The sequence below is a fragment of the Pedobacter deserti genome (genome assembly GCF_024436415.1).
GTDB classification, from domain to species: Bacteria; Bacteroidota; Bacteroidia; order Sphingobacteriales; family Sphingobacteriaceae; genus Pedobacter; species Pedobacter faecalis.
This window is the reverse complement of record NZ_JAFMZQ010000001.1, coordinates 2,015,080-2,072,750: the sequence shown is the minus strand read 5'-3', so window position 1 is coordinate 2,072,750 and position 57,671 is coordinate 2,015,080. Positions and strand designations below refer to the sequence as shown.

At 47.0% G+C, this 57,671-nt stretch carries 47 protein-coding genes and 2 tRNA genes (2 of these 49 only partly in view); 19 read left to right on the top strand and 30 right to left on the bottom strand.

The window, feature by feature from the left end; all coding sequences use genetic code 11:
* From trpD to recR, 3 genes are all read right to left on the bottom strand, one after another.
* Window positions 1-31, bottom strand: the 5' end (the start) of a protein-coding gene (trpD, locus tag J3P40_RS09375; protein WP_256004882.1) for an anthranilate phosphoribosyltransferase. The gene continues 959 nt to the left of window position 1, outside the view; the window shows 31 of its 990 coding nt (coding positions 1-31); its start codon is at window positions 29-31; the stop codon falls past the left edge of the window.
* Window positions 32-209: 178 nt separating this feature from the next.
* The gene (locus J3P40_RS09370; protein WP_256004881.1) at window positions 210-1,025 is read right to left on the bottom strand and encodes an SDR family oxidoreductase; all 816 of its coding nucleotides are present in this window, start codon (window positions 1,023-1,025) and stop codon (window positions 210-212) included.
* A 3-nt stretch (window positions 1,026-1,028) separates the two neighbouring features.
* A complete protein-coding gene (gene recR / locus J3P40_RS09365; RefSeq protein ID WP_256004880.1) occupies window positions 1,029-1,646 on the bottom strand; it encodes a recombination mediator RecR in 618 nt (205 codons plus the stop codon).
* Between the two features lie 72 nt (window positions 1,647-1,718).
* On the opposite strand from recR, the gene J3P40_RS09360 reads away from it, so the two are divergent.
* Together J3P40_RS09360 and J3P40_RS09355 are read left to right on the top strand one after the other, a co-directional pair.
* Window positions 1,719-3,227 carry a sodium:solute symporter gene (locus J3P40_RS09360; protein ID WP_256004879.1) on the top strand — a complete coding sequence of 503 codons (1,509 nt, stop codon included), beginning with the start codon at window positions 1,719-1,721 and terminating at the stop codon, window positions 3,225-3,227.
* Window positions 3,228-3,261: 34 nt separating this feature from the next.
* On the top strand, window positions 3,262-3,969 hold the full coding sequence (locus J3P40_RS09355) for an LOG family protein (protein WP_256004878.1): 708 nt from the start codon (window positions 3,262-3,264) through the stop codon (window positions 3,967-3,969).
* Between the two features lie 6 nt (window positions 3,970-3,975).
* On the opposite strand, the gene J3P40_RS09350 is transcribed toward J3P40_RS09355, so the two are convergent.
* The 3 genes from J3P40_RS09350 to J3P40_RS09340 are packed head-to-tail and all read right to left on the bottom strand — an operon-like array spanning window position 3,976 to window position 7,751.
* The gene (locus J3P40_RS09350) at window positions 3,976-4,566 is read right to left on the bottom strand and encodes a DUF502 domain-containing protein (RefSeq protein WP_256004877.1); all 591 of its coding nucleotides are present in this window, start codon (window positions 4,564-4,566) and stop codon (window positions 3,976-3,978) included.
* 20 nt (window positions 4,567-4,586) lie between these two features.
* Window positions 4,587-7,046 (bottom strand): bifunctional UDP-N-acetylmuramoyl-tripeptide:D-alanyl-D-alanine ligase/alanine racemase, encoded by a 2,460-nt coding sequence (locus J3P40_RS09345; RefSeq protein ID WP_256004876.1) that lies wholly within the window; start codon window positions 7,044-7,046, stop codon window positions 4,587-4,589.
* A gap of 18 nt (window positions 7,047-7,064) precedes the next feature.
* Window positions 7,065-7,751, bottom strand: coding sequence for a substrate-binding periplasmic protein (locus tag J3P40_RS09340; protein WP_256004874.1), 687 nt, complete (start codon window positions 7,749-7,751; stop codon window positions 7,065-7,067).
* Between the two features lie 156 nt (window positions 7,752-7,907).
* Here J3P40_RS09340 and J3P40_RS09335 point away from each other — a divergent pair, with 156 nt between their 5' ends.
* The 3 genes from J3P40_RS09335 to J3P40_RS09325 all read left to right on the top strand — a co-directional run bounded on the left by J3P40_RS09335 (window position 7,908) and on the right by J3P40_RS09325 (window position 8,730).
* Window positions 7,908-8,393, top strand: coding sequence for a regulatory protein RecX (locus tag J3P40_RS09335; protein WP_256004873.1), 486 nt, complete (start codon window positions 7,908-7,910; stop codon window positions 8,391-8,393).
* Window positions 8,394-8,521: 128 nt separating this feature from the next.
* Window positions 8,522-8,594 (top strand) — tRNA-Gly (locus tag J3P40_RS09330).
* Between the two features lie 51 nt (window positions 8,595-8,645).
* Window positions 8,646-8,730, top strand: a tRNA-Leu gene (locus J3P40_RS09325).
* Between the two features lie 128 nt (window positions 8,731-8,858).
* Here J3P40_RS09325 and J3P40_RS09320 read toward each other — a convergent pair.
* The 6 genes from J3P40_RS09320 to J3P40_RS09295 all read right to left on the bottom strand — a co-directional run bounded on the left by J3P40_RS09320 (window position 8,859) and on the right by J3P40_RS09295 (window position 13,031).
* Window positions 8,859-9,383: a GNAT family N-acetyltransferase gene (locus J3P40_RS09320; RefSeq protein WP_256004872.1), complete on the bottom strand. Its 525-nt coding sequence runs from the start codon at window positions 9,381-9,383 to the stop codon at window positions 8,859-8,861.
* 32 nt (window positions 9,384-9,415) lie between these two features.
* Window positions 9,416-9,574 (bottom strand): hypothetical protein, encoded by a 159-nt coding sequence (locus J3P40_RS09315; RefSeq protein WP_256004871.1) that lies wholly within the window; start codon window positions 9,572-9,574, stop codon window positions 9,416-9,418.
* A 130-nt stretch (window positions 9,575-9,704) separates the two neighbouring features.
* Entirely contained in the window at window positions 9,705-10,208 is a 504-nt protein-coding gene (locus J3P40_RS09310) for a hypothetical protein (protein WP_256004870.1), read from the bottom strand.
* Window positions 10,205-10,474, bottom strand: a complete 270-nt coding sequence (locus tag J3P40_RS09305) for a type II toxin-antitoxin system ParD family antitoxin (protein WP_256004869.1) — start codon at window positions 10,472-10,474, stop codon at window positions 10,205-10,207. Before J3P40_RS09305 ends, J3P40_RS09310 begins: the two co-directional genes overlap by 4 nt.
* A 145-nt stretch (window positions 10,475-10,619) precedes the next feature.
* Window positions 10,620-11,051 (bottom strand): hypothetical protein, encoded by a 432-nt coding sequence (locus tag J3P40_RS09300; RefSeq protein ID WP_256004868.1) that lies wholly within the window; start codon window positions 11,049-11,051, stop codon window positions 10,620-10,622.
* Window positions 11,052-11,486: 435 nt separating this feature from the next.
* Window positions 11,487-13,031, bottom strand: coding sequence for an ADP-ribosylglycohydrolase family protein (locus tag J3P40_RS09295; protein ID WP_256004867.1), 1,545 nt, complete (start codon window positions 13,029-13,031; stop codon window positions 11,487-11,489).
* Between the two features lie 122 nt (window positions 13,032-13,153).
* Between J3P40_RS09295 and J3P40_RS09290 the strand changes: the two genes are divergently transcribed.
* Window positions 13,154-13,915 (top strand): Ig-like domain-containing protein, encoded by a 762-nt coding sequence (locus tag J3P40_RS09290; protein ID WP_256004866.1) that lies wholly within the window; start codon window positions 13,154-13,156, stop codon window positions 13,913-13,915.
* On the opposite strand, the gene J3P40_RS09285 is transcribed toward J3P40_RS09290, so the two are convergent.
* The 3 genes from J3P40_RS09285 to J3P40_RS09275 form a co-directional block, all read right to left on the bottom strand.
* Complete coding sequence (locus J3P40_RS09285; RefSeq protein ID WP_256004865.1) at window positions 13,907-15,760, bottom strand: heavy metal translocating P-type ATPase; 1,854 nt, start codon at window positions 15,758-15,760, stop codon at window positions 13,907-13,909. The two genes, J3P40_RS09290 and J3P40_RS09285, sit on opposite strands and share 9 nt — an antisense overlap.
* Window positions 15,761-15,850: 90 nt before the next feature.
* On the bottom strand, window positions 15,851-16,294 hold the full coding sequence (locus tag J3P40_RS09280; RefSeq protein WP_256004864.1) for a DinB family protein: 444 nt from the start codon (window positions 16,292-16,294) through the stop codon (window positions 15,851-15,853).
* A 124-nt stretch (window positions 16,295-16,418) separates the two neighbouring features.
* Window positions 16,419-17,441 carry a WD40/YVTN/BNR-like repeat-containing protein gene (locus J3P40_RS09275; protein ID WP_256004862.1) on the bottom strand — a complete coding sequence of 341 codons (1,023 nt, stop codon included), beginning with the start codon at window positions 17,439-17,441 and terminating at the stop codon, window positions 16,419-16,421.
* Between the two features lie 136 nt (window positions 17,442-17,577).
* On the opposite strand from J3P40_RS09275, the gene J3P40_RS09270 reads away from it, so the two are divergent.
* Complete coding sequence (locus J3P40_RS09270; RefSeq protein ID WP_305120558.1) at window positions 17,578-18,456, top strand: SDR family oxidoreductase; 879 nt, start codon at window positions 17,578-17,580, stop codon at window positions 18,454-18,456.
* Between the two features lie 19 nt (window positions 18,457-18,475).
* On the opposite strand, the gene J3P40_RS09265 is transcribed toward J3P40_RS09270, so the two are convergent.
* From J3P40_RS09265 to J3P40_RS09250, 4 genes are read right to left on the bottom strand one after another with little or no spacing between them, the layout of a single operon-like run.
* A complete protein-coding gene (locus tag J3P40_RS09265; protein WP_256004860.1) occupies window positions 18,476-19,390 on the bottom strand; it encodes an alpha/beta hydrolase in 915 nt (304 codons plus the stop codon).
* A gap of 45 nt (window positions 19,391-19,435) precedes the next feature.
* On the bottom strand, window positions 19,436-19,993 hold the full coding sequence (locus tag J3P40_RS09260) for an arylesterase (protein ID WP_256004859.1): 558 nt from the start codon (window positions 19,991-19,993) through the stop codon (window positions 19,436-19,438).
* 13 nt (window positions 19,994-20,006) lie between these two features.
* Window positions 20,007-20,948 (bottom strand): YihY/virulence factor BrkB family protein, encoded by a 942-nt coding sequence (locus J3P40_RS09255; protein WP_256004858.1) that lies wholly within the window; start codon window positions 20,946-20,948, stop codon window positions 20,007-20,009.
* A 6-nt stretch (window positions 20,949-20,954) separates the two neighbouring features.
* Window positions 20,955-21,110: a hypothetical protein gene (locus J3P40_RS09250; RefSeq protein ID WP_256004857.1), complete on the bottom strand. Its 156-nt coding sequence runs from the start codon at window positions 21,108-21,110 to the stop codon at window positions 20,955-20,957.
* Between the two features lie 215 nt (window positions 21,111-21,325).
* Here J3P40_RS09250 and J3P40_RS09245 point away from each other — a divergent pair, with 215 nt between their 5' ends.
* On the top strand, window positions 21,326-22,132 hold the full coding sequence (locus J3P40_RS09245) for an inorganic diphosphatase (protein WP_256004856.1): 807 nt from the start codon (window positions 21,326-21,328) through the stop codon (window positions 22,130-22,132).
* A 12-nt stretch (window positions 22,133-22,144) separates the two neighbouring features.
* Here J3P40_RS09245 and J3P40_RS09240 read toward each other — a convergent pair whose 3' ends face one another.
* Entirely contained in the window at window positions 22,145-22,330 is a 186-nt protein-coding gene (locus tag J3P40_RS09240; protein ID WP_256004855.1) for a hypothetical protein, read from the bottom strand.
* Between the two features lie 107 nt (window positions 22,331-22,437).
* On the opposite strand from J3P40_RS09240, the gene J3P40_RS09235 reads away from it, so the two are divergent.
* Complete coding sequence (locus J3P40_RS09235) at window positions 22,438-23,865, top strand: S41 family peptidase (RefSeq protein ID WP_256004853.1); 1,428 nt, start codon at window positions 22,438-22,440, stop codon at window positions 23,863-23,865.
* Between the two features lie 13 nt (window positions 23,866-23,878).
* Here J3P40_RS09235 and J3P40_RS09230 read toward each other — a convergent pair whose 3' ends face one another.
* Entirely contained in the window at window positions 23,879-24,289 is a 411-nt protein-coding gene (locus J3P40_RS09230; RefSeq protein ID WP_256004852.1) for a VOC family protein, read from the bottom strand.
* Window positions 24,290-24,457: 168 nt separating this feature from the next.
* On the opposite strand from J3P40_RS09230, the gene J3P40_RS09225 reads away from it, so the two are divergent.
* The 10 genes from J3P40_RS09225 (at window position 24,458) to J3P40_RS09180 (ending at window position 42,777) form a co-directional block, all read left to right on the top strand.
* Window positions 24,458-27,151, top strand: coding sequence for a family 78 glycoside hydrolase catalytic domain (locus J3P40_RS09225; RefSeq protein WP_256004851.1), 2,694 nt, complete (start codon window positions 24,458-24,460; stop codon window positions 27,149-27,151).
* Window positions 27,152-27,238: 87 nt separating this feature from the next.
* Window positions 27,239-29,494, top strand: coding sequence for a TIM barrel protein (locus J3P40_RS09220; protein ID WP_256004850.1), 2,256 nt, complete (start codon window positions 27,239-27,241; stop codon window positions 29,492-29,494).
* Between the two features lie 82 nt (window positions 29,495-29,576).
* Entirely contained in the window at window positions 29,577-30,176 is a 600-nt protein-coding gene (locus tag J3P40_RS09215) for an RNA polymerase sigma factor (protein WP_256004849.1), read from the top strand.
* A 90-nt stretch (window positions 30,177-30,266) separates the two neighbouring features.
* Window positions 30,267-31,418, top strand: coding sequence for a FecR family protein (locus J3P40_RS09210; protein ID WP_256004848.1), 1,152 nt, complete (start codon window positions 30,267-30,269; stop codon window positions 31,416-31,418).
* Between the two features lie 259 nt (window positions 31,419-31,677).
* The gene (locus J3P40_RS09205) at window positions 31,678-35,247 is read left to right on the top strand and encodes a SusC/RagA family TonB-linked outer membrane protein (protein ID WP_256004847.1); all 3,570 of its coding nucleotides are present in this window, start codon (window positions 31,678-31,680) and stop codon (window positions 35,245-35,247) included.
* Between the two features lie 12 nt (window positions 35,248-35,259).
* Complete coding sequence (locus J3P40_RS09200; protein ID WP_256004846.1) at window positions 35,260-36,666, top strand: RagB/SusD family nutrient uptake outer membrane protein; 1,407 nt, start codon at window positions 35,260-35,262, stop codon at window positions 36,664-36,666.
* A 165-nt stretch (window positions 36,667-36,831) separates the two neighbouring features.
* Window positions 36,832-37,779, top strand: a complete 948-nt coding sequence (locus tag J3P40_RS09195; protein ID WP_256004845.1) for an ABC transporter ATP-binding protein — start codon at window positions 36,832-36,834, stop codon at window positions 37,777-37,779.
* An 11-nt stretch (window positions 37,780-37,790) separates the two neighbouring features.
* Entirely contained in the window at window positions 37,791-40,103 is a 2,313-nt protein-coding gene (locus J3P40_RS09190) for a DUF4350 domain-containing protein (RefSeq protein WP_256004844.1), read from the top strand.
* Between the two features lies 1 nt (window position 40,104).
* Window positions 40,105-41,448, top strand: a complete 1,344-nt coding sequence (locus J3P40_RS09185) for a MutS-related protein (protein ID WP_256004843.1) — start codon at window positions 40,105-40,107, stop codon at window positions 41,446-41,448.
* Window positions 41,449-42,777, top strand: coding sequence for a MutS-related protein (locus J3P40_RS09180; protein ID WP_256004842.1), 1,329 nt, complete (start codon window positions 41,449-41,451; stop codon window positions 42,775-42,777).
* A gap of 31 nt (window positions 42,778-42,808) precedes the next feature.
* On the opposite strand, the gene J3P40_RS09175 is transcribed toward J3P40_RS09180, so the two are convergent.
* The 9 genes from J3P40_RS09175 to J3P40_RS09135 form a co-directional block, all read right to left on the bottom strand.
* Window positions 42,809-44,464, bottom strand: a complete 1,656-nt coding sequence (locus J3P40_RS09175) for a M56 family metallopeptidase (RefSeq protein ID WP_256004841.1) — start codon at window positions 44,462-44,464, stop codon at window positions 42,809-42,811.
* A gap of 8 nt (window positions 44,465-44,472) precedes the next feature.
* Window positions 44,473-44,871 carry a BlaI/MecI/CopY family transcriptional regulator gene (locus J3P40_RS09170; RefSeq protein WP_256004840.1) on the bottom strand — a complete coding sequence of 133 codons (399 nt, stop codon included), beginning with the start codon at window positions 44,869-44,871 and terminating at the stop codon, window positions 44,473-44,475.
* A gap of 53 nt (window positions 44,872-44,924) precedes the next feature.
* Window positions 44,925-46,052, bottom strand: coding sequence for a TlpA disulfide reductase family protein (locus J3P40_RS09165; protein ID WP_256004839.1), 1,128 nt, complete (start codon window positions 46,050-46,052; stop codon window positions 44,925-44,927).
* 16 nt (window positions 46,053-46,068) lie between these two features.
* Window positions 46,069-47,523: a RagB/SusD family nutrient uptake outer membrane protein gene (locus J3P40_RS09160; protein WP_256004838.1), complete on the bottom strand. Its 1,455-nt coding sequence runs from the start codon at window positions 47,521-47,523 to the stop codon at window positions 46,069-46,071.
* A gap of 10 nt (window positions 47,524-47,533) precedes the next feature.
* Window positions 47,534-51,064 carry a SusC/RagA family TonB-linked outer membrane protein gene (locus J3P40_RS09155; protein ID WP_256004837.1) on the bottom strand — a complete coding sequence of 1,177 codons (3,531 nt, stop codon included), beginning with the start codon at window positions 51,062-51,064 and terminating at the stop codon, window positions 47,534-47,536.
* Window positions 51,065-51,275: 211 nt separating this feature from the next.
* Entirely contained in the window at window positions 51,276-52,487 is a 1,212-nt protein-coding gene (locus tag J3P40_RS09150) for a FecR family protein (RefSeq protein WP_256004836.1), read from the bottom strand.
* A 77-nt stretch (window positions 52,488-52,564) separates the two neighbouring features.
* The gene (locus J3P40_RS09145; protein ID WP_256004835.1) at window positions 52,565-53,158 is read right to left on the bottom strand and encodes an RNA polymerase sigma factor; all 594 of its coding nucleotides are present in this window, start codon (window positions 53,156-53,158) and stop codon (window positions 52,565-52,567) included.
* Window positions 53,159-53,213: 55 nt separating this feature from the next.
* The gene (locus J3P40_RS09140; protein WP_256004834.1) at window positions 53,214-55,436 is read right to left on the bottom strand and encodes a heavy metal translocating P-type ATPase; all 2,223 of its coding nucleotides are present in this window, start codon (window positions 55,434-55,436) and stop codon (window positions 53,214-53,216) included.
* A 490-nt stretch (window positions 55,437-55,926) separates the two neighbouring features.
* Window positions 55,927-57,671, bottom strand: the 3' portion of a protein-coding gene (locus J3P40_RS09135) for a 3-keto-alpha-glucoside-1,2-lyase-like domain-containing protein (protein ID WP_256004833.1). 1,684 nt of this gene lie beyond the right edge of the window; only the last 1,745 of its 3,429 coding nucleotides appear in the window; its start codon lies off the right edge, out of view — the gene reads right to left on this strand; it ends in the stop codon at window positions 55,927-55,929.

Sequence of the window (57,671 nt, the reverse complement as noted above, 5' to 3'; positions counted from 1 at the left end):
TCTCGAATAAGTGATTTAGAATTTTCTTCATAACAAAAAAGGTTGCCTTATAGCAACCCTCCAATTTTTTTATATAAAATAAAACGAACAATATCGGGTCACACTACGCTTTTGCGTTGTGCCACCACCAAATGTTATGTCCGTTTGTTGTAATCATCTATCGCAAAGATGGGTTTGTTTTGTTAAAAGCCAAAATTTTTTACAAACTATTATTTGATCAGTGCATTCTTCTCTTTTGTGAAATGCTTAAATACCAATCCATCGGCCACACCGGGCAACAGTTTATTAAGCCATACCGTTAATTTGCCCTGACGGGTCATGACCAGGGTGCGTTTCCGCGCAGCTATCCCCTCGGCAATCCGGTGGGCGACTTCTTCGGCACTCATCATTTTTTCTTCTTCCATACTGGTTTCCCCGTGTGCCGCACCATCTTTAGCAAGTGCTGCTACACGAATGTTAGAAGCCGTAAACCCCGGGCAAGCCACCATGACATGTACTCCGCTGTGCAGTAATTCCGTCCGCAGCGATTCCATAAATCCATTCATGGCAAACTTAGAAGCAGAATATCCCGTCCGCCCGGGCAAGCCCCTATAGCCCGCTATGGAAGAAACCCCCACTACGGTCCCCTTGCTCTTCAGCAATTCTGGCAGGGCATATTTTGTGCAGTATACCGTTCCCCAGAAGTTCACATCCATCAGGTTTTTGAGCACGGAGAGGTCGGTCTCGTTAAACAAGGCCCGCATGGATAAGCCCGCATTATTCAGCAGAATATCGACGCCCCCAAAGGTATCTATAGCCTGCGCGATAACCGCACGGCAGTCTTCCTCGCGACTCACATCGGCCTGTACTGCCAGCGCCTTGATGTCGTATGCCTTTTGCAGTTGAGCAGTAATTTCACATAAGGTGACATATTGCCGTGCAGCAAGCACGAGGTTGGCTCCCCGCCTGGCAAACTCCTCGGCACAAGCTTTCCCGATGCCCGAGGAAGCGCCGGTAATGACAACGACTTTATCTCTGAAATTCATGTGCTATTTTATGATTGAGTTTTCGTAAGGAACTCTGGTTATAATGGACCTTCCAAGGGTGATTTCATCGGCATACTCCAGTTCACCCCCAAAGGCAATGCCGCGTGCAATGGTCGTGATCGGTATCTGAAAATCTTTGAGACGTTTATAGAGGTAAAATAATGTCGTATCACCCTCCATGGTGGCGCTCAGTGCCAGAATGACCTCCTTTACCTGCGTGGTGGCAACCCGCTGCACCAGACTGTCGATATACAGATCTGAGGGACCGATCCCGTCCATCGGCGATATTAACCCACCAAGCACGTGGTAAACACCAAAGTACTGAGCGGTATTTTCAATAGCCATCACATCACGCGTATCTTCCACCACGCAAATGATCTCCTTATCGCGCTTTGCTGAGGCACAGATCTCACAAACCTGCTGATCAGCTATGTTATGACAGACACTGCAGTTCTTAATTTCGTTCTTCAGCTTAATGATCGAGTTGCCAAACCGCATCACTTCTTCCTGTTCGCGGCCCAGCAAATGCAGCACCAGCCGCAATGCAGTTTTTTGTCCGACCCCAGGAAGTTTGGCAAATTCAGCTACGGTGTCTTCGAGCAGCTTTGAAGAAAAGTTCATACCACAAACTTAGGGAAAAACTACTCAAGTAAAACAGCTTTTTATTACATTTAGCGCTCAACCAGAGGTATTATGAGTCCAGCTATTCTCCTTTCTTTCTTAATCGGCTATTTCCTGCTGCTCATTGTGGTCGCGTTTGTGACATCAAAAAAGTCGTCGGACAATGCGGCTTTTTTTATTGCCAACAGGAACTCTAAATGGTACCTGGTAGCCTTTGGTATGATTGGTACAGCGCTCTCTGGCGTAACCTTTATTTCCGTTCCCGGCGAAGTGGGTGCACCGGCGGGGAATCAGTTCCAGTATTTCCAGTTTATACTGGGCAATGCTGTCGGTTTCATCATCATCGCGACCGTACTACTACCGCTCTATTACCGGATGCGGCTCACGTCGATTTACGGCTACATTGAGCAGCGCCTTGGCTTTTACAGTTATAAATCTGCCGCATTTATTTTCCTGGTGAGCCGTACCATCGGATCGGCTTTTCGCCTGTACCTGGTGGTTATTGTGCTTCAGCGATTTATATTTGACAGCTATGGTATACCTTTTTGGGTGACTGTGCTGATCTCCCTGCTCCTGATCTGGTCGTACACCTTTAAAGGCGGCCTTAAAACCATAATTGTCACGGATACGCTGCAGACCTTCTTTCTGGTCACCTCGGTATTCCTGACCATCTATTTCATTTGCAGCAGTCTGGGGCTCAGCGTACCTGAAGCGTTCGAGACGATAAAAAACAGCGGTTATTCGAAGATTTTCTTTTTTGAGGACTTCAGCACCAGCGGCTTCCACTTCAGCAAAGCCTTTATCGGCGGGGTATTTGTTACCATCGCTATGACCGGGCTCGATCAGGATCTGATGCAGAAAAACCTGAGTATGGCTACCATCAAGGAAGCGCAGAAGAATATGTTCACTTTCACAGGGATATTTGTGGTCCTCAACATTTTTTTCCTGAGCGTAGGGGCATTGCTTTATGTATATGCGGCTAAAAACGGCATTGAGATCCCGCTTGACCATGTAACCGGCAAGCCGCGCACAGACTTCCTGTTCCCGGAGATTGCCCTGAATCATCTGACCATGGTGCCCGCTATTATCTTTATGCTTGGTTTGACGGCGGCGACTTTTGCGACGACTGATTCGGCACTAACGGCACTGACTACCTCGTTTTGTGTAGACTTCCTGAATATGGATAAGGCTAAAGATGTAAACTCAAAATCGGCCGTAAACAAAAGACACGTGGTGCATGTTGTATTTTCGCTGCTGATGTTCCTGGTGATTATTGTGTTCAACTCGATTAACGATCAGTCGGTAGTAGCCGGAATTTTCCGTGTGGCATCGTATACTTACGGACCACTTCTGGGGCTTTACAGTTTTGGCTTGTTTGTGAGAAACCGAGGGGTGAATGACAAACTTGTGCCGCTGATCTGCCTGTTGTCGCCCGCCCTGTGCTATGTGCTGAACGATCATTCGGCCAGCCTGCTGGGCGGGTATAAATTTAGTGTTGAACTGATCCTGGTAAACGGGCTGATCACCTTCGCGGGACTATTGCTGATCAGCCATAAAACGACGCAGCAAACTAAATTTTAGATAGGATGAGCTTTTAAAACAATCAAAGATACAGATGACGAGTGAAGAGAAAATAAGAAGTGCTTTCGAAAATAAGGACTGGCAGGAAATTAAAGTAACCGATTCCTGGCAGATCTTTAAAGTTATGGCCGAGTTCGTGGATGGCTTCGAGAAGCTGGCAAAGATTGGTCCGTGTGTCTCGATTTTTGGATCTGCGCGAACAGCGGAAACCAATCCGTATTACGAAATTGCCGTGGAATGCGGACGGCTGCTTACTGAGCGGGGCTACGGGGTGATTACGGGGGGCGGACCAGGTATTATGGAAGCCGGAAATAAGGGTGCTCACATGAACGGGGGCAAATCGGTAGGCCTGAACATCGAACTGCCTTTTGAGCAGTTTCACAACAAATACATCGACCATAACAAGCTTCTGGAGTTTGACTACTTTTTTGTCAGGAAGGTCATGTTCATGAAATATTCGCAGGGCTTTATTGTACTGCCGGGCGGTATGGGCACGATGGACGAACTTTTTGAGGCGATCACTTTGATACAAACCGAAAAGATTGCCCGTTTTCCGATTGTGCTGATAGGCAAAGACTACTGGGGCGGGCTCATCGACTGGATTAAAAACACCATGCTCAAAAAGGAACATAATATCCACGAGGAAGATTTAAACCTGTTTAGACTGGTAGATACGGCCGAAGAAGCCACGGAACATATTTTCCGCTTCTACGACAAGTATGTACTTAAACCGAACTTCTAGGAGGATCTAAAGCTGCGTAACGCCGCCCGAGACAACGAGTTTCATGGCATCTGCCGCGCTCATGTTGAGTGGCTTAATGCGCTCGTGCTTTACCACGTACACCTGGCCCGCAAAAGAATAGGAGAACGGAAAATAGACCACAGATTCGCCAGGCAAGCCTATCCGGCTAAGGTCTGACTGTGTAAGAAAGCCAATGCGCTTCATATCGCCTTCTACCTCAACCAGTACTGGGTTGTTAAACTTCTTTTCATCACCAACGAAAGCCTCGGTAAGGTCTTTTATGGAAGAATAGATGAATTTAAGAACCGGAAGCCGGTCGAGCGCCTTCTGGAACCAGTTGTACATGGGTTCGGTAACAAAATAAGTTACGAATATACCGGCAAGAACGATGAGTGAGATCACTAGCGCCAAACCCAGACCAGGGATGTTCCTGCTCTCCCCGGTTTGCGGATCTACACCTAGAATATTATTGATGTTCAACCAGCTGTCTACTGTTGTAACTGCGCCTACAACGATAAAAATACTGATGGCTATCGGTAATACAATCAGGAGGCCTTTGATAAAGTAGTTAAGCAACGCCCTGCCAATTCTGTTCATACTGCAAACTTAGACAAAATTTACTCGTAAAAATACACCCGTTTAACCCTTTGGGAGATATTGGTGAGTATTTCGTAGGGGATGGTATCAATTTGTCTGGCAAGTTCGGCAATGGTTAGCGTACCATTGAAGACAATGACTTCATCGCCGGTTTTTACATCCAAACCGGTGACGTCGAGCATACACATATCCATACAGATAACCCCTACCGTTGGTACAAGCTTATTGTTGACCAGCATACGCCCCACCCCGTTGCCAAACCTGCGGCTGTAGCCATCGGCATAACCAATCTTCACCGTGGCGATTGTACCGCCATCTTTGAGCACGCCCTTTCTGCTATAACCTACCGTCTCGTTGGGCTTGATGTGTTTCAATTGCGTAATGGTGGTTTTTAATACCGCCACGGTTTGCAGTCCGCGATTATGCGGAACGCCGGCGTCAAATCCGTACAAACCGATGCCCAGCCTCACCATGTCCAGTTGCGCATCGGGATGCCGCGACACACCAGAGGTATTGGCGATATGCCGGATAAAACCATAGCCTAATTCATTGCTGATCTGATCGGCCATTGCCGTAAATCTCGCCAGCTGATGTGCGGTAAATTCGTCATGTTGAGCGTCATCGCTCGCCACCAGGTGGGAAAACACGGAGACAACTTTGACTTTGGGTATTTCTTTAAGTATGGCGAAGAGCTCCGGCAGATCGGGCTCCTCGAAACCAAGCCGGTGCATTCCCGTATCCATCTTCAGGTGGATCGGATAATCGCGTATGTGATCTTCCAGCGCACCGGCGAACTGCCTGAGAACATCGGCATTGTATATTTCCGGCTCAAGCTTGTTTTTCACAATCGCCTCAAAACCTGAAGGCTCAGGACTCATCACCATAATGGGCATGGTTATGCCTGCCTTTCGCAACGAAACGCCTTCATCGGTATAAGCCACAGCTAAATAATTGACCTTATGGTACTGCAAGAGGTTGGCAATTTCAAAACTGCCGCTGCCATAAGAGAAAGCCTTAACCATAGCCATTACCTTAACCCCGGGTTTAAGTTTGTTGCGGTAAAACTGCAGGTTGCTGGCCAGGGCGCTCAGGTCGATCTCTAAAACGGTGTCGTGTATCTTTTGAGTCAGGAGTTTACTGATCCGTTCAAATTCAAACTTACGTGCGCCTTTTACAAGTATGGTTTCATTGTTGAAGTGCAATGCAGGCAGGTTATCGATCAAGTCCTGCGTACTGTCAAAGAAGACAGCTTCCATGTCAAAGAATTCTTTGGCCGCGCTGATATGTGGCCCTACGCCGATAAGCCGGTTAAGTTCCTTTTGCTTCACCAACGCGGCAATTTCGCGGTACAGCACTTCGTCAGTCTTGCCCGTCTCAACGAGATCTGACAGGATCAGCGTACGCACGGAATGCTGGTTCTGAAGATTCAGAAAATCGAGCGCGATGGCCAGAGAAGACACATCGGCACTGTAAGAGTCGTCGATAATAGAGCAATGGTTGATACCCGTTTTCAGCTCAAGTCGCATGCCCACCAGCGCAAGTTTCTCGAGGCGAAGGTCGGCCTCTTTAGGATCGTACCCCAGCGCCAGCAAGGTTGCCCAGCAGATGATCCCGTTTTCCAGCGATGCTTTGTCGCGAAAAGGGATCAGGCATTCAATCTCCACGCCTTTGTAGCGGCCACGTACGTAAGTCCTCCCCTCAATAGGTTCTACAAAAAGAATTTCCAGGTCCGCTTTCTGGCGATAGCTCCAGGAGAATTTCTTTTCGCCCGGCAGCTCGGCCTCGCTTACGTCTTCGATATGTTCAGGGCAGTAGATAAAAACCTTAGATTTGCTAAAGAGCTTGAGCTTCTCGAGCAGTTTTTCCCTTTTGGAGGAAAAGCCTTCGGCATGTGCCTCACCTATATTGGTGAGTACGCCGATGGTGGGCGCAATGATGTCGGCAAGGCTGTCCATTTCGCCCGCTTTTGAAATGCCTGCTTCAAATATGCCCAGGTTATGCTCCGTCCCTATTTGCCATACCGAAAGCGGCACACCGATCTGAGAATTAAAACTCTTGGGACTGCGTACTATGGTATAATCGGCCGCGAGTAACTGATACAGCCATTCTTTTACGATGGTTTTGCCGTTGCTGCCGGTAATGGCCAGCACCTCCAAGTCATATTGTGCCCTGTTATATTTACCCAGAGCCTGCAAGGCCTCCAGCGTATCGGCTACCAGCAATACGTTTGCGTCGGCAAAGGCCGACAAATATTGTTCATCACTTATTACAAAATTCCGGATACCCTCATTGTAAGCATCCTGCATGAATTCATGACCGTCGCGTTTACCTTTGATAGCGAAAAAGAGTGATTCTTCCGGATCGATGATACTCCGGCTATCGATGACAAGTCTGCTTATTCCAGCATCAAAACGTTCATTAAATGACCTTGGGGATAAAATGCGGGCAATCTGTTTTATACGATAAAGGGCATGGCTCATGAAGCCAAAACTAGCAATTTAAAACTGTATATCCGTAAACCACTTCTTGTAGATGGCCTGGTAAGTCCCGTTCTGCCGAAGCAGGTTGAGCGCGTCGTTAAACTCATCTTTCAGTTGCACGTCACCCTTGCGCATGGCGATGGCGTAGTGTGAATCTGTTTCGGGCAGATACATACCCACCTTCAAACGTTTGTTCTTCTGGAGAAAGCCACCGGCTATAGGCGAATCGTCGATAAGTAAGTCTATTTTACCAGCCTGGAGCTTGCGGTAAAGCTCTTTGTTGGTTTCCGCATGCACCATATTGTTGGAAGGAAAATTGGTGTGTACGTATTTTTCCGCTTCAGTGGCCTCCCGGATACCGATGGTTTTATTGCGCAGGTCGTTTACACTCCTTATTTCGTCTTCCTGGTTCACCACCGCACAAAGACGGAAGTGCAGGTATGGATTGGTAAATTCAAGGATATGCAGTCGCGACTCAGTAACGGTTACCGCAGAACAAATAAGGTCAAGTTCCCCCTTAAACAGCTTTTCGAGTATGGTTTGCCAGAGCGAAACTTCATAAACTACCTCAATGTTGAGCTGTTCTGTTATGGCTTTCATCAAATCCACCTCAAAACCTTCAAATTTTTCTGAATTATAGTCAGAATGCATCGGAAAAGGAGCTGCAGAATCTAATCCGACCTTGAGTATTTTTTTTTGCGCCATGATAATACGAGACTTTTAAGGCCTTGATGCAACAAAAGTATATATTTTAGGCATTTTTTACAGCATTTGAGCATCAAATGAAGCAAAAACACCCAATTCAAGGTTTTTTGACATGCATTTACCGACCGATTGGTTTAATGAATACTTTTGCTTAAGATGGAAGAAGAAAACAAGAAACCTAAGCTAAGTAAGACGGCGGCCCTGGCGAAAGCGGAATATTATTGTGCCTACCAGGAACGCTCTCAGCAGGAAGTGCGCGACAAATTATACGAATGGGGTCTGTATCCGACGGAAGTGGAAGAACTTATTTCTGAACTGATTCAAACCAACTTCCTGAGTGAGGAGCGTTTTACCCAAGCTTATGTATCGGGCAAGCTCAGGATAAAGAAATGGGGGAAGATTAAAATTAAGCAAGGCCTGAAAATTAAGCGGGTTCCGGATAAGATGATTCAAAATGCACTGAAAGCAATTGATATGGACGAATATCTGGCCATCATATTGGAAGCAGCCAACAAAAAAAACGCACAAATAAGCGAAAAGGATCCCTTTAAACGCAGATTTAGACTGGTAAACTACCTTGCCGGCCGGGGCTTTGAAAATGATTTAATTTTAGATGTACTGAAAAACAATAACTTACCATAAACGCATATATTTTTTCTAAAAAATAACTTGACAGCAATATAAAACTGTTTATATTTGCATTCCCAAACGGGACGAACGGTAATAACCAGGAACGTTTGAAGCATCGGAGGATGCAAAAATAACATAATGCGAAAGTAGCTCAGTTGGTAGAGCACGACCTTGCCAAGGTCGGGGTCGCGAGTTCGAATCTCGTCTTTCGCTCTAAATGCCTTCACACTCTGAAGGCATTTAATTTTAAAAGGTATTTCACCTGCTCGGATGGTGGAACTGGTAGACACGCAGGACTTAAAATCCTGTGCCCTCAACAGGCGTGCGGGTTCGATTCCCGCTCCGAGTACAATCGAGGATTTTTATCTAAAAGTCCTTTTTCTTGTCGAAAAAGGACTTTTGTATTTTATTCCCGCTATGTTATCTCTATGAACATGGCAAATTAAGAAATTTCAAAGCTCATACGTATATGTAGAATTAAGCGTTCAGGTTATCCAGATCATAGTACATAATCCTGGTCTTGGCAGATTCATCTGATTTCAGAAGAAACCTGAACCCGTTGCGGTCATAATATTTCAGTTGCTTTGGCTGGTTGATCGCATCTAGGATTAGCAGTCGGCATGCAGGCTTATGGTCCAGTATCAGCCAACCCTTAATGAAATCCATTAATTGGTAGGCTATCCCAGAACCCTGCAGATCTTTATGAACACCCAACCGGCCAATCTTGATCGCTGGGTACTGCCGGATCCTTTTTGGATTGGAAAGCCTAAGTGCGCGATGCAATCTGTTCCAAATGTTGTTGTTAAAGCCCTTTTCCTCGCCCAAATCGTTCAGGCAGTCATTTGAAATACTGAAGAAAGCCAATACGTTTTTATTTCCGTCTTCGAAAAGATAGGTATTTGCCATTTTCTCAGACTGGTAGGCTAGCGCATCATCGTGAAGGAAAGCAGTAATATCTGCAAGGCCGCAATCGAATGTAGCGATAAGGGATTTTTCGTCCAAAGGAGAAAAAAACAGGTCAGAAAGTTCCAAGATTATTTTGCTGCCTTGGTCAATACTTTGTTAACAAGGTTATTGATGCGCTCGCGCTCTGCAGCCGAAGCTTTTTGGCCCCGACCAGACGCAAGCTCCTCATTGAACCTCTTTGAAGAAGTACCATAAAGAATTGGTGTTGGTTTAATTGGAGTTGCCATTATTAGTACTGTTAATCTTGCTATTGTAATTGAACAATACAAATATAATGCTAAAGCTTATAAATCTCATAAAGATTTTAGAGATAGTATCCTTTAGGATCTTATGCGCCCTGAAGGAATGGTTGTAGTACTAGTTGTTCCTGGTATTTATTTTCGTTGAGAAAGGCCACACTTCGAAATTTCCAAGTTTTTTAAATTCAGCAAACGCTATTTCTTGTTCTTTTCTTTTATCCCTATAATATTGTCCTATCGATAATATCGTGATGATTATTTCTCCTAGAGAAAATTTAAGTAGTGGATTGTTAGCATTGAAATATGGCCATTCATATTCTTGTTCGCTTTGTAAGAACAATATGCATCGTGCAATTATTTTTAAACTCTCGTTAGAAAGTTTATCGGTCCCTTTCAGCTTATGGTTCCTCGTGTCATCATAAAGCCCCCAACAAAGTTCTAGCATTGGTTGAATAATCTCATCATCAGATTTCGCCTGTTTAGATCTATAATATTGCTCTGGTAGCCAGCCATGAGTTACATCATCCATTAGATTCTCTTCAAAATCATCGTTGGAAATCAGTCCAACGGAAAGATGTCTCAAGTGCAGAGCAAGTTTTTTTCGTCTTTCTAGGTCTATCATGCCATGAAGTAACTATTATCGATATTTAAATGCTTTTTATGCATATCTGCTAAAAAGCTTTTCCGATCAAATGAGTTAGCAAATCCCGATTTTTCGCCTTTTTTTAATTCCGTTATGAGTTCAGCTTTTTTTGTTTCTGAATACTCAAGCATTCTCAACGGGGCTCTAATCACTTCACTCGCTGAAGAATATTTGCCTGTTTGAATCTGCTTGTTAATTAAGCTATCAAAATAATCACTCAACAATATTGACGTGTTCTTTGCCATAATTTTTCGTTTTTAAATATACAAACAATTGGTATAAAAAATATTGAATTAGCTTACCCTATGGAAGCGGCCCGGGGGTATAAAGTGGATGTTCAAAATCTCTGGAAGTAAGTAAATAAGAGCGTTAATTCAATCTCAGCATCTGTTAGCTGCCCGGGTATAATATATCACCCTTAGAGTTTGCCCTGCGGAAGCCTCCCCAGGGATCAGGCATTAATCCGCTACGACTAACTATCCGTTCAACCTCGTCCGCATCATCGAGCAGGAGTGCGCCCTGCATGCTATTGACAGTGCGAAACATACGGACTATGCGGCTCTGATCATCCGGACTATCTTCTATAAGCTTATAGAGACCCTTGGTAATGGCTTTCAATGCACTAAAGTTTTCTGCATACGCTTCAGCGCTGTCGAACATCTTTATCAGCCGCCTAACTTGATCGGCATTCAGATACCGCAGCTTAAGATTAACATGCTGGCCGGTTTCCGTCTTAACGAATACGTCATCGATTGAGTTCTCTACAGCTACGACCTGATCAGGGAGCTGGTTGTTTTGATTTTTAAAATTGGTACTTCGCATGACCATTGTAAATAAGTATCCTGAGTGCTGCGAAGTACCAATTAACTCTTTACAGAGAAAAATGAAATACGGCTCCAAACCGCTCACTCAGGAATATTGTAAATAATGATTTACTATTAACTCTCTCTGTTTAAGTTAATGAATTTGTTAATTAATACTTCGCACAACGAAGGTGCGAACGATTTTTCAGAATTGCAAAAACCAAACAGTCTTATCTCAAATAATAGCGTGCGATATACACAGACGCGTACACCCGGGAATAATTATCCCCTATACCGCCTGCCATCTGGCAAGCTTTATACGTCTGTTATTACACAGAGGTTGACAAGGGATTAAACAGCGTGTAGTATCTATAGACTGGTTAATAGCTGTCTGGTGGCTGAATAGTATCCGAACAGGTAAGAGTGTCGGACCAAGGGCAAAAGTTTCCCTTTCTTACTTTCCCATATGTTTATGAATGCCATCCGCAGGCTTGTCGCTGAATATTAAGCAGTCCCAGAGCCTGATATGATAGTCGCCATGATGCTTAACCAGTTCAATTTTTACGTGGTGTTTACCCTTCGGAAGTTGGTAACGCCAGGTAATATCGTGTCTGCGCAAACGGAATGCGGTAGATAAATGCGCAGTTTCCATCAGTTGCCCGTCTATATATACATTGGCTTCATAAGTGAAGTCAGGTAGGTCATTGCGGTTTTTATTTGCAGCGCCGCGTAAAACGAATCCGGTACCTTCAAAGTCGAATGCGTAAGTTACCCCCATTGTGGTATGCAAGGTCCGCTTCTCAACCGGATACACTCCTGCAAAACCTTGCTCCAACTGCACAACCATCGGCTTTTGAACAGCAATGCTGATGTTCTGACCGGCTTCTGTTCCGCCGTTGAGCAGAATGGATTTTACGGCATGCTGGTAACTCGTTTCATAAACTTTGTTGAGCGACATGCTGGTGTATTTGAAATTCATATCCTCAGCGCCCTCCAATCCCTTTTTCCAATACTGCGGTATGTTGTTATATCCTATCATGGTGCCCAGGATACCCGCCGCTGATGAGGGGTTACAATCTGAATCCTGCCCGGTACGCGTGGCTATCTCCATGGTTTTGGTAAAGTCTCCTTCGCCGTACAACAGGCCCATGACCACATAAGCGGCGTTAACTTTCGCATCGATGTTTAGTGGCGCGAAGATTCCTTCGGGGCAACCGTTCTCAGACGACCATTTTTTTTGCACTTCAAACCAGGTCTGCTTCCAGTCTGACGGATATTTTTTATGCCATCTAATCACATCTGCGATGCACTGATAGAATGTGCTCTCCCTGGGGATTGTCTTCAAACCTTCGCTAACCACATAGTCCACATCGCTTGAGATAAACGCCAGACTGTACATGGCGCCCATATAAACGCCGCCGTACCAGCCATCACCATAGTTCATGATGTGGCCTACGCGGTCGCTGATCTTACTTGCCGCGTTGGGCATGCCCGGATGCATGAGCCCCGCAAAGTCGGCCTCGATCTGGTAATCTATGTCGTCGGAATGCGGATTATTAAGCCAGTGCCCGCTCTGCGGGGCCTTTATACCATTTAATATGTTGTAACGGGCGGCCTGATTGGCGTGCCACAGGTTATATGGTGCTGTGGCAAAAGCATGCGCAAAGGAATCCACAGGCGCATCAAAGCCCAGTCTTTCCAATACATCCACAAAGGTGAGGTCCATATAGATGTCGTCAAAAAGATCCGGCCATTCGATCATTAGTTTCTTTACGTATCCGGCCGACCAGGGTATGGTTTGCTCATCCTGGATAAAAGTCCCGTTGTACTGAAACTCGGTATAACTTCCAAAGCTTACTCCAATGGTTTGTCCGGCCCAACCGCCTTTAATCTTGTCTTTAAGCTTATCCTTACTTAATGTAAATGTTGGTTTCTGGGCCAATGCTGAGGCACAGCAGGTAAAAAGGACGCTGAACGTCCATAGTAATACTTTTTTCATTTGTGTGTGCTATTTGGTTTCAAGTAGTCGCCCGCAGGCGCTACCTAAAGCTAAATGTAATAAAATCCTTTTCTTTTATGTACATTCGGATCTTAAACCATTACCATTTATATACCTTAAGAATGAAAAAACAATTATTAGCGCTCGTTACGCTCTCGATCCTGTTTGTAGCTTGTAGTAAAAAAAAAGAAAGTACTCCAAAACTAATGCTCGACCTCAACGAACTTTCACTGAAATTCGATAAGGAGCACCAGTTTAAAGTTACCCTGGATGGCCAAGCTGTTGATGGCGCTACGGTCAACTGGACTTCGTCTGACGAGCGTACCGGAACAATTGGCGGCACAGGCCTCTTCAAAGCAAAGAGAATCGGCACCACCACCATCACTGCTAAACGTGGGGAAGAGGTACTTACTGCAACTGTGGACGTAACCCCCTACTCTACTTTTTTTGTGGAGCCTTACATAGATTTTACCGCCAGCAAAGCGGTAATCAAGACCAAGGAAAAAAGACTTTTAGCCCCGAATGGAGAAGACGCAGACGAGTTATTATTTATAGGCGAAAACAACAAAATACAGAACGTATTTTATGCCTTTGAGAACGGAACCCTGCTTGGCGCAATGGCTGTCTTTAACACTTCCACGCTGACGTCTGACGAACTTGCTAAATTCTATCTGGAACGCTATGCGTACATAGGAGAAACTGACGACCTGGCCTACCTGGCGTTCGGACAAACCATTGTTGCCATCGGAGAACACCCGAATGTTGGCTTTGCCGCAGTGTATATCCAGGATCCTGAAAGAAAAACAGCAAGTACAAGATCTTTAGGAGAAGCCAGGGCTTTGGTTGAGGCGTATTCAGGAAAACTTGTTAAAAGACTAAGATAAGTCGGACCGCTGTATACGTACGGCGTTCAGTATGGCGAGCAGGGCCACGCCTACATCGGCAATAACAGCCTCCCATAAGCTTGCCACACCGCCTGCACCGAGGGCGAGCACAGCCACTTTTACAACGAGCGCCATGGTTATGTTTTGCCAGACTACCTGCCGGGTAAGTTTGCCAATTCTGATGGCCATGGCGATCTTTGACGGCTGATCGTTTTGAATCACAATATCGGCGGTCTCCACAGTAGCATCACTTCCCAAACCGCCCATGGCGATACCTGCATCGGCGAGTGCTACCACCGGTGCGTCGTTAACCCCATCACCGGCAAAAGCCAGGCGTCTGCCCTCAGCCTTAAGCTCCGTTACGTGCCGCACCTTGTCTTCGGGCAACAGGTTCCCGTAGGCATGGTCTATACCCAGCGCAAGTGCTACCTGATCTACCACCGATTGTCTATCGCCCGACAGCATAATGGTCTCAATGCCCATGTTACGCAGCTCTTTAACCGCAAGTCCGGCATCGGGTTTAGCCTCGTCTGCTACGGTTATGTATCCTGCATAAGATCCCTCTATCGCCACAACCACGGTCGTATTGCTTAAAGCCTCAATTTCTCGCGGATAGGACACTTCAAAGCTGGAGAGCAATTTGGTATTGCCTACCAGAACCTGCTTTCCGCCCGCCCTGCCAGCCAGTCCGTGGCCCGGTATTTCGCGAACCTCTTCCGCAGGATTCCAGATACCCTTTTCTGAGGCATATGTTACTATGGCCCGCGCGACAGGGTGAGTGGAATTCGCTTCTACCGAAGCAGTTAAGGAAACAAGTTCATCTGCAGGGGGATCTACCGATACTACCTCCTGGACTTTGAATACGCCTTTAGTCAACGTGCCGGTTTTATCCATCACTACAGTGTCCACCTTAGTCATCACATCCAGAAAGTTCGATCCCTTAAAAAGGATGCCGTTCCTGGATGCCAATCCGATACCTCCGAAATAACCAAGCGGGATAGATACGACAAGTGCACATGGGCAACTGATCACCAGAAACACAAGGGCACGGTAGAACCACTCGCGGAAGCTGTAGTCGCCGACCACCAAATAAGGCACAAAGCAAACCAGCACTGCCAAAGCAAATACAACAGGCGTATACACTTTTGCAAAACGGCTGATGAAAAGTTGGGTCTGGGATTTACGCGCCGTCGCATCCTGCACCATTTCCAGTATACGGCTCAGCTTACTGTCGCGAAACAAGGCGCTTACTTCTACCTCTACCACATTCTCCCGGTTAATCATGCCGGCAAGTACCTGTCCCCCTCTTCCGATCATCTGCGGTACGCTCTCACCGGTTAGCGCGGCAGTATCGAAAGATGCATACTCCGATTTCAGTCGGCCGTCCAGGGCCAGCTTCTCTCCCGCTTTGAGCTGCACTACTTCCCCGATCTGCACATTGGCAGGCGGCACGTGGACCAACCTGCCCTCCCGCCATACCGTAGCCTGATCGGGCCGTACATCGAGCAGAGCTTTAATGCTGCGTTTGGCCCTGTCTACCGCAGCATCCTGAAACCATTCGCCTATGGAATAGAATACCATTACCGCCACCCCTTCGCTGTAAGAACCAATGCTGAAGGCACCTATAGTTGCCACGCTCATCAAAAAGAACTCGTTAAAAATATCCAGTCGCCGGGCCTTTCTGAAAGCCAGGTCGAGCACGTTATACCCTGCCAGCAGATAGGCGGCAAGATAAATGATCAGGTTGACCGGAAACGCAGGAATAATCCCGAAACCATATTCCAGGACGAGCATAACCACAAGAATGGCGAAAGCGGTCAGCAACGGGATCTTACCTTTAATCATGCCTCATGTTTTTCAAAAACCATTCCATGAATCGGTGAACTGGCGCCGGTGGTGGCAAAGTGTCTGCGCCTTACATTTTGCCAAATAGGCTTAGCGTTTATAAAAAATAAAATCGGTAAGCAGCGGACACACCCCATGTACCTTTACATCCGTAGCGATCTGTGCGCGATGGTAGGTACCGTGGTTTATTGCATGAAAAAGGATGTCGCGCACGGAATTCACAAAAGGAACACCCGTGCTCATTTTATAGCTTACCATTCTCTCTAAGTCTTCAGTCGAAAGAACTTCAAGGCTCCGCTCATAGTTTTCCTGGTCGAGCGCCTGGAGATTGTCGATGGGGTGCTCCTGCCAAACGCCAAAGGGTTCGCCTTCAAGACTGATCCTGAAGTTCCAGATGCGCTGTGCGTTGATGATGTGCGACATAAGCAGGACCGACTTTGAGCCAATTTGCTCACGATTGTCAGAAAGCAGGGCTATAACCCTCTGATTCATATCGCGGTTATAAGTAAAAAGCTCAGCGAAGAATGTTTTCATGCGGCTAATCTAGAAAATAAAAAAACGGGAATGCAACATTCCGTCGCATCCCCGCTATCTAAATTAACGCTCTCAGTAATATAAACGACAAATACAGGGAATATTGTGCTGACTTAAAAAAAATCTAACTTTTTTTGCGACGCAACTGGTACACCTGTCCCTTGCCGTTCGCAAGCAAGATCAACCGGCTATTTTTGCTTTTGCCAAGTACATTGAAACCAAGCGGTGAAAGGCTGCTCCAATGAAGTCCGCCATCTTCAGAGATGTCGGTACCCGAGGTACCTGTAGCCAGGACCAGTTTTGGATTTATATACAGAACACTTGAACGATATCCTTTCACCGGATTAACCGGCTTCTTCCATGTTTTGCCCCCATCGTAAGTAAGCAGTATGTTGTTCGTATTCTCCTTGTCTTTCACATAGTTGCCGCCTACTACGATACCTCTTTTCGTATCGAGGAAATCCATAGAGAACACTCCTGTACTGCTTTCGCCTTGCCAGATAGGACATGGATAGACCGACCACGACGAACCGAAATTATTGCTTACATAGATATTGGATACCTTGCCGCCTGTGGCTATCCAGACTTTCCCGCCTTTCATGGCGCGTATGGTGCTGCCACTGGCTGCAAAGCCCGCCTCACCTTCGGCAAGCGGAAGGTGCAAACTACCGGACACATCGCTCCAGGAACCTCCCCCATCCTTCGTTTTTAGCAATTGCATCTTATGATTAATCGGATCGCCGAAAATTAATCCCTCACGCTGGTTCCAGAAAGCCATGCCGTCCAGAAAAATGGCAGAGTCACGGTTTTGGTAGACTTCCTTCCAGGTCTTGCCGCCGTCGCGGGTGGTAAGTATAAAGGCAGGTGATCCGGCATTTACGATCACGGCCCTTTTACCATCGAAAGCTTCAATATCCCTGAAATCCAGTTGCTCGTAACCAGCAGGTTTAACCCAGGACCAGGTTTTTCCACCGTCGAGTGTCTTACCAACGCTACCAGCACTTCCGCTCACCCAGGCAATTTGATCACTCACTACCGACATACCTCTGATGCTTGAAGCCGCTCCGGCGGTTAATTCGACGAGCTCAAACTTCTGGCCCACGGCTATGAAAGGAAACAGGATAAATAACAGGAGGTATCGCATCATTACAATATTTATCTGCCCCAATTTCTGCAATTAAACGCATAAATCCATAAGCTGTTTATGTAATTTATCGAAACCTGTACCTGCTGTTTGTTGTTAACCTCACAAGTTAACCCTATTATTCATTATACCTATGACTATGCAACAAGACCCAACAGAAAAATTCCCGCAGCCGCCTTTTCCCGAGCAGGAACAGGAAACGCCGGGTAGAGAACGCGACATGAAGCCCCATGCCGATCATGGGGAAGAAACTTACAAAGGATGCGGTAAACTCGCCGGAAAAAAAGCCGTCATTACCGGCGGCGACTCTGGCATAGGACGCGCCGTGGCGATTGCGTATGCCCGTGAAGGCGCAGACGTCCTGATCGCCTATTTGGACGATGTGGAGGATGAAGACGCACAATCGACGGCCAAACTAGTGGAAGAAGCAGGGCGGAAGGCTATACTGGTGAAGGGCGATATCCAGGACGAGACGCACTGCCAGTATATTATAGACACGGCCGTTAAGGAATTTGGCCAGATAGACATTCTGGTGAACAATGCGGCCTACCAGATGGCCAGGGAGTCGATGGAGGAAATATCGGCTGAAGAATGGCACAGGGTATTTCAGACCAACATCACTGCAATGTTTTACTTGTGCAAAGCGGCCGAACCGCATATGAAACCGGGCAGCAGCATTATCAACACTACCTCCGTCAACGCCTATTCACCTAGCCCTCAATTGCTGCACTATGCCGCTACAAAAGGCGCGATACAAAACTTTACCTCCAACCTTGCGCAGATTCTGCTGCAAAACGGTAAAGGCATACGGGTAAATGCGGTAGCTCCGGGACCGATCTGGACCCCGCTTATTCCTTCAACTATGCCGGAGCCAGAAACGTTCGGCCAGGACACACCGATGGGCCGCCCCGGACAGCCTGCTGAAGTAGCTCCAGCCTTTGTGTTTCTAGCCTCGGAAGACGCCAGCTACATTGCAGGAGCTACCATTCCGGTAACAGGTGGCCGTGTAACGATCTAATATATCACGATTTTTAAAGCTAACGCAACCGGGCCTGGAAGAAAGCAGAAGTTTCGCTGATCACCAGGTCCCAGTTGCCCGCTTTTGAAAAGCCATGATTCGCACCCGCCACTTCTACCCATTTATTGTCGACCCCCTTGCTGTTTAAGATATTGGTAAACTGCTGGTATTCATTCTTACTGCCATCAGGCAAATCTGCCACCACATTAGATTCGGGCCGTATGTTGATGGTTGCTCTGGCCTTACCCTGGTTGGCCAGCCAAAGCGGACTTACCGCCATGTAAGCCAGAATATTTGCCTGCACAGGCTCGGCACCTACGGCACGGTAGATTACTTCAACAATCCTTGGGTCAAGCGCCCTCACCTCAGATTCGTCCTGAAATGCAAAATTGGTAGCACCAGCCCAGTTGGCCGCTGCTTTAACACGATTGTCTGAATTCCTGTCGCCATACGCGTACAACAATGCCAGGGTACCTCCCGCACTATGTCCGGCAATACCCCATTTATCTGAGCTGATCTTCCAGTCAGCACGCTTTGAGACGGCCATATTAACCGCTGCCTGAATGTCCAGAAGCTGATCGGAAATCTTTACTGCACTCGGCTTGTGTACTATCGGCGTGCTTAAAACACCGTCTATGTCTACCAACCTGTAATTTACATTGAGCACCGCAAATCCTCTGGCTGAGAGCTGACTGCTTTGTCCGGAAAACTCTGACTTATCGCCAGCAACAAAGCCACCACCATGCAGAAAAACAATGACCGGTGTATTCTCATTTCGCCCTTCGGGCAGATATACGTCCATCTTTTGCCTGCTGTCCGTACCATAACTTACATCTGTGATTACCTGGGCTTCCAGATCTGCTTTTTTATCTTTCTTACAAGATGAGAGGATAAACAGGGAGAGGACGGTTAGTATACCAATTGTGTTTTTCATAACATGATGTTTCTGAAAACCGATCAAATATTGTTCCTGAAATGATCAGCGAAGCAGAGGCTTAAGGACCGGCCACACCTTCTGCGCAATGATTACATACCCTTCGGCAAGGGGGTGTATGCCGTCGTGCATATTCAGGTGACGGATCCCAGCAACACCCTCAAGCAGGAAGGGAACAAAAGTCATTTGATTCTTAATGGCCATATTACTGTAAAGCATGCGAAACTCTGCAGCACGCTCGCCCGGCACCCACAAGGGCAACTGCATCCCCAGCAGCATCAACTGAGCTTCAGGATGGGCAGCCTTAACGCGATCGACAATGCGCTGCAGGTTATCCTCTGTTGTTTTGGGATTGATACCGCGTATCATATCATTGGCGCCAAGCTCAAGCACAAAGATATCCATCGGATTCGGCAAATAAAGCCCGAGCCGCGCCAGGCCCGAAGCGGAGGTATCTCCGCTCACGCCGGCATTGATGCATTCATATTGCAAGCCCGACTCGTTAATCTTTTGCTGAGTTAAGGAAGGGAATGATTGTTCGTGGGCGTTTGAAAGCCCGTAACCCGCTGTCAGGCTATTTCCGAAAAAAAGTATGCGCTTCATTAGACGATAACCATCATTTTTCGTTGTCCTGAACGGAGTTATTTCCAGTCTCAATCTCCACTTCCTTTGTAGTCACGGCATAATGTGAAGGACGGATCTCTGAACCATAGGCCACCGCATAAGCCTTGGTAAATTCGGCCCCAAAATAGAGAATGATCGATGAATAGTAGGTCCACAACAACAAAATGACCAAGGAACCCGCAGCGCCGTAAGTACTGCCGACGTCACTTTGTCCGATATAGATGGAGATACCAAATTTGCCCAGCATAAACAGCAGCGCAGTTACTACTGCACCCAAGATCACATCACGCCATTTGATGATCGCATCGGGAAGCACTTTAAAGATGACCCCAAAAATGAGCGAAACTACAGCAAGCGTAACCAACTGGTTGATGATGTAAAACAAGACGACCGACACATCCGAGAAGCGGGCTTGAAGCCTTGAGCTGAACCCGTCGAGAAGCGAAGTAATACCTAGCGATACCAGTAGCAGGAAAGCCAGGCTAATGATTACTGAAAATGACAGGAAGCGGTTTTGCAGCATTTTAAGCCATCCGCGTTTTGGTTTAGGTTTTAAGCCCCATATGGTATTTATAGAATCTTGAATATCGGCAAAGACTGTGGTAGCACCAACCAGCAAGGTAACAATACCAATAATGAAGGCAATCGTACCTTTATTGCCAATGGCGGCCTTCTGAACGATCTCTTGCAACTGTAAGGCCGTTTCCTTTCCCATAAATCCGGCTAGCTGTCCGTATATCTGGTTATTGGCCGCTTCCTCGCCCAAAAAGATTCCGCAAAGTGAGATGATAACCACGAGCAGCGGAGCCATTGAAAATACCGTGTAGTAAGCCAGGGAACCGCTCAGCTTGGTGACTTTGTGATCGCCAAAGCCGGTAAAAGCATTCTTGAGTAGCTCCCAGATTCCCTTAAAGGTGATTTTTTTTCTATCCATATGTTTTTATTGATCTTCAGGACCTACTTCGTTACCCTCTTCATCAATTTGCATATGCTCGTCCCACTCCTTATTGGACTGTTCGCTTTGCTGGTTACTGCCGGCTTGTTCCTCAGTTTTTTGTGGAGCGTTTTCCTGGTCTTTTTCTTCGTAATTTTCCATAGCTGTAGTGTTTTTTCAGAAAAACAACAATCAAAAGCCCATAAAAGTTTAGGAATGGCTTGCCTTCGGGTAAACCATTCGGGCGCAGCAGATGTTAATGAAAAAACTAAATTTTAGAAATTATGATCATTCCACTGCTTACCGGACTCTTTATCGTGATACTCACCATCATACTGTTCATCAGGTTTAATAAACGCAAGCACTAGGGCTAAACTGTGGAAAAAACCGTAACGGCCATTGTTGAAACGCCACGCGGATCGGCACATAAATATGACTTTGATCCGGGATCGGGCAGCATTAAGCTTAAAAAGGTAATGCCTGCAGGCCTTGTATTTCCCTTCGATTTCGGATTTCTGCCGGGCACTGTTGGCGGCGATGGCGATCCGATCGATGTTTTGCTTATTTCCGAACTGGCCTGCTTTCCGGGCTGCGCGGTCGACTGCCGGATCATTGGGGGTTTGCTCGGCGAGCAAACGGAGCGCGACGGTACAATGACGACCAACGACCGGGTTATTGCCGTACCCGCCGTCTCAGCCACGTACAGTTCGGTGAGAAAGCTGAGCGATCTCCCAAAAGGCATGCTCAACGAGATCGAGGAGTTTTTTATCAACTACAATGCCCAGGCAGGTAAAATCTTTAAAGTCAAACGGAGAATATCCGCTGCGCAGGCCCTGGCTTTGGTCGACAAGTCGCGCGACCAGCTTGAGCTTACGCTGCTGTTTGAGATCTTTCTGCCCTTAAAAGACAATGCCGGAAGAGCCTTTCCCGAACGCGTTTACAGCAATCTGCAAAAGCAACTGGTCAAAAAGTTCGGCGGGGTTACCATGTACACGCGAAGCCCCGCCCAGGGCTTATGGGACACGGGACGAAGCCGGGAGCAGAAAGATGACCTGGTCATTTTTGAGGTCATGGCTGCTACGTACGACGAAGCTTTCTGGAAAATGCTCAAAAAGGAGCTGGAGCAACAGTTCCAACAAGAAGAAATCCTGATCAGAAGTTCAAGAGCGCAAACCATCAGGTAACAATTCCTTCCACTATAGCCCTCTGTTGTTAATCAGGTATTCCCTGATCTTTTCATCATCATTGCCTACAGCGGCGCGGGCCTCGTCGATAGCCGCCTGGTCTACATTAACCTTTCCTTTAAGGTCGGAAATTACTTCGCTTTCATTATCCCTGCCTTCTTCTCCGGCAGGTGTAGTATTTTTTATATCTCCGTTCATAATGTCATTTTTCGACATTAACATTCGGCCACAAAAAAGGTTTCAACTGCACATGTTTCGCGTATATTGAGCGTGGGATTTTACTATATTGCGGCATAGCCTTATGTATGAAAAACCTTCTTATTCTCTTTTTTGCGCTCTTGATGCAAAACGCTGTATGGGCACAGGGCACTAACTGTAATTGCAGGGAGAACCTTGATAAAATCATTTCCAAGACTGAAAGCAATTATGCTGGTTTTCCGGATAAGGTTAACGGTAGCGCCGAAAAAAAATACGCGCAGTTGGTTGTTGGTTTACGTAGCGAAGCAACTGGAATAAGCAGTGCTAAAACTTGCTATGAATTGCTTCGCAGGTATATTAGGTTCTTTGAAGACAAGCACTTTTCGCTGACCTATCAGCCCAATGGAGATGATCAGCCCGAAATGCTGTCTGCGGACGCAGCGTATTTTAACTATACAAAACAAGATACAGGTCCTGAAGGAATATGGATAAATCCTGACAGTTCGTTAACCCTGGGGGTTAAAAGATTTCCCGGACAGTTGTATAAGGCTGTTGTTTTAAGAGCTTCCGACAAGAATCTGAAGCCAGGCCTGGTTTATTTCACATTAAAGCCACATGCCAAAGGCTATCTCCTTCAGCAGTACAATGTTTTTACGACGACCGATATGTATGCTCAGCAGCGGGGAGATCTGCTACAATTGTGGAATTTCGCCATGTATAAGCGCATTTCCGGGCGCGGACTTAGTCGGCAGCAAACAGAAGAGTTTGAGTCGTGGCGTAATAACAATAACGGATTGCAATTTAAGGTCCTCGACGAGGAAACCAGTTATATCAAAATCCCGACATTCTTTAACAACGACAGCAAAATCCAGCGACTGGTTGCGGCAAACGATGCGAAGATCAGAGGAAGTAAATATTTGATTATCGACCTAAGGGGCAATGGCGGCGGCAATTCCGGATGGAGTAATTTATTACCGTACGTAATGACCAACCCCATCCAACAGGATAGCCCCTTGCTCCGGGTATCGCCAGATAACACAGCCATTAAACGCGCCGAACTTGAGCCGATAGTTACCAACCCCGTTAGCGAAGAAATGAAAAAATATTTCCCGGATGATTATGTGGCGGCGCTCAGGAGAGTCTATGAAGAGCTGCCTCAAACGAAGCAAACATTCTATGCCGTTCCTGGACTAACCATTCCGGTCGACAGCCTCCTTAAACTTCCTTCAAAGGTAGCTCTGGTTACCGACGAACTTTGCGGTAGTTCCGCAGAGTACTTTTTTCATCTGATGGCTCAAAGCAAAAAGACCCTGAGGTATGGTAGCAATACGGTGGGCATGATGGATTACGAAGGTCCTTCCCAAGTGACTCCGCTTCCTTATGCGGGTTTTGTATTGATGATCCCTGTGTCTAAATCGGGCTGGACCGACACCCAGCCTATTGACAAGGTGGGTTTCAAGCCCGATATACCATTACATATCCCTAAGTCGCAATGGATTGACTATATTTCAAAGGATCTGAAAAAAAGGAAATAGCCCTCCTACCCGATCACATCTGCTCTGGTGATGCTTCCGGATTCATCCAGACAAACTCCCAGTGATGTCCGTCAAGGTCCTCATAACTATGCTGGTACATAAAACCATGGTCGCTAGCCGGGTTGGGAACTGTGGCCCCGGCGGAAACCGCCTTCTCAACGATCTGGTCGACCTCCTCCTTGCTTTCGCAAGACAGGCATATGGTGCACTCCACGGCCTTATGCGCGTCTACAATCTCTTTCTTGGTGAAGGTTTGAAAGAATGGCCTGGTAAGCAGCATGACATATATGGTGTCGCTGATGATCATACAGGTTGCCTTCTCGTCGGTAAACTGTGGGTTAAAGGTGTAACCAAGTCTGGTGAAAAATTCAATCGAGCGGTTGAGCTCCTGAACAGGTAAATTCACAAAAATCTGAGTTGCCATAAGTGTTATCATTTTGATTAATCCAAAGATAGCAGGACAAGCTCCATTTTGGGCTGTCTGATTATGACAATTAAAGGGGGCGATTCCGTAACACATCTCTCCTATTCCAAACTCAGGTTTTGTATATTGTACCCCGTATTGCAGAATACACCAACTTAAACACACTGTATGAGAACCTATTTTTTTTGTCTGATGTCCGTTTTGTTGACGGTCGGGACCGCATTTGCAAAGCCCTCGCCGGTAAAAATTGGCAGACTGGAATGCGAGCAGCTTTCTAATCCCCTTGCCATCGATCGTTTACAACCGGTATTGAGCTGGCAACTAACTTCTGACGAGAAAGGTAAGCGTCAAAGCGCCTATCGTGTGCTGGTAGCCAGCAGCCTGGCATTGCTGCAGCAGGAAAAAGGTGACTATTGGGACACTGGCATGCTTAAGTCGGCCAACTCCACGCAAATTCAATATAAGGGTAAGCCTCTTACTTCAGGGACGACATTATTTTGGAAGGTGATGGTATGGGATGAAAACAATGAGCCATCAGAATGGAGCGCACCGGCATCCTGGACCATGGGCTTGCTAGCTGCGGGCGACTGGAAGGCGAAATGGATTGGCACGGCGCCAACGCCCTTTCCGGATTCGGCGATAACTTATCCCTCACCGTATTTTCGCAAAGAGTTCGTGGCAGGAAAAAAAATCCAAAAAGCAACGGTTTATGTGAGTGGTCTGGGGTTTTATGAACTGTATCTGAACGGGAAAAGGATTGGCGATCAGGTATTAGCGCCTGCGGTGACCAACTACGATAGAAGACCCCTAAAGAAGTTGCTTTACCCCTACGATGACCAGTCGACCCAACGCGTATTGTACAATACCTTCGACGTTACAACCGCACTGAACTTAAAAAAGAACGCGATAGGCATGCAACTTGGCAATGGCTGGTACAACCAGCGCGACCGCACGGTGGAGGGCCATATGTGGTACGACACGCCACGATTGATCTTCCAACTGGAAATTCTGTATACCGACGGCAGCAAAGCGACGATAGTTTCCGACGAAACCTGGAAAACGCGTACAGGACCACTGCTGAAGGATGGAATATTTACGGGAGAGATTTATGATGCGCGACTGGAACTGGGCGACTGGGCCAGCGCAGGTTACCAGGATCCAAAATGGAAGCCGGCGACGCTTGTTCGGGCACCTACGGGCAGTCTGCATCCACAAACAGCGCCTTTCGATAAAGTGATGCGCACGCTTGTTCCGACATTTGACGGGCGAGTGAACGACTCGGTATACCGGTACAGCTTGCCCGAAACAGTAGCTGGCTGGGCGTCCATCGAGGTAAAAGGAAAAGCGGGAAGCACGCTGAAAATAAGATATGTAAGTGAAGAAGCCGAAGATTACGGACAGTTTGACACCTATATTCTGAAAGGTGAGGGTACAGAAACCTGGGAACCGAAATTTACCTGGCATGCATTCAGGTACATTGAAGTGACTTCGAAAGATGTGGCCCTGAATAAGGAAAGCCTCAAGGTAAAAGACGTGTACACAGCGGTAGTCCCGGACGGTGAGTTTGAGTGCTCAAATCCGTTTTTTAATAAAATCAATTCGGCTTACCTGAAAACCCAGCAGGCCAACTTTCATGGAAGCGTGAGCAGCGATTGCCCGCACCGCGAAAGGCTGGGATACACGGGCGACGGGCAGGTGATTGTGGGAAACTCCATTTTTAGTTATGACATGCGGCAGTTTTACCGCAAGTGGCTGGACGACATGGACGATGCGCGTAATAAGAAAACGGGTTTTGTGACGCACACGGCCCCTTTTGGTGGTGGTGGCGGCGGACCGGCTTGGGGGTCGGCATACGTGATTATGCCTTGGGCATATTTCAATTATTATGGGGATATGACGATCCTGACCCGTCACTATACCGGCATGAAACAATGGGTAGAGTATTTGCAAACCCGGACAAACGAGAAGGGCTTGATATCGAGAGAAGAACCTGGCGGGTGGTGTTTGGGCGACTGGTGCACTCCGGGCAATGTTGAAGTACCGTCGGAACTGGTCAACACCGCTTATTTCTACCATGTCACCAACCTGATGACCGGCATTGCAAACGTGCTTGGCAAAGGCGACGATCAACTTAAGTTTTCGGAACTGGCTAAGGATATTAAGAAGAACTTTAACGCCGCATACTATAATGCTTCGGGACAGACCTACTGGGAAGGCCGGCAGGGCGCAGATGTTTTTGCCCTGGCTTTCGGACTGGTACCAGCAGAACGCTATGATACTGTCTTTGCAAGCCTGCTGGCGCATTTGAAAAAAATAAACCATCACTTTGACACAGGCATATTGGGTACCCCCCTGCTGTTGAATGTGCTAAGTGCAAACGATCGGGACGATATTGCATACAAGTTGATGAATCAGAAGGATTTCCCAAGCTTTGGTTACCTGCTTGACGAGAAAAACAGCACACTATGGGAATCCTGGAAAGGAGATGGCTCGAGATGTCACCCCATGTTCGGAAGCGTAGTAGAATGGTTTTATACCGGTTTGGCTGGAATAAAAGTAGATCAGGCTGCGCCCGGCATGAACCACTTCGTGATAGCGCCTAAGACCGTCACTGAGCTGGACCATTGTAAGGCGTCGTACAGAAGTCCCTTTGGCCGAATACGCTCAGAATGGAAGCGCTCGGGCAATGGAACTATGAAAGTGCTTATCGAAGTACCAGTAAATGCTTCGGCGACTTTTGTACTACCCGGCGGGGCGCAACGGGCAAAGGATACATCGGGCGCTGAACTGCAGGCAAGAAAAGTAGACAACAAGTATGTCATGGAATTTCAATCGGGCATCCATGAGTTCGAAGTGCTGTAACCACTGCAGAATCGTGTGCCGGCAACGATTGCGTAGATTTCCCTGCCGGAAGACGATAACTTGGTGCTTAATTGTGTAATATTGTTTATGATCAAGAGGTTATATACGCTGTCCATCGCCATACTGCTTGCTTTGAGTACCCCTGCTTTAAGCCAGATTAAACCGGCATTGGGGATTGTGTCTTCGCTCGAAAACGATGCTCTCCTCCACGAGTCGGGTTTCCATCTGATCGGTGAATCCGTTGGGAATCTACTCTCGCCGAACATTTCGCGGGCTGACTTTCTCATTAAACTTCAAGCTTTGAAGAAAGCTCGATGCCAGGTGTATATGTGTAACACTTTTTTTCCCGGGCAACTGAAAATCGCGGGTGATAAAGTAAATGAGCAAACGGTTCTGGCTTATGCCGACACTGTTTTCAGCAGGGCATCGCAGGCAGGGATTTATGCCATTGTACTTGGCAGCGGAGGTGCCAGAAGGTTGCCGGAGGGATACGACGCAAAAAAAGCGACCGCAGATTTCATCAAATTATCAGGCAAACTGGCAGTTCTGGCGAAGGTGCATGGCATTAAAATATTTCTGGAAGCTTTGAACAGTACTGAAACGAACTTCATCACCACCTTAAAAGACGCGGCCTACATCGTTAATTCGGTAAACCATAAGAACTTCAGGCTTAATGCCGATATCTATCATATGCTAAAAGAAAATGAACCCGCGCAGCATATTATCGATGCGGGTTCAATCATTGAGTATTGTGAGATCGCGGAGAAGGATGAACGGACCTACCCCGGCTTTAAAGGAGACGATTTTGTCCCCTATCTGAAAGCACTACAGAAGATAAAGTATCAGGGCCCCATATTTATTGAAGGGCGGTGGACTGATCTGAAAACGGAAGCTCCTTTGGCGAAAGCGTATATGACCAGTCAGCTTCAATTAGCGGCCACATCTCCCACCGCAGCAGCGGCACAGACAGCTCAGTTGAAGATAAAAGTTTCGAATTCGAAAGATGATACCGTGAAGATACAAACGCCTGTAGATGGCACCTGGTTTTTTCAGCAGGCCAAGGCGCATGTACTGGGTCTCGACAGTTCGGTGAGCGTTTCTGTTCCGCTAACACGCGCAACCTGGGTTCGTATCAACGGTTATTTCATTATTGTGGAGCCGGGCCTTACCAACATCTGGTTCGACGATAGCCTTGACAAGCCCTTGCGCAACGTTGATCGCAATATGGAGGGAATCAGGCTATTTGCTGAACGGAATACGGAATTTTATCAAACAGTTGCCAAAGCTTATTACAAGAAAGATAGCACAGCGGCAGGTCTGATCAAACTGATTGAGCTAAACAGGCTTGCACAGTTGGAGCCCTATCGCAAGCTGCTGAGTGCCAAAAAAATCTCGCCCGCTTTTCACAGTGAGATAGACCATTATCTGAAGGTACAGGCCAATATCCTGGAAGCTGCCATACCTATGATCGTTTTTTCAGAGACGAAAAAACTTAACGCTGACCTCGATCGCATGTGGGCGGCGGCATACACGAAGCTTCCGCTGGAAGATATACAAAACACCTTTAATCCGGACTTCTTTTACCATGCCGACTACTATGCTTTCACGTATCTGACCTACTATTTGCCGTTAAAACAAGGTAAAAAGCTGGATGTAAAAGACGAATCAGCTTATCTAAAATTGAAATATGAAGGCCTGTCCAAAACATTCAAAGGAAAAATGCGTGAGTTTATGCTGGCTAGCTTTGTGCGTAATGAAATGATGCAGAACAGATTTCAACCGGTGCTTTTAGAACTGTTTGCCGACTTTCAGCGTCAGTACCCGCACAGTGCTTACACGGCATACATGAAGTCTTATGCCAGGTCAATCGAGTCATTTCTGGCCAGCAAGCAAGCCCAACCCGGCACAAAGCAAAAGATCATTCCGGAGTATGGAAAAGTTGATTCCTTTGAGCAGCTATTAGGCAAATTTAAAGGGAAAGATGTCTTCATTGATGTGTGGGCCACCTGGTGCGGACCATGCAAAGAGGAGTTTAAATATGGTAAGGAATTGGCTCAATTTTTAGATAGTAATAATGTGGAAATGCTGTTTATCTCCACAGACAAAGATGAGGCAGACGAGCAGTGGAAAACCATGATCAAATATTACCATCTGGATGGATGGCATGTGAGAACAAACAAAAGTCTGCTGCAGGATATGTTGAACAAGTTTTGGGACGGTAAGGGTTACGCTATACCACGATATATCCTGGTGAGCGATGGTCAGGTTGTGAACCCGAATATGCTGAGACCGAGCGATAAAGAGAAACTTTACAACCAGGTAAAAAGTCTGCTGGGCAAGTAAGATATCGGACTTTTACCAGAATCTGTAAATAATTATTTATACTTGGACTGTCCGTTTTGCCTATAAGCATTCGAACAGAAAGATGGCCATAGAACCCCTTAAAAATGAGAAAGAACTCATAGCAGAAATTGCTTCGGGTAATCAACGTGCTTTCACTGAGCTGTTTGAAGCTTATTACGCGCCTATTGGGGAATATGTATTAAAACTGACCAAATCCATCGACATCACTGAGGAAATTGTTCAGGATACCTTTGTAAAGATCTGGCTGAAACGGGCTGACTTACCCGCGATCGGAAGCTTTACCAACTACCTGTTTATTTTGTGCCGCAACCGTACCATGGACCACTTAAGAAAGGAAGCAAAGGAACGCGCAGCAAAAGCTGAACTGGAAAACATGCTTCTGGAAGAATTTGCGGCCGACGGAGCCGAGCATGCGCTGGAACGATACCGCGAATTGATTGACAGGGCTGTAGATAAACTTCCTGCCCAGGCAAAGCGGGTGTATATTTTAAGCAGACGCGACCGATACAAACACGATGAGATTGCTTTGCAGCTCGGAATCTCTCCGGAGACGGTAAAAAAGCACATTCAGTATGCGGTAGCCTTTATAAAATCAGAACTTAAGTCGGGCACCGACCTGGTGATACTCAGTGTCGTTCTCAGTCCTTTAGTACTAAACTGATTTTTTTTATTTTTCTTTCTGCCAACTACCCCCTTTTGATGAGTTCTGCGTCTTTATCACAAATCGGCGCCAACTGGTACCGACAAAGACATGGAAGAAACAAGACTAAGCGTTTTATTTAACAAATATTTTGACGACCAGGCTACCGAGGCAGAGACCGGCGAATTATTATCTTTTGCCAGGTCGGGCGAGCATGACGAGGAGCTTCAGCAACTCATAACTTCACGGTGGGACACCTTTAAACCGAAAGATAATCCCTTTGATGAGGCAGCAAAAAGAAGAATGCTTTCTGCCATTTACCAGTCGGACAAGAACACCTTGAAGATAGTTAAGGGCGGCGCCAAATGGCCTCGGATTGCTATCGCAGCAGCGATCGCAACCATTATTGTTTCATTCGGTATTTGGCTCAGCAACAAGTCCGATCAAATCTCTTATGCAAATGATATCGCGCCAGGCAAACAGGGTGCAACGCTTACATTAGCCAATGGCAAGAAGATCAGCCTGAAAAATATGGGCAATGGAGAACTAGCCCGGGAAGCTGGCGTAATGATCAGCAAATCGGCAAACGGCCAGCTAGTGTACACCCTTACCGATGCCGATACCGAAACAAACCAGTTCAATACCTTATCTACTGCCCCGGGCGAGACTTACCAGGTGCGCCTACCTGATGGCTCGGTAGTTTGGTTGAACGCGGCTTCCAGTTTAACGTATGCAACGAAGCTTACAAAAGAAGGCAAACGCAAGGTTAAACTTGAGGGCGAAGGTTATTTCGAAGTCGCAAAAGATCAGGAAAATCCTTTCATCGTTGAGAGCGGCAGCCATCAGGTAGAGGTACTTGGTACGCATTTCAATATCAACAGTTACGCCGATGAGGGAAGCATTAAAACAACCCTGCTGGAAGGAAGTGTACGTGTGAACGGAAAAGTGATACTGAAGCCTAACCAGCAATCGGTTGCAACTTCCGGGAGCCCTATCCAGGTTAGCCCGGTCGACGTTAACGCGACTGTCGACTGGAAGAACGGGGATTTCATATTTAAGCGTGAAAGCTTAGCACATATCATGCGAGAGGTCGCCAGATGGTATAACGTAGAGGTTAGTTATGACCCGGATGTAGATGTGAACCAAACCTTCAGCGGGCTGGTTTCCAGGTCTAAGAATATTTCTGAGGTCTTAATCAGTATAGAATCAACAAAGAAATTAAAGTTCAGTGTTGAGGGAAGGCATGTATTCGTCTCAAAATAAAGCTTCAGGAACCAATAATTATTTAATATAAATCAACCAAACCAAACAAACATGAAAAAACTCTACAACAGCGACCCTTAACCCGCAGCCAGATTTATAACAATCCGGAATCCGGTGGCAACCGGAATCCGGATATGTTCAGATGCATTCATGCGCACCCGAGCGGGCTCGGGTATCGCAAAAACAACTATTAGTGAACAATTGTGTAGTGCTGCACACCTTGGACAGTATCAGGCGCTACACAGTAATAAGTAAAAATATGAAATTTTATATTAAAAGCCTATACCGGCCGAAAGCGGGTATGGCTAAAATATTGCTGGTAATGAAGCTAATAATAGTCTTACTAACGACCGCAATTTTACAAGTAAGTGCCAGCTCCTATGGTCAGAATGTGACCTTGAAAAGAGACAACACAGAACTTGTAAAAATATTCACCGAACTGAGGAAGCAAACCGGCTACGACTTTTTCTATAGCGATCAAATGATGGAAGATGCGATACCGGTAACGCTCCATCTTAAAAATGTGCCTATCGAAAAGGCCCTGGAGCTATGTTTTAAAGACCAGCCCCTCTCTTACACGATCAATAACAAAATCGTAACAATCAAAGCTAAAGAGAAGTCGCTTTTCGACCGCATTGCAGAGCGGTTAAGGGCGGTCGACATTTATGGGCGTGTGACCGATGAAACAGGCGCTCCGCTTGTTGGTGCTTCCGTAAAGGTAAAGAACAAAAACCAGGCGACAAAAACTGATGCCAGAGGGGAATTTACGCTGAAGAATGTAGACGAAAACGCCACTTTAGTGGTAAGTTACGTTGGTTATCAGGAACAGGAAGTAAGTTCTATTACAAAATCTAATGATTTGGTAATTCAGCTCCAGCCGTCCGTTGCCGGCCTGGAAGAAATACAGGTGACTTTCAATACCGGCTACCAGCAAATTAAGCCGGAGCAAAGCACAGGCAGTATATCAGTCATCAACAGAAAAGAATACGACAGCCGGATCAATACAACAGATTTCTTAACCGGTCTGCAGAACAAGATCCCCGGCCTGCTTATTAACAACGATGTAAAATTTGAGAACAACGGCCTTTTCCAGATACGCGGTATCTCAACCATTAAAGGTAACCGGAATCCGCTTATTGTGGTAGATGGCTACCCTACCGAAATGTCACTAGACATGATAGATCCGAATGAAATAGAGTCGGTAACCGTTCTTAGGGATGCTGCCGCTGCAACGATATATGGAGCCCGTTCATCTAACGGTGTCATCATCATTGAGCGTAAAAAAGCAAAGGCAGGTAAGGTTCAAGTCAACTTCCGCGCCACCTCAAGCTTAACGCCCAAGGAAAATTATGAACGATATCGTTGGGATGAAAATGCATCCGCTACGGTTATAGACTTTGAAAAGCTGAGAAATGCCTCAGCCGGACCTACGCTTTGGACCACGTTACAAGGCCCACAAGGAGGCTATTACAACTACAACCTGCCAACTTTGATCATGGCACAGTGGCGTTCGTCGACCAATTCGATCACGCTTGAAGAGCGCGACCGTCAGCTTGCCGAACTGGCTGCTTACAATAACTCAGGAGATTATGGTCGCCTATTCCTCAGGAACGCCACCACACAAACGTATAACATCGATTTGTCGGGAGGAAACAACAATGTACTATACTATCTGACGGCCAATTACTCCAAAAACAACTTGACGAAGCTAAACAACGACAATGGGATTTTCCGTCTTTCGGGAAGGAGCACCATAAAATTATCGGACCGTCTGCAACTGGAACTGAACATGGACTTGCAGGAGAATAAAATCCAGGCTGCGCCAATACCCGACATCAATAACATCTATCCTTACGAGCACTTTCAGGATGCACAAGGAAACCCGGCAGCAATGTACAACACCTCCATCCCACGGGCCAAGGGAAATAAGTACTACCATCAGTATATTCAAACCCTAGGACTCCTGGATAACGCTTACTATCCGCTGACGGAAATGAATGAGGTGGCCGACAGAACAAAGACGATCTCGGATCGGATCACTGCAAATCTTCGCTACAATATGGGTAATGGATTCAATCTTTCGGTTGGCGGTGTACATGAAAATGCTCAGGGAACCATCAGGCATCTGGCTAGTGAGAACTCTGCCGAGGTTCGTCAATACGTGAACTATTACACTAGGTCAGGACCAAACGGGCTGATCTACAATTTACCCAAGGGCGCATTCTTGAGACAAGGTACCACCGGCACGGAAAGTATCACAGCAAGAGCCCAGGCCAATTACGATAAGGAAATTAACGCAGATCACTCCGTAAACCTTATCCTCGGTGCAGAAGTCCGCAAAGTGATCAATCAGTCGAATACCGCGTCTTATTTCGGGTACAACGACCAGACCTTGAATAACCAGCAGGTAGATTTCAAGACGCTCATCAATTATTCAGCCTCTTTTGCTAACTCCAATACGCCGTTGTCTTACAGTACTTTATTTAACCATGGGTATGCCGACGACCGTTTTATTTCAGGTTACTCCAACCTCGTCTACGCGTACAAGAGCAAATATTCGGTGACGGGAAGTATCCGTGTTGACCAATCCAACCTCTTTGGTACCGACCCTAAATACAAGTACAAACCCCTGTGGTCGGTAGGTGCCGCATGGAATGTCCATAAGGAGAACTTTATGCAGAATCTGGAATGGATAAATTCCCTGAGACTTAGGGTAGCACATGGCTTTAATGGAAACGTAGCAAAAGATGCGTTACCCCAGGTTATCGCTAAAGACGACTTGAATACACTAAATCCGGGCGGGGCCGTCCCGATGCTAAACCTCCTTTCCCATGCAAACAGCGGCTTGCGCTGGGAACAAAGCCGAAACTTCAATCTCGGTCTGAACTATGGTCTGTTCAAAGGGATAAGCGGCAGCATAGATTATTATGTCAAGACAAGTACCGACATCCTGGCCAATAACCAGATCGACGCTTCCAAGGGTGGTGTATCGGCGCTGATCAACCAGGCCTCCATTCGCAACCACGGTCTGGAGTTTAGTTTACAGGCCGACTGGATTACGCGAAAACGCTTCAACTGGAACACGGGACTCGTTTTTGCCCGCAATACAAACAAAATCCTGCAGGTGTACAATCCTAACATCACACCAACCAGCGCTGCAGGATTTTATGTCAGCGGTAACTATGCCGATTATATAAAAGGCTATCCGGTGGGTGCTCTATTCAACTATCGCTATGCGGGCCTGAACAATACAGGATATGCCCAGATGTACAACAAATCGGGTGAGGTAATTAATTATAGCGACAATACCGCAATGATCGATGCCGCTGTTGATCTTGCCGGAAGTGCTATCCCTGTTTTTAACCTTGGTATGAGTAACCGGGTAGACGTGGGTAGCTTCTATGCGTATTGTATGATCAACTATTTCAGCGGCTTTTCTGTGAGAGTGCCCGTACCGGATGCCACAACCGTAAGGCCGCTCGAAGGAGCACAGAACTACTGGAAGCAACCGGGCGACGAAAATAATCCGGATGCGGTGCCAATCTTATCAAACACGATGGGCTACAGTCACTATTATGCTATAGCTACCAGCGACAAATACACAGTTAACGGAGCATATATTACCATTGGCGATATTACAGCGGCCTACAGTTTCAGACACAGTAAACTTGTACAGCGCGCAGGCCTGTCTAACGTAGAACTTAGATTGCAAGCCTCAAACGTATACACAAAGGCATTCAACAAGTACAACTATAGTCTGGCAACAGGCAGCTATGCGAAGTCATACCTCACACCGACTTATAGTGCGGCACTTTCTATCAACTTTTAATTGTTTATGATCATGAAAACATTGAACGTATTAAACGCAAATATCAGGAAGTGGCTGGTTTTAGCCGCGCTTCCGCTGTTGCTTCTGACTTCCTGTGATAAGTACCTGGATGTTCAGCCGAAAGGAAAACGACTGCTCAAAACAGTTGGGGATTATGACTTATGGCTAAATAATCTGTTTAGCCTTGAACAGGCCATTCCAAATGAACTAAACCTGTTGGATGATAACGTAGACGACGTTTACATCAAAAATCCGTTTACTTCCCAGAACAACTGGATCTATACCTGGCAGAAACAGTTCGCCCTTGATCTCGCCGCTGCCCCGGCAATCTGGAAAGATTTTTATGAGTCGATTTATTATTACAACACGGTTTTAAACGGAATAGATGAAGCTACTGGCGGTACGGAACAGCAAAAAAACAGTATACGGGCAGAAGCACAGCTCGGCAGGGCGTTCAGCTATCTGTACCTCGTAAATCTTTACGGAAACGTATATAAGGCTGAGACTGCCGACAAGGATCTGGCCGTACCCTTTGTGACTTCCAATGACCTGAATGATCCGACACCGCCCCGTAGTACGGTAAAGGAAATCTATGATCACATCATTGCAGACATAAACGCTGCAATAGCCGCATTGCCGAAAGATAATAACCAGAACCGTTTCCGCGGGTCGCTCCCAGCGGCCTACAGTGTGCTGGCCAGAACGTATCTATACATGGGTAATTTTGCCAAGGCTGCAGAAAGTGCGCAGCTTGCGCTGGATAACGGACAAAAGACTGTTTTAGATTTTGGCGCCCTCTCCGGCGTTAGTGCCATGCCACCGATCATTATACGTCCGGGTGCAATTTATGCCCGGGTGCACAAAACCACTTTCACGCAGTTCACGCCAACCTTGGCCCACTTAAAGCGTTTCGACAGAAAGGATCTTCGACTAGCGTTTTATTATACTAGTCTGGGCGACTACAGCTTTGAAAAACGAGGTACGGTGGTTCACCTGGGTTGGGGTGTCTCCTACTCCGGGGCATATCCGAACTGCGGAACCTCTGTAGAAGAAATGCGCCTGATCCTGGCGGAAGCCGCAGCACGTGCCAACGACCTGCCCAAAGCGATAAGCGAACTTGATCTGGTCCGCAAGGCACGTTTTAAACCGGCCGACTACCAAAAATATGAATCGTCAGTTCAGGAAGAAGTACTGCAAAAAGTGCTGACAGAAAGAAACCTGGAGTTTACGTTTAACAGTATGCGCTGGTTCGATATGCGCAGACTGGATACTGAAGGCCGTATGCCTGCAGTGAACCGCTACGATGGGCAGAACAATCTGCTGGCTACCCTGCCTCCGCATAGCAAGAAATATACTTTGCAAATCCCCATCCAGGTGATGTCTTTCAATCCCAACTGGCCGCAAAATCCATCGGATTAAGCAACGACTGCAAATTTTTTAAATAACTGATCATGCTGAGTTAGACGAATTGTCTAAGCAGCTTATGAACTGAGCAAGGCCTTTGTCGGCTCAGCATGATCTCCCATTGCCCGGCAAACGGTCAGGCGCAAACATAATATACAAATTGAAACCAAAAAATCAGACGTGAAAGAGCACATTATCAAACTAGAAAACCTGTCGCACAGGTACAGTAACGCCTGGGCGATCCGCGACATCAACATGGAAATTAACCACAGCGGCATTGTTGGCCTGCTGGGCTCCAATGGAGCGGGTAAATCGACCACCATGAATATCCTTTGCGGCGTTTTAAATCAAACCGAAGGAAACGTTTACATCAACGGCATTAATACCAGGGAGCAACCGGAGCTCGCCAAACGGTATATCGGCTTTTTACCGCAAACACCTCCACTGTATCTGGACCTGACTGTAGACGAGTATTTACAATACTGTGCAGAACTGCGCCTTATCCCTAAAGCGAAAATTAAGGAAGCCATGGCCGAAGCGAAAGAGCGCTGTGGAATAACACACTTCGGCAGCCGGCTGATAGGCAACCTGTCGGGCGGTTATCGTCAGCGTGTTGGCATTGCGCAAGCCATCATCCACCACCCGAAAGTTGTAGTGCTTGATGAGCCTACCAACGGGCTCGATCCCAACCAGATCACTGAGGTGAGATCGTTGATCAAGGAAATCGCGACCGACCGGGTGGTGATCTTTTCTTCGCATATCCTGGCCGAGGTACAAGTGCTTTGCAAGGAGATCATGATGATCGAAGGCGGCAGAATTGTATTTGCCGATACCATGGATGCTTTCAATAATTATGTGGAACCACATAGCCTGCTGGTAAGCATGGAAAACCCGCCGGTGCGGGAAGAATTGCTGCAAATTGAAGGGATAAACAATGTAGACTTCCTGACTGAGCGCCAGATACGACTGTATTTTAGCGGCGACCAGGACATCACCGAACGGGTAATCGCTGCCAGCATGGAAAAAGGCTGGAAACTAAGGGAAATTACGGTCGACAAGAGTGCGCTTGATGAGATCTTCAAGCATCTGTCTGGCAAATCCGCTCAATCCATCCATTCACCCAAATAATCTTACACCACATGAAGATGATATTTAAAGTTGCTAAAACGGAACTTAAGAATCTGTTCTACTCTCCCATTGCCTGGTTTTTAATGATCGTATTTTTCATCCAGTGCGCGCTGTCTTATTTGAAGTTGCTCGATTCCTATACAAGCATGCAGGAAGCAGGTGGTCGTAACCTCGACTATCTAGCACCACTGACTTTCAAGATCTTTACAGACCCGATGAGAGGAATGTTCAGCAGTGTGATGCAAAACCTGTACCTCTACATTCCCCTGCTCACCATGGGCCTTATAAGCCGGGAGATCAATGGAGGTACAATCAAGCTGCTCTACTCCTCGCCGATCAAAATTAGCGAGATTATTTTCGGGAAATACCTGGCCATGGTGGTCTACAGCTTGATCCTCGTTGCCATAGTTACGGTTTTTATGATTCTGGGTGCGTTCCATATTGTAAGTGTCGATTCAGGCACACTCCTCTCGGCAGTACTGGGCTTCTTCCTGTTGTTATGCGCCTACGCGGCGATAGGTCTGTTTATGTCGTGTTTAACGACTTATCAGGTAGTGGCAGCAGTAAGCACCTTTGTCATGATCGGGATTTTAACCTACATCGGTACGGTGTGGCAGCAGTATGATTTTGTGCGGGACATTACCTATTTTCTTTCCCTGTCCGGACGCACGAGCCACATGCTGGGCGGATTGATCACCAGCAAGGACCTGATCTATTTCCTCCTCATTATCTATATTTTCCTTGGTCTGAGTATTTCTAAACTCCTGGCCGGAAGGGAATCGAAGCCGGCATGGATAAAGCTAGGAAGGTATTTCGTCATCGTCGTTTCAGCAATCAGCGTTGGCTACATTTCCTCGCGTCCCGGAATGATCGGGTATCTGGACACCACGGCCAACAAAAACAACACGCTGACTCCCAAAGCCCAAAACATCATTCGTGAACTCGGAAAAGATAAACTCACAGTTACGGTGTACAACAACCTTCTGGATAACCGGAGTTATTTAGGCATGCCATCTGTGCGTAACAGATATCTGTCGGTCTGGGAGCCTTACACAAGATTCAAACCCGACATCGCTTTCGACTACGTCATGTATTACGATGAACCTCTCGAAAATAATTATCTGCTTAAAGCTTATCCGGGTAAAACCTTGAAGGACATTGCCGCGATGAACGCTAAAAGCTTTAAGATGAGCCTCGACAAGTTTAAAACTCCGGAAGAGATCCAGAAGACCATTGACCTTAAACCTGAGCTGAATCGCTTCGTCATGCAGTTAAAGTATAAAAACAGAACCACCTTTCTGCGGATATATAATGACATCATGACTTTTCCCAGCGAGACTGAAATCTCGGCGGCCCTCAAGCGTCTGCTTCAGGCTAAGATGCCGAGAATTGGCTTTCTTACCGGAAACCTGGAGCGTAACGTGAACAAGACCGGCGACAGGGAATATAAAATGCTGACCAATACCAAGACCTTCAGGCATGCGCTGATTAATCAAGGTTTCGACGTAGATACGGTTTCTACCGAATCCGGTGAAATCCCTGCCTGGATTTCAACCCTGGTGATCGCTGATCCAAAAGTTAATCTAAGTGAATCCACTTTATCAACAATACAGCGTTATATAGATAAGGGCGGCAATCTTTTAATAATGGGCGAGCCAGGCAAGCAGGATGTACTAAACCCCTTGCTCAAACAATTCGGCGTAACGCTGATGGACGGCATCGTTGCCCAACCGAGCGCTGACCTGGCGCCCGACCTGGTGCTGACTGAAATTACGGCTGCTTCTGCCCAATTCACAAAAGACGTCCAAAAGTCGTTAACCGACAGCCTGCCCGTTGCTATGCCGGGCGCAACAGGTCTTTCTTATAAAGACGGCGGTGCTTTCCGTATTACGCCCCTGCTGGTAACCAATAAGGATAAAACCTGGCTCAAAAAGCAAAAAATGGTATCAGATTCTGCTGAGGTAGTTTTCTCGGCGGCCGAGGGAGACCAAAGAATTTCCGTGCCGACCGCGGTTTCTCTTACCAGAAAAGTAGCCGGAAAAGAACAGCGTATCGTAATCATCGGCGACGCCGACTTGATGAGCAATGCAGAACTTGGCAGGTACAATGTAAAGACAGCGAATTTTGCCTTTAATACGGCCATATTCAGTTGGCTCAATTACGGGGAATTCCCGATCGATACCTCGCGTCCCGATGCGAAAGATAAGCGCTTAACGGTAACTTCAGAAGGAGTAAGCCGGTTAAATATTCTCTTTGTATGGGTTATACCGATCGTTTTACTGGCCTTTGGAAGCGTGTTGCTGATCAGGAGAAAGCGGAAATAACATGACGTTTTTTAAAACAGATAAGCAAACGCTGGACGACCTCAACATTTTTGGACGGCAGGGAAGCAATTCCATATATTCAATCTTTAACCGCTGCGCTACACGAGGTGGCGCAGCGGTTCTGGAAGAAATGTTTCGGTACCCCCTGGCAAATGAAACATCCATAAAGCGTCGCTGTGGCGTCATCCGATATTTTTCAAGCCTTGAAACACCGTTTCCTTTCCCACTTGCAAGTTTCGACGCAATCGAGCCATACCTGGCCAACACGGATGAGCGGACCAGGATTTCTGCCCAGAACCGTTCCATTGGAACTAAGCTCGGCAACTTCATTGCAGTGAATACGGAAACATCGATCATTTATCAGGGGATTACAGCTTTGGCTGAGCTGCTTAAAACGCTGTACAACTTTATTTCGTCCTTAAATCTGAGCGGGGACGACGGTTACTATACTGAGGCCAGGGAGATAGTCGCGCTCTTGAAAGACCAGGTGTTTCATCCGGTTCTAAACCAACCGGAGGGAAAGTTGGCCGAAGAAACTTTATCCAGTTATGACGGTGTTTTCCGTTTTAGCCACAAGGATACCGTGCAAAAATTACTCAGATACATTTACCATCTGGATGTATACCTCGCGGCAGGTAAAGTTGCCAGGGAGCGGAAACTCTGCTTTCCCTCCCTTGTAGCTTCAGTCGACTGTACGACAATCGAGGGCCTGTATCATCCCCTGGTCCAAAATGCAGTACCAAACTCCGTACAGATTGATGGAGAAAACAACGTGATCTTCCTAACCGGAGCCAATATGGCGGGGAAGTCTACTTTCATGAAGTCGCTGGGCATTGCCATGTTTCTTGCACATATGGGTTTCCCGGTAGCTGCTAAACGCATGGAATTCTCTGTAATGGACGGGATTTTCACCAACATTAACCTGCCCGACAACCTTAGTATGGGGGCCAGCCACTTTTATGCAGAGGTTTTAAGGTTAAAAAAAATAGCCAAAGAACTGGCCAGTGGCTCCAAGCTGTTCGTCGTGTTCGACGAGCTCTTCAGGGGTACGAACGTTAAAGATGCCTATGAAGCCACTTTGGCCATTACTAGCGCGTTTTCCCGTAAGCGAAATGGCATGTTCATCATATCCACGCACATCATCGAAGCAGGGCAGGTACTGCGAGAAAAGCACCAGAACATACGGTTCATCTATCTGCCCACCCTGATGCAAGGTTCTGAGCCTGTTTATACATACAGGCTGGAAGAGGGTATTACGGACGACCGGCATGGCATGCTGATCATTAACAACGAACGGATAATTGAGATACTTGAGGCGGGAATAAAGGTCCCTAACAACATATAAATGAGCTTTATAGCAGATAAACAAACACTTGACGACCTGAATCTGGCAGGAAGATTTAATCCTAACTCCATATTCAGCCTTTTTAATAAAACAAAAACCACCGGAGGCGAACGGCTGTTGCAGGAAATGTTCAAAACGCCGCTCACCAACCCCGAAGATATCAACCAGCGGAGCAGCGTCATTCAGTTTTTTCAGCAAGCGGGATTGACATTTCCGCTGGACGGGCCAATTTTTGATGCGGCAGGAAATCACATGGCCTTAGGGACCTCCAGGAACAGGATAAGTGGGCTGGTGAATCTGATGCTAAAAAAAGCATCTGCCACCGTACTGCGCGACGACAAGTTCCAGCGGATGGTCGACGGGCTTTCGGCCACTGTGGAAGTCCTGAACAAGCTCCGGGACTTCTGGGAAAAACTTGGACAGCAAATTGACAGCAGCCCCTATAACAACACCTGGAAGCTATTTGGACCTATATTTTCAGATGCCCGGCTGGCAAGCCTTATCAGGGGAAATGAGGTAGCAGGGTGGCCTTTAGTCAAGCTGGCCAGGTACGACCACCTGATGCGTCACGTGCTGCGTAAAGAGATCGAGCTTTTGTTCGACGAAGTTTGCCGTTTAGACGTTTACATTGCTGTTGCCCAGGTATCCCATGCGAAGGGTTTTTCCTATGCAGAAGCATTGCCCAAAGAAAAAAATGAATACCGCAGTTCTGCCCTGCGGCATCCCATGCTCGAGAAAGCCGTCGCGAATCCTTTGTCCTTTAAAGAATCTTCTAACCTACTGTTCCTTACTGGTGCAAATATGGCTGGTAAATCTACGCTCATGAAAGCCTTCGGAATCTCTGTATACCTTGCACACATGGGTTTCCCGGTCGCGGCCGAGGACATGGTGTTTTCCGTAAAAGACGGCATCTATTCCTCCGTAAACGTACCTGACAACATTGAACTCGGACTAAGCCATTTTTATGCGGAAGTGCTCCGTGTAAAGCATGTAGCCCAAGAAGTGGCATCGGGCAAAAATCTCGTGGTTATTTTCGACGAGCTCTTTAAAGGCACCAATGTGAAGGACGCTTATGATGGTACGCTTGCGGTTACACAGGCCTTCGCCCGCTATACTCGTTGCTGCTTTTTAGTATCTACACATATTGTGGAAGTAGGCGAAGCCTTATCGGCCCAAACAGCAGGCGTTCAGTTTGCTTACCTGCCGACCGTCATGGCCGGCAGCAAACCTACGTACACCTACAGGCTCGAACAAGGAATCAGTTCAGACCGACAAGGCATGTTAATTATTCAGAACGAAGGAATACTTGAGTTGCTTGAAGAAAAATGAATATACGACTATAACTTTTACGCAAACGCACCTAATCTCGATCGCGCAGAATTACAAGATTTCGTTGAGCTATACGCCTTCCATTAACCTTGATGTTTCCTTTGCAGATGGCTATCTTTTTTAAAGGGTAGTCGTTCATAATGGCTGCCAGAGCATTTCGGTCATCCGTAACAAGCCATATTGATTCAGCTTGATACACGATCAAACATGACTTGAAATTCTGCGCTTCTGATATTAAATCCTGCATGCAGGTAGATTGTGCGCATTCCCGTAACCGATTGGTGCTAAAACCAAATTGTGTTAATGTGTCAGCTTTTACTTTCCTTGCATCCTCGGCGACCTTAGCCTGCGCATGCCGTCCTTCTACTTCAGGCAGATATTGCACGATGTGATTTCGTGCAAACTTGTCGCCATCCACACTAAGATCGGCTAACTTGCCGTTTTCCCGAGCACTGATACGCCTTTCAGTGGAAAGAAGCGAATCAACGGGTTGTGAACTGTATAAACGATCCCCTTCGCCTTTCCGGATCGATTTTACAGGCTTGCTTTGAACGGGACTGCGCTCAAACTGTGCTGGGCTACCCCCTGTGAAGGTTTCGACAAGCACACTCTGCGTCGTCGTCACCGCCTTTTTCACCATACTGGCATCTGTCGACGATACCGTCAATGTGATCAGTACAGCCGTAACCATACTGAATGTTAGAACTCCTTTTTCCATAACATTTAAACTTTGATTATTATTAGATACTATACGTCTTACGCGTCCGACAATGCCCGATTTCCTTCCGGAAAGACCCATAGCCATGGCGTGCTTCGTATCACTATATTGCTGGCAACTCAGCAGCGCCTGTATATAAGTCCGCTTGTCGCCCGTTTTGCTGACAGCCATATCGTCACAGCAGTGCTCTCGTTCTGCTTTTATCAACGCAGAAAGCCAGAGCAGCGCAGGATTGAAAAAGAAGATAATTTCGACCACCTGCTGGAATATGTTAACCAGATAGTCTCTTCTACGGATGTGGCTAAGCTCATGAAGTAGGATAGCTTCCACCTCTGCGACAGAGAGCCTATTAAGCAGTCCGATAGGGATAAGGATCATTGGCTTTAAATAACCAATTGTCATAGGGCTTTTAGCTAGGCCAGACTGAAGGATGGCCACTTTTCTCTTGATGCCCAGAGCTACCGAAAGCTCCTCAAGTTTTGTTTCCCAAGCCCTGCCGGCAGCCTTCACCTGTGTGCGCCTTATCATGTAAACATGGTGGAGCCCAGCCACAAACCCCAGGTATTTGATGCAGATCACCAGGAACCAGATTAGTACCACAGTCGACGAGTGAGCGTTGAGGTAGTCGTAAACACTAAAAAATAAACTTTCAATGCTGGTGTCCGCGGATGTCTGGGCAGGTGATCCATCTTCGGCGGCAACGAAATTTATGGCTGACGGCGACTGCCCGACGCTCAGATCAGCTTTGCTAAGCTGGACGTTGAATGTCATGAGTACTGCGATACTAAACCCCAAAAAGCAAACAATAAGCAACTTATACCTGAGGGCCGCGCTTGCCTTTTTTGTGAAAACGACTGTAACCGCCGCGACCAGGGCGACAGCCAGACCTTGCCACAAAGAATGAATTAAGGTTGCGCAAATGGCTTTTGCGATCTGTGCAGTTAAGAAGTTCGGCAGCTCAAGTTCCATGTGATGGGCTATTTTTGCTGATCAAGCTTTTTCAGCAAGGCTTTAATTTCCTCGCGCTCCTTAACCGAGGTGCTGCTGTTGCCCAGCAACTGCAGCACCAGGTTGGTTGCTGAACCCTTATAAATGGAATCAACAAACCTTTGAAGCAAAAAACGCTTGGTCTTCTCTTCCGCTTCTGCTACATGGTACACATGAGTCATATGGCTCTGGTCTCGCTTCAGGATCGACTTATCGACCATGATCTGCATGAGCTTCAGCGTAGAGGTATACTTGATCTCCCGGTTTTCACTAAGTTTATCGTTAACAAACCTGACCGTGGAGGGACCGTACTCCCAAAGTACCTGAAGGATTTCCAGTTCGGATTTTGTGGGCTCAAATTTGCCAAAGCGATTTTCCTGATGTTCCATACCACCAAGATACGAATAATTTCGTACGAAACAAGAGGTAGCTCACTTTTTGTCTATAATATTTCCGAAAGCTTCTTTTCCAAATCTTCTCCGCGTAAATCCAAGGCAACGATCTTACCGGATGGGTCGATTAAGAAATTCTGAGGGATGCTTTTAATACCGTACAGTTGAGCAACCTCATTTCCCCAATATTTCAGATCAGATACCTGCGTCCATTCCAGACCATCAGCTTTGATGGCCTTGATCCAGTCGGCCGCCTTCCCCGGCCTGTCGAGCGACACGCCGATAACTGTAAAGTTCTTATCCTTAAACTTGTTATAAGCCTTCACAACATGCGGGTTTTCTGCCCGGCAAGGCACACACCAGGAGGCCCAGAAATCGATCAGCACATATTTTCCTCTGAAGTCGGCAAGTCGTACAGGATTTCCGTCAGGATCATTTTGAACGAAAAGCGGGGCCTGTTGCCCTACCCTAACCGCCTTTTGCTTCTCAAGCAGCGCTTTATATTCCCGGCCAACGATGCTTTGCTTTACTCGAGCCGACAGCCCATTGAAAATTGGTTCAGTTTCCTGCACATTGATCACGGAGCCACCTGCTTCCCGAAGCACAATGAGGCTTACAAAAGAGTCGGGATGAGCCTTCACGAATTTGTGCTGCAAAGATCTACGGAATGCACCTGCCTCGTTATAGGCTGCCTCAATTGCCTTTTGAAAGGCAGCATCCTTTTTCTGTTCGGCAGTGGCCAACCTGCTTTTTTCGCTCACCTTGTTGATCATCAGTTCAGCCGGGCGAATCATCTTTTTGTATGATGCATATTCCTGGTTGATCAGGGAACCGGGAATCCGGGCATTCTTCAAAGAGTCATTCGACAATATCCGGATTACACCAGGTTCAAGGTAAATCATCTCCATGTCGGATGCAGAGGTGGTTTTGGCAAAACCGGCGCCCGTGTGGTCAACGATTAACCTGGCCGGGACCGGCTCCTGGATTGTGCCTGTAAATTTAAAGCTGCCACCATTCAGCACAGCCGAATCAGTTACAATCTGTCCGCCGTTTTGATATAAGACATAGGCTTTTGCAGGCGCGCTTTCATTCCCCACTTTGCCGGTGAGGGTAAAATTGCGCTGGGCTTGTGCAACAATTGGCAGTAACGCCAACAGGCTTATAATGAGTTTTTTCATGTTAAGGATACAGATACTAATAGTTATGACTAAGGTTTGCATTGTAATTGGTGGCGCTTTGCGGAAATGGAAATATCCATAACGGCGATTCCGGGCTGAGCGAATAGGTGTTACCTTCAATTGTCCGCGTGATGGTAGGCTTATATTGCGGATCCGTTGTCAGACGCTTAAGATTGAAATAGTTACGCATGGTAAACAGCAGTTCGATGCGTCGGGTCCTTCCAAGCAAAGCCATTACCCCTGCTTCTGTGCTGGCCGATACCGGAGCGTACGTATTGGGATGTATGCGATTTTGCCTGATCAGATTGATAATCTCCAAAGCGCCATCCAGATCACCGGAGCGGAGTAAACATTCAGCTTTGATCAGATACGTATCGCTGGTGGTAAGGCCGGCGGTATTAATGGCATAAGGCGTTGCGGAATTGAGCCAAAGCTTGGAGGTCGGCAGACCGCTGAAAGGGTTGCCGCTGGGATAATAAGGCTTTACATAATGGTGGATGATGTTGCCAGGCTCATAGATTTGTTCCGTTATCTCCAGACTCGGTGTGCTAAGCAGCGGATTTCCGCCTTGTGCCATATAAAAGAGGTTTTCCTGTGCGGTTGCCTGAGGCTTGCCGAAAGCTGCCGTTCCAACCGGCGCAAACAGTCTGTCGTTACTGATGAAACTGTTGATCGCCAGGCTTTTGTTTGCCTCCGAAAGTGCTTCCGGATATCTGTGGAGCGACATCAGCACAGTCGCCTTCACCGCATGGGCAAAGCCAAGGCCTACACGCATGTTATTTTTTGGCGTAGCTGGAAGGCGGTTTAGCTGAAAGCCTGCATCAATATCCGCGAGGATGTTGGCGTAAACCTCTGCGATGGTACTTTTCCGGTTTGGCTCAATGGTAGAATTGTCTTCCTTAACATAAGGCACGCCCCCATCAGTTGAAGCAGTTGCCGGATCATAAGCCTTTGCGTACAGGTTAACCAACAAATAGTGCATATAGGCCCGCAAAATATACGATTCGGCTTTGTACTGTTCCGCCAGCGCACGATCGCCAGTCGCGGCGTCTGCATTTTTAAGCACTACGTTATAGACATTGTTGATCAGGAAATACATCTTCTCGTACTTTACATCGGTTACCGCCAGCAATTTGCGGTCTACACTTTCATCGTAAACCGTATAGGCATAATGGAGCGTTTGCGGTTTAGCGCTGAGGAGTGAAGGAATATTGGTAGAATATGCGTAGGTATCGTTGACCAGGTTACCCACATCGTAAGCTGAAAATGCTGCCTGAGCGGTTGTTTTGGCCGACAAGGTATCGCCGGTAGCAGAATTACTTGTATAATTGAAATTCAGGAGCAGGTCCAGATCCGACACCCGGTTAAGGATATTGCTGCCTTTAGGCGTTATTTCGGTGAATTTCTTGCAGGCGGGCAGACCAAAACTTAAACCCGCAATCGCAAATATGATGATGAATGTTTTTTTCATGTCCGATAGATTAAAGGTTGACATTTAAACCAAATACATAAGAAGTGGGGATAGCTGCACCGCCTGTTTCAGGATCGACGCCGACATCATTTCTTGTCCACAACGCTTTTGGATTATTGAGCTGGAACCTCAGTCCGGCTCCTTTTAAACGCAATGTTGATAGTACAGACAATGGCAGTTGGTAGCCAAATATTGCACTGCGTATCTTGATGAAATCTCCGTTGCGCACAAAGGCATCAGAATAGCTGAGCTGTCCGGCCGGCGGCCCCTGTGTGCCGGGATATACCCCTGGCGCGTATCTGCCTGTTCCCGGAATAATGGTATTGGTATTCTCAGGAGTCCAGGCATTGGCAATATAAGCTGGCATCGATCCGTACGGAACACCTGAAACCACCTCGGGCACCAGAGCACGAAGGGATTGCCCGCCGTAATACACCGCCAAAACGTAGAGACTGAATCCTTTGTAGCGAACTTCACTGGTCAGGTTAAGATTAACTTTCGGATCAGTGGTTCCTGAATACACCATGGCTGCCATGTCGTTACTCGTCAGCGCGATTGTACTCAAAGCGCCTCCGGCGGTAAGCCACTGCGGCTGACCGATACTGCTAAGTCCGCGGTACTGATAAGAGAACAGGGAATTGACCGGAAAGCCGGTTTTATATCCACCCTGTGCCAGGGCGATTGGCGTGGTGGCCACTTCATCAATATAGGTAATTCTGTTTTTGTTATGGCTGAGCACCAGGCCGGTATTCCAACCAAACGCCTGCCGGTCTGCCGCCCTGAACCAATCATACTGCAGGCTAAGCTCTATACCATTGTTGAGCAGTCCCCCATTGTTGATAATCTGGCTGGTGAAACCTTCAGAAGGATCGAGTCGTTGGGTAACCAGCACATCACTGCTTTTCTTCCGGTACCAGTCGGCCGCCCCATTGAGCCGTCCGCCGAACATAGCAAAGTCGGCCCCAACGTTGAAAGTTGCCGTTTTCTCCCAGCGCAATTCTGGATTGGCGGCATTGGTTACGACCGACATTGGCTGATTGGTGACGGGATTGAACAGTGTGGAGTTGGCCGTAAGAAAACTACTGACGCCCTGAACAATATTTCCGGTGACACCATAGGTTGTGCGCAATTTAAGTACATCGACCCAATCGTACTGCGCTAAAAAAGATTCCCGGTGCAGGTTCCAGCTCAAGCCGGCCGACCAAAGCGGCTTGCCTCTAAACTTCTCATCGAGCCCAAACACATCCGCGTAATCGACACGATATGAGGCGAAAGCATTGTAGCGCTGATTATAGGTATAGGTGATATTGGCATAGTTGGAATTGAACCGATGAACAGTTTCCGGAAATACGGCTATCGGACCCGCGATATAACGACTGTACAGGCTTGCTGTACTAAATCCTGGCTTAAACGCGGTTGTGTTGCGGAAATTGGCCAGCGCCGGAAAACTAACGGAAGTGGTAGAATGCGACTGAAGCTGATCATCATATCCAAGCAGAAGTCCGCCCGTACCCCTGGTACGCGTCTGTCTGAATTCTGTTCCCGCTATGGCGTCAATGGCATGATCGCCAAAAGTTCGCTGATATTCGGCTTGTCCTCTAGCTGTCCAGTAATCGCCCTTCGTATTTGAGGTAGCGAGATACCCGCCGTTGGCCGGCAACATGGTGGTATAAACACTCTTTAAAAAGCGCATGGTATAGCTTTCGGCCTCCGCATAGGTAGACGCCGCCAGGTTGTTGTTTTCATATTGGAACTGCGGACTCAGCGTTAGGCCTGGAATCACTTTTGCGTTCATGTTCAGGTAATAGCGCGTGTTTTGCTGCCGGGTATTCCTGAAGTCCCGGTCGAGCTCGTCGAGGTGGTTAAAAAGCAGGCTGCTTACCGGTTGCGTAGCGGTATTGGTATTGTACGCATTATAATCTGAGGTGGTGTAATACATCCGGTTGCCGGCTGCATCTGTCAGATTCTGGTAGGAAGGCACGTTGAGAGCGCTGCCGGCAAAGGCACTATTGGCCGAACGAACATATCCCAGTACCGAGTTTACGCCATAATTTACATCCAGCCACGGCGCTACCTCATAAGTTCCTTTGTAAAAGAGATTCAGCTGCCGGTTGTAGGCATTAATAATTCCGCCGTTGCTGTTTTTGTAATTGGCGACTAAGCTGGATTGAAAGCGTTCCCCACTGGTTCTTACCGCCAGGTCGTATTGCTGCAGCACATCGTTAAGCAAGGCCCGGTTTTTAAAATCCTGCCGAAAGTTATTTTGCCTGAAGCCTGCAAGCTGCTCATCAAATTGACCCTGGGAAATGTCGCCCTTGGCGAGCTGGTAGTATGCGTATTGTACCGGGGATATGGGCGTACCGTTACTTATGCTGTTGCCTACCGCAGTAACCGCAGCGGCCCGATTGGGATAGAGTCCGCCCGTATTGGCAAACAGATAGTCGTATACCTTAAGTTCTGCATCGACCTGTTGAGACGGGCTAAGCAAATTATAATCCAGATCTGGCTTCTGTGCCACGGTAACATCGCTGGAGAAGCTTACGCTTGTTCCGCGGCCCCTGGCGCGCTTGGTGGTAACAACGATGACGCCGTTGGCTGCCCTGGCGCCATAAATTGCCGCAGCAGCCGCGTCCTTTAAGACGGTGATATCCTGAACATCGTAGGGATTCACATCGGCCAGGGATCCTTCTATCGGCAAACCATCTAACACGACAAGCGGATTCTTGGTCGCGTTTATGGTGCTTACCCCACGGATGGACGTCATACCGCGATAGGTAACCAAGCCCGGAACCCTGCCTTCCAGATTGTTCAGGATGTTGGGCGTATACCGCGTTTCAAGTTCAGCGCTGCCTACGGTTACTGTTGCGCCCGTTATCTTTTCTTTGCCAATACGCTGGAAACCGGTGTTGACCGTAATCTCTTTTAAGGCATTGGTTTTCAGTTGTAGCGTGACGTTAATTTCTTTGCGCCCGTCCAGACGAATCTCCTGTGTTTCCATGGATACACTGGTAAAGACAAGCACATCGTCCGCAGCCTCGGCAGAAATCGAGAATTTCCCCTCTCCGTCTGTCATCGTTTGTTTGCCGGAACCTTTTAGGGTAACGGTAACACCTGGTACCGGGAAATGATCATTGTCGGTAACCCGGCCGGTAACGATAAAGCTCGCCTTTCTTGCTGAGAGCGGATTACGTTCGATAAGCACGGTTCGGTCGGTGATTCGGAAATGTAGGTTTAAGTCTTTCAGTGCAGCATTTAAGGCCTGCTGAAGACTGGCTTGCTTCACTGATAAGGTTGTAGTGAGCGACTTGGTAATCGTTTTTCCATCGTAATAGATGTCGAAACCACTCTGACGCCTGATTTCTTTTAGCACCGATTCCAAGGGCGCATTTTTCTGTGTTATGGTGATGAGCTGGCCAAATGACGAGGCACTAACCTGCATGAGTGTGGCTATTAAAATGACGGTGGTTAATCGCATAACTAGCAATACTTTCTGATATGGCGCTACAGCCACATCAAGTTTCCTGATATAATTTCTGTACATTCGTTTGGTTTGGTTGTGCAGATGCGCCAGCTGCTTTGCTAAGGGCTATGGCGGACTGCGTTAAAACTTGATTTTTTTCAATGAAGCGGCCAAACCTTGCCGGAGGTGCAGCGAACACCTCTGGCTTCTTTTCAGCCTCCTGGTTTGTGGTAGATCTACGTCATGTTTTTTCCTTTTTAGTTTGATAATCGGTTAGCTGTCAATGTGCTGGTCATCTGGAAACGTATATGGTCTTGTCCTTCACCTGGAAACGTACCTGGCCGGACGACGCAATAAGTTTCAATACGGCAGACAATTGATTGTTCCTTGAGATCCATCCCCCGGTTTCCAGATCGTCTGGCACGGATGAATCGTAGACGATGTCTACATCGTACCAACGGGCAATTTTGCGCATTGCGGTTTTAAATTCGACATGGTTCAGGTAAAAATCACCATCCTTCCAGTCTGTGACGCTTTCCAGGTCGACCGCAGAGACTGTGATCTGGCTGCCGCTGTTTACAGCCTGGCTGCCGGGCCGGAGTAAAACATCCCGAACGGGCCCTTTATTTTTAGGCATGGTGGCCAGCACGCGGACGCTTCCCTCGAGCAGGGTTGTGGTAACATGGGGCTCGTCTTCATAACTGTTGATGTTGAAATGCGTACCCAGTACCTCTACCTGCTGATTTTTTGAGGACACCAGGAAAGGTCGCGCCTTATCTTTGGCGACCTGAAAATAGGCTTCGCCGCTCAGGCTTACTTCGCGACTGCCATTCTTAGCGAAATTAACGGGATAGGTTAATCGGGAATCAGCATTGAGCCAGACTTGAGATCCATCAGGCAGCCTGACCTGGTAGGTCTGGCCCCTGGCTGTTGATAGCGTATTCTTTCCGCTTTGGCCGGAAGCCAAGTCGCCGGTCACGGTGTAAACCAGCTCGCCTTCTGCGGACTTACTAACAATTACTCCGCCCTGACTCGCTAGCTGTCCGCTGCCAGCTTCCGCCAGAACGACCTTAGTCCCATTAGACAAGGTCAAAGTTGCCCCTTGCCCGCCAGGCGCAATCTGACCTGATAAGCCGGGATTTTGCTGCTGCTTATCTGCTTGTGGCGTATTGAAAAACCACAGACCAGATATGATCAAGGCTATGGCGGCAGCGGCCGAGAGTATTGTTGGCCAGAGCCTGACGCGCCTGCTCTCATCAGGGTTTTTTGCACTCGGACTAGATATACTTGCGCTAATATGGTTATAGATCTCCTCAATGGCCGCGGAAGTCAATGCGCCTTGTTGATCGGTTCGTGCCAAAAACTCCGCGTCTTGACTAAGTGCTGCCTCCCACTCTCCCGAATGGCTGCCTGCGCTGAGCATCTGAAAAACATGATCGAGTTCCTCAGTGCTGCACTGTCCGTTGATGTATCTGGTAAATAGTTGTACTTTTTCTGCGTCCAAAATTCCCTTGTTTTATTGCTTATACAATTGGCGGCGCATTTACATATACCCGAAAGGCAAAAAAATAATAACAGGTTTTAATGATGGCCAGACAGGTAGGCAATGACCAGGAGAATCGCGTTTTTGAAAGAGATGTATTCCCGGATTATCCTCAGCGCTTTTACCATCTGGGCGTTTACGGTGCCTTCGGTGATGCCGAGTTCGGCTGCCGCTTCTCTGTAAGACAGTCCTTGTATCTTGCAGCGGATGAACACCTGGCGGCATTGCTCCGGAAGTTTTTCCATCGCTTCGTTTAACACCGCGTTGCCTTCCGTAAACTCAATCTGCCAATCGGTAGTATTTTCTATAGGTATGGCATATTTGCGTATCTCTTCCAGAATGGAATGTTCATGCCGCGCACGTTTAAGCAGGTTCAATAAATGGTTTTTAGCTATGCTGTAGAGATAGGTTTTGAAAGGCTGGGTGCTGTCAATCTGTGCCCTCTTTTCCCATATCTTAACGAAAACATCATGCACCACATCTTCAGCCAATTGCTTTGATTTTGCGGTTCTGATGATGAAATGGTGAAGTTGTACGACATGCATATCATACAATGGCCGCAAAGCGTTCTCGTCCCCCTTCTTAAGCAGAAGGACCAGTTCGGTTTCGTTAAGACCATGGTATCTTGACATTTGCCAATGATAGCGATATTTTAGCAATTACATTTCATTTAAGAAATTTACCTTATTATTTCCATTTCAACCTCAAGCTATTAGTTACCACACTTACACTGCTTAAAGCCATTGCTGCGCCAGCAATCATCGGATTAAGCAGAAATCCGTTGATTGGATAAAGAATACCTGCCGCTAGCGGAATACCGATCACATTGTAAATAAATGCCCAGAAGAGGTTTTGTTTTATGGTGGCTACGGTCCGTTTTGATAACTTTATAGCCTGTGCAATTTTAGTAAGGTCTGATGAAATTATTGTCATCTTGGCAACATCCATAGCAATATCGCTTCCTTTACCCATGGCTATGCTCACGTCCGCCGTTGCCAGGGCCGTACTGTCATTGATACCATCGCCCACCATTGCAACAGTTTTGCCCTGATTTTGTAATTCTCTTATAAAATCTGCTTTCTGCTGTGGCAATACCTCGGCAGTGTAATTCCTGATGCCCGTTTGCAGAGCGATAGCTTTGGCAGTGGCCTCATTATCACCTGTAAGCATATACAGATCAATGTCCATGTCATGCAATTGCCTGATTGCTTCTATTGAGGTTTCCTTTATCTGATCGGAAATAGCTATTGCAGAAAGTGCTTGCCTGCTATCTGCAAACCAAATCACGGTCTTAGACTGGCGGCTCCATTCGTCGGCCCAGGCTTGCAGCTGCTCGCCAATCTGAACCTGATTTTCTGTCAGCAGTTTTTGATTGCCTACATAGTAGTTTTCATTGTGGTGACTGGCTTTTATGCCTCTACCTGTAAGGCTCTCAAACATCGACAAAGAGATGGCTTGCACACCTTGCAAATGCTTAGTCACTGCCTCCGCCAGTGGGTGTTCTGATTGTTTTTCTATACTTAGTAAAATGTTTTTAGTGCTATCATCATTATTGAGCCATTGTATGTCTGTTACCCGTGGCAGGCCTTCGGTAATTGTTCCTGTTTTGTCCAGCACTATCGCATCAACTTTTTTAGCCAGCTCCAGGCTCTCAGCATCTTTAATTAAGATACCGCTTTCGGCACCTTTACCAACGCCCACCATAATTGCAGTAGGCGTTGCCAGCCCCAATGCACAAGGGCAAGCGATAACCAGTACGGTAACGGCCGCCAGAAGTCCATGAACAATGCCATTATCTCCGCCCAAAACGACCCACAATAGAAATGTAAGGATTGCAATACCCAATACGACCGGAACGAAAACACCGGCGATTTTGTCAACCAACTTTTGTACGGGAGCTTTACTTCCCTGTGCATCCTGCACCATGTTGATGATCTGGGCAAGCATCGTGTCTTTGCCTACTTTAACCGCTCTGAACTGAAAACTGCCTTTTTGGTTGATCGTTCCGGCAAATACTTTTTCGTTTTCCTTTTTAAGGACAGGGATCGGCTCACCGCTGAGCATGCTTTCATCTACATAAGAGCTCCCGTAAGTCACCAGACCATCTACCGCAATTTTTTCTCCGGGTTTAACCAGGATAACATCGCCGACTTTAACTTCATCTATCTTTATCTGTTTTTCTGTTCCGTCAGCCTGAATCAACATGACCGTTTTAGGCTGCAGGCCCATTAACCTTTTAATCGCCGTAGAGGTATTACCCTTCGCTTTTTCTTCAAGTAATTTACCCAAAAGAATGAATGCAATGACCACCGATGCTGCTTCAAAGTAGACATGTGCATGCAGGCCCCGCTGGTGCCAGAACTCGGGCACCCACATATTGAAAACGCTGAACACATATGCAATGCCTGTGCTCAGTGCTACGAGCGTGTCCATGTTTGCGGAACGATGCCGGGCCTGCTTCCAGGCATTGGCAAAAAAATCTTTACCCAACCACAAAACTACGGGTGTAGAAAAAAGCCACATGATTTCGTTGGCATAGGGCATATCCATAAAGAGCATACCGATTGTTACGACAGGAAGTGATAACAGCACCGCCCAGATGGTCTTATTTTTAAGCTTGTTAAACTTTTCGGCATGAAGGTTATCCAGCGTCTCGCGCTGTGTAGATTCATCTTCAATCAGCAGATCATACCCGGCTGACTGCATCGCCTTTTGCAGTTGTTCTACGCCAATACGTTTAGGCATATATTCTACCAACAGGTTACCCGTGGCAAAATTCACAGAGGCACTAACAACACCAGGCTGGTGACTGGTAATGCTTTCGGCACTGCTTGCACAGGAGGCACAGGTCATTCCGAGCACGGGAAAAGTCCTCTTGATCGTTTTTTCGTTGCTATTATCTGTTGCCATGAGTTGATTGTTTAAATTTGCAATACAAATCTCAGGACAAAAAGCTAAATAGCACTTACAGAATTTTGGGATTGATTTGCAGAATTTACAGCTTATCCAGAGATCTCTTCTCATTAGCCAGTGATCTGCTGACCCTTAAGTGTTTTTCTTCAAAGTGTCTATTCTGTACCTAGTGGCCAATAAGTACGTAATCAATAGAATCTAATTAGATAATAAGTAGATAAATAACATATCGTTAAGATATCATTGGCATATCGTTGGCATATCCTTTGGATACATCAAGGATATACCAACGATATAGAAAGGATATACCAAGGATATACCAAGCCTCTATTTATATTCTATTTAATATCTACTTATTTTCTAGTTAACGGCCACGAAGTAGCCAGGATGTTGGGAACACACTCCAGAAAATCTTGCCTGACTTTCCAGTTTCCAAAACAAACCGATAGCGATATACCGTATCCTGATGAAGTAAGTTTGGAAGAACTCAGGTACCCTCCTTCTTAGCCAGGTCTTTGATCCTGATGTTGCGGAACTCCAGCGGAGAACCATGACCAAGGAAGCCAATATGGCCACTATCCCTTGACAGTCCCGGATGGTCTTTATGGTCAGGTGCACCATTCTTCCTGAAAGGAGTCAGGTCGCCGTCGAGGATTACCGTGCCATTTAAGATCACTTTTATCTTAGGGCCGTTGGCAATTACCTCTTGATAGTTCCACTCACCTACCGGTTTCAGGAAACCTCGTTTCGCCGGAATTGTGCCATATACAGAACCGTGATACTGGTACACATGCAGGTCTTTATAAATCGGCGCCTCATTGTCCAGTATCTGGAGTTCCATACCTGTATAAGCCGCATCACCTTCCAGAGGTGCCCTGATACCCAAACCATTATTGGCGCCCGGAGTCAGCTTAAACTCAAAACGGAATACGAAATCACTGAACTCTTCTTTGGTAAATAAATTGCCGCCAGAGCCCTTACCCGGCTTTGGCCTGATCGCGATATTGCCGTCTTCGATCACGTAATCAGTCGTGTTACCGGTCCAGCTGTGCATGTTAGTACCATCAAACAGGACCTTATACCCTTCTTTCTTCTCCTGAGCGCTCAGTTCAAAAGGCTTAGGACGCGGGATCTCCCGGATAAAAATATCTCTGTATGCAACCGGTGAACCATGCGCCTGCAGTTCAATCTGTTCTTCAGCAAAGATAGGCAGGTTCCTGTCCCAGTAGTTTTCCAGGATCACATTATCCGTCACCAGTACCCCGTTCAACCACACCGTAACGCGGTCACCTTTCATCAGGATCCTAAAAGTATTCCATTCATCCAGTTTATTATCTGCAACAACCAAAGGCTTGCTTGGGTTGGACTGGTTATTGTACAAACCACCAGAGCCCACCTGTGCACCCACATTGGTACGGGCATTGTCCCAGATCTGAACCTGGGGAGTACCACGCAAATAAATACCGGCATCACCCTCGCCCTTCTTATCATCAATGATCTTCCAGTCAACCAGCATCTCAAAATCACCATATTTCTTTACGGTGGCCAGGTTATCACCATGGCTCTGGAACACCAGTTCTCCGTTAATCACCTTCCAGCTGTCCTTTGCGGCAGCATCAGCCTTAGCTTGTGCATCAGCCAGTGTTTTTGCATCCATTTTTGACCGTTTGATCGGATCAGCTACCAAACCTTTCCATCCTGTAAGGTCCTTTCCATTGAATACCTGAACAAAACCCTCACCCGGTTTCATAGAAGAAATATACTTACGCATTCCTTCCTTCTGATAACCTGCATCACCGCCAGTGATCACAGCGATGGTTTTGTTGAGCAGGTTCTTTACAATATCACCATTGTACTCACCAGCCATGGTAATATGCATAACTGCATTGGCTGCAGCCTGCTGTGTAGCAGGATTGTCGAGGTACTGACCGGCAAATACTATTGCATTAAAACACTTCGCTCCCTCGATATCCTTTAAAATCCTTTGCTGCTGAGCCGGAGTTTTAGCTACTGCCATCGCATTGCGCAGCAACAACAACCTTTGCTCGTCAGCGTAATCCGCGTTCCTTACCAGGCGCAGATAACCGTTAACAGCCTGGTTTAAAAAATCAGGGTTATTCGTTGTCCTGGCTATTTTGATCAGCTCATCAGCCGAACCCGCATCAGCCCAGGAAGACAATGCATCCAAAGCAGCCTTTTTGACCGCATCATTGCCAGTATTAAAAGCTGATG

Bases quoted from the DNA above. Each gene is read 5' to 3' on its own strand.
- J3P40_RS09350 (WP_256004877.1), bottom strand. From the start codon at position 4,566: ATGAACAGAATTGGCAGGGCGTTGCTTAACTACTTTATCAAAGGCCTC.
- J3P40_RS09185 (WP_256004843.1), top strand. From the start codon at position 40,105: ATGACGTTTTTTAAAACAGATAAGCAAACGCTGGACGACCTCAACATT.
- J3P40_RS09265 (WP_256004860.1), bottom strand. From the start codon at position 19,390: ATGAAAAACACAATTGGTATACTAACCGTCCTCTCCCTGTTTATCCTC.
- J3P40_RS09140 (WP_256004834.1), bottom strand. From the start codon at position 55,436: ATGGCAACAGATAATAGCAACGAAAAAACGATCAAGAGGACTTTTCCC.
- J3P40_RS09145 (WP_256004835.1), bottom strand. From the start codon at position 53,158: ATGTCAAGATACCATGGTCTTAACGAAACCGAACTGGTCCTTCTGCTT.
- J3P40_RS09355 (WP_256004878.1), top strand. From the start codon at position 3,262: ATGACGAGTGAAGAGAAAATAAGAAGTGCTTTCGAAAATAAGGACTGG.
- J3P40_RS09210 (WP_256004848.1), top strand. From the start codon at position 30,267: ATGGAAGAAACAAGACTAAGCGTTTTATTTAACAAATATTTTGACGAC.
- J3P40_RS09250 (WP_256004857.1), bottom strand. From the start codon at position 21,110: ATGGAAAATTACGAAGAAAAAGACCAGGAAAACGCTCCACAAAAAACT.
- J3P40_RS09155 (WP_256004837.1), bottom strand. From the start codon at position 51,064: ATGTACAGAAATTATATCAGGAAACTTGATGTGGCTGTAGCGCCATAT.
- J3P40_RS09345 (WP_256004876.1), bottom strand. From the start codon at position 7,046: ATGAGCCATGCCCTTTATCGTATAAAACAGATTGCCCGCATTTTATCC.
- J3P40_RS09215 (WP_256004849.1), top strand. From the start codon at position 29,577: ATGGCCATAGAACCCCTTAAAAATGAGAAAGAACTCATAGCAGAAATT.
- J3P40_RS09370 (WP_256004881.1), bottom strand. From the start codon at position 1,025: ATGAATTTCAGAGATAAAGTCGTTGTCATTACCGGCGCTTCCTCGGGC.
- J3P40_RS09270 (WP_305120558.1), top strand. From the start codon at position 17,578: ATGCAACAAGACCCAACAGAAAAATTCCCGCAGCCGCCTTTTCCCGAG.
- J3P40_RS09335 (WP_256004873.1), top strand. From the start codon at position 7,908: ATGGAAGAAGAAAACAAGAAACCTAAGCTAAGTAAGACGGCGGCCCTG.
- J3P40_RS09340 (WP_256004874.1), bottom strand. From the start codon at position 7,751: ATGGCGCAAAAAAAAATACTCAAGGTCGGATTAGATTCTGCAGCTCCT.
- J3P40_RS09315 (WP_256004871.1), bottom strand. From the start codon at position 9,574: ATGGCAACTCCAATTAAACCAACACCAATTCTTTATGGTACTTCTTCA.
- J3P40_RS09160 (WP_256004838.1), bottom strand. From the start codon at position 47,523: ATGAAAAAAACATTCATCATCATATTTGCGATTGCGGGTTTAAGTTTT.
- recR (WP_256004880.1), bottom strand. From the start codon at position 1,646: ATGAACTTTTCTTCAAAGCTGCTCGAAGACACCGTAGCTGAATTTGCC.
- J3P40_RS09200 (WP_256004846.1), top strand. From the start codon at position 35,260: ATGAAAACATTGAACGTATTAAACGCAAATATCAGGAAGTGGCTGGTT.
- J3P40_RS09205 (WP_256004847.1), top strand. From the start codon at position 31,678: ATGAAATTTTATATTAAAAGCCTATACCGGCCGAAAGCGGGTATGGCT.
- J3P40_RS09175 (WP_256004841.1), bottom strand. From the start codon at position 44,464: ATGGAACTTGAGCTGCCGAACTTCTTAACTGCACAGATCGCAAAAGCC.
- J3P40_RS09230 (WP_256004852.1), bottom strand. From the start codon at position 24,289: ATGGCAACTCAGATTTTTGTGAATTTACCTGTTCAGGAGCTCAACCGC.
- J3P40_RS09165 (WP_256004839.1), bottom strand. From the start codon at position 46,052: ATGAAAAAACTCATTATAAGCCTGTTGGCGTTACTGCCAATTGTTGCA.
- J3P40_RS09235 (WP_256004853.1), top strand. From the start codon at position 22,438: ATGAAAAACCTTCTTATTCTCTTTTTTGCGCTCTTGATGCAAAACGCT.
- J3P40_RS09180 (WP_256004842.1), top strand. From the start codon at position 41,449: ATGAGCTTTATAGCAGATAAACAAACACTTGACGACCTGAATCTGGCA.
- J3P40_RS09300 (WP_256004868.1), bottom strand. From the start codon at position 11,051: ATGCGAAGTACCAATTTTAAAAATCAAAACAACCAGCTCCCTGATCAG.
- J3P40_RS09255 (WP_256004858.1), bottom strand. From the start codon at position 20,948: ATGGATAGAAAAAAAATCACCTTTAAGGGAATCTGGGAGCTACTCAAG.
- J3P40_RS09305 (WP_256004869.1), bottom strand. From the start codon at position 10,474: ATGGCAAAGAACACGTCAATATTGTTGAGTGATTATTTTGATAGCTTA.
- J3P40_RS09310 (WP_256004870.1), bottom strand. From the start codon at position 10,208: ATGATAGACCTAGAAAGACGAAAAAAACTTGCTCTGCACTTGAGACAT.
- J3P40_RS09225 (WP_256004851.1), top strand. From the start codon at position 24,458: ATGAGAACCTATTTTTTTTGTCTGATGTCCGTTTTGTTGACGGTCGGG.
- J3P40_RS09295 (WP_256004867.1), bottom strand. From the start codon at position 13,031: ATGAAAAAAGTATTACTATGGACGTTCAGCGTCCTTTTTACCTGCTGT.
- J3P40_RS09360 (WP_256004879.1), top strand. From the start codon at position 1,719: ATGAGTCCAGCTATTCTCCTTTCTTTCTTAATCGGCTATTTCCTGCTG.
- J3P40_RS09190 (WP_256004844.1), top strand. From the start codon at position 37,791: ATGAAGATGATATTTAAAGTTGCTAAAACGGAACTTAAGAATCTGTTC.
- J3P40_RS09275 (WP_256004862.1), bottom strand. From the start codon at position 17,441: ATGATGCGATACCTCCTGTTATTTATCCTGTTTCCTTTCATAGCCGTG.
- J3P40_RS09285 (WP_256004865.1), bottom strand. From the start codon at position 15,760: ATGATTAAAGGTAAGATCCCGTTGCTGACCGCTTTCGCCATTCTTGTG.
- J3P40_RS09170 (WP_256004840.1), bottom strand. From the start codon at position 44,871: ATGGAACATCAGGAAAATCGCTTTGGCAAATTTGAGCCCACAAAATCC.
- J3P40_RS09290 (WP_256004866.1), top strand. From the start codon at position 13,154: ATGAAAAAACAATTATTAGCGCTCGTTACGCTCTCGATCCTGTTTGTA.
- J3P40_RS09240 (WP_256004855.1), bottom strand. From the start codon at position 22,330: ATGAACGGAGATATAAAAAATACTACACCTGCCGGAGAAGAAGGCAGG.
- J3P40_RS09280 (WP_256004864.1), bottom strand. From the start codon at position 16,294: ATGAAAACATTCTTCGCTGAGCTTTTTACTTATAACCGCGATATGAAT.
- J3P40_RS09260 (WP_256004859.1), bottom strand. From the start codon at position 19,993: ATGAAGCGCATACTTTTTTTCGGAAATAGCCTGACAGCGGGTTACGGG.
- J3P40_RS09220 (WP_256004850.1), top strand. From the start codon at position 27,239: ATGATCAAGAGGTTATATACGCTGTCCATCGCCATACTGCTTGCTTTG.